The organism is Zhouia amylolytica AD3 (assembly GCF_000511935.2).
Lineage (GTDB): Bacteria > Bacteroidota > Bacteroidia > Flavobacteriales > Flavobacteriaceae > Zhouia > Zhouia amylolytica.
Genome location: NZ_AYXY01000001.1, coordinates 122,844 through 179,090, shown reverse-complemented (window position 1 = coordinate 179,090; position 56,247 = coordinate 122,844). Strand labels below are relative to the sequence as shown.

Sequence of the window (56,247 nt, the reverse complement as noted above, 5' to 3'; positions counted from 1 at the left end):
AATAAGATGGATCAGTAAAAATCTCCTGATAACCTGTCATTCCGGTATTAAAACATACCTCTCCAAATGCAGTGCTTTGTTTATCACCTACAGCTTTACCATAAAAAATGGTACCGTCTTCTAAAAGAATTAATGCTTTTCTCTTTTCTTGGTACTTCATTTAACAAATTGTGTTTAAAAGTTTAGCAAAAATAATATAAAAAAAAAGGATAAACGAAAACGTTTACCCTTTTAATATGATTGTTCACATTAATCATTATTCTTGTGAAGTTTCTTTAGTTTCAGTATTCTCCTGTGCCGGAGCTTCTTCAACCTCAGACTTAGCCTTCTTGCTTCTACCACGTCTCGTAGATTTCTTAGCAACTTTTTCAGCTGTGTAAGTATCATTGAAATCTACAAACTCGATCATGGCCATATCAGCGTTATCTCCCAAACGATTACCTAACTTAATAATTCTGGTATATCCTCCTGGACGATCACCAACCTTCACACCAACTTCTTTAAAAAGCTCATTAACCGCTTGCTTATCTCTTAGATAACTAAAAGCAATTCGCATGTTATGATTTCTCTTATCAGTTTCAGTGTTGTTACTAGGTTTTGCCTTAGTAACCAACGGCTCAACAAAAACCTTTAAGGCTTTAGCTTTAGCCAAGGTAGTGTTAATGCGCTTGTGCTCTATTAGTGAGCTAGCCATATTAGCAAGCATTGCTCTTCTGTGAGCAGTCTTTCTACCTAAGTGATTAAATTTCTTTCCGTGTCTCATGACATTTTCGTTTAACCTTCATCTTGCTTCAATCCGCTTAATACGGAGCGCAAACTATGCAGGTGTTAGTCTTTATCTAATTTATACTTTGCTAAATCCATTCCGAAACTAAGCCCCTTGTTGTTCACAAGTTCCTCTAATTCGGTTAAAGACTTTTTACCAAAGTTTCTGAATTTCATTAAGTCGTTCTTATTAAACGCAACCAAATCGCCCAACGTATCTACTTCTGCAGCTTTTAAACAGTTTAAAGCACGTACTGAAAGATCAAGATCTACTAATTTCGTCTTAAGCAACTGACGCATGTGAAGAGATTCCTCATCATATGTTTCAGTTTGTGCAATTTCATCCGCTTCTAAAGTGATACGCTCGTCAGAGAATAACATGAAGTGGTGAATTAAGATTTTAGCAGCTTCTGTTAAGGCATCTTTTGGATGTATAGAACCGTCAGAAACAATTTCGAAAACTAATTTTTCGTAGTCTGTCTTTTGTTCTACACGATAGTTCTCAATACTATACTTAACGTTTTTGATCGGAGTATAGATAGCATCAGTAAAAATAGTTCCAAGAGGCGCATTTGCCTTCTTGTTCTCTTCCGCTGGCACATACCCTCTACCCTTTTCAATAGTAATCTCCATATTGATGTTTACTTTAGCATCAAGGTTACAGATTACTAGATCTGGATTTAATACCTGGAAACCTGAAATAAACTTTTGGAAATCTCCAGCAGTAATTTGTTCTTTGCCTGTTACAGAAATTGATACTGTTTCGTTATCGATATCATCTATTTGACGCTTAAAACGAACTTGTTTTAGGTTCAAGATGATCTCTGTAACGTCTTCAACTACACCATCTATGGTTGAGAACTCGTGTTCTACATTGTCCATTCTTACTGATGTAATTGCAAAACCCTCTAGTGAGGACAATAGAACTCTTCGTAGTGCGTTGCCCACTGTCAATCCATAACCAGGTTCCAAAGGTCTGAATTCGAACTTCCCTTCGAAATCGGTTGAATCGATCATTATTACTTTGTCGGGCTTTTGAAAATTTAGTATTGCCATAGTACGACTGCTGTCTAATTATTATTTAGAGTATAACTCGACGATTAATTGTTCTTTGATGTTTTCCGGAATTTGAATACGCTCCGGTACCGCTACAAACGTCCCTTCTTTCTTCTCATTATTCCAAGTAATCCACTCATATACGCTTGAGTTAGCAGCCAATGAATTCTCTATAGCCTCTAAAGACTTAGACTTTTCTCTAACGCCAACAACATCACCTGCCTTTAATTGGTAAGATGAAATGTTTACGATTTCACCATTCACGGTAACGTGACGGTGAGAAACTAATTGACGTGCTGCTCTTCTAGAAGGGGCAATTCCCATTCTATATACAACATTGTCTAAACGAGATTCACATAACTGTAGTAATACCTCACCGGTAACACCTTTACTACTGTTTGCTTTTTTGTAAATGTTTCTAAACTGACGCTCTAAGATACCATAGGTATACTTAGCCTTCTGCTTTTCCATTAACTGAATAGCATATTCAGATTTTTTACCTCTACGTCTAGAGTTTCCGTGTTGCCCCGGAGGATAATTTCTTTTTTCAAAAGATTTATCATCACCAAATATAGCTTCTCCGAATTTACGAGCTATTTTAGTTTTTGGTCCTGTGTATCTTGCCATTTCTTATTGGTTTATGAGAATTTTGATTATGAATTAAGGCAATCCTTCGATAATCCTATATTAAAATCCTCTAATTTAAAATAAATAAATTAAACTCTTCTTCTTTTTGGTGGACGACATCCGTTATGCGGTAGTGGAGTAACATCAATAATTTCTGTTACTTCAACTCCAGCATTGTGGATAGTTCTGATCGCAGACTCTCTACCTGAACCAGGACCTTTAACGTAAACCTTAACTTTTCTAAGACCTGCTTCCTGAGCAACTTTTGCAGCATCTTCTGCAGCTACCTGAGCAGCATAAGGAGTGTTCTTTTTAGAACCTCTGAATCCCATTTTACCTGCTGAAGACCATGAAATCACATCTCCTTTTTTATTAGTTAAAGAGATAATGATATTGTTAAAAGTTGCTGAGATATGTGCTTCTCCAACAGCTTCTACTACAACATTGCGCTTTTTAGCAGCTTTTGTATTTGACTTTGCCATATTATTTTAGTTTCTAGTTGTTAGTTTTTAGTTGTTAGAATCCTAAACATTTCTATTTCAAACAGATTCATCTAACTACCAAACACTAATGACTAATGTCTAATTATTTAGTTGCTTTTTTCTTGTTAGCAACAGTTTTTCTCTTACCTTTTCTCGTTCTAGAGTTGTTCTTGGTCTTTTGACCTCTTAAAGGTAAACCATTTCTGTGACGGATACCTCTATAGCATCCGATATCCATTAAACGTTTAATGTTTAATTGAACTTCAGAACGTAATTCTCCTTCAATCTTGTAGCTACCAACAGCTTCACGTATTCTGGCGATTTCATCGTCAGCCCACTCTGATACTTTAGTGTCTTCGTTTACTTGAGCCTGAGCTAAAATCTCTTTTGCTCTGCTTTTACCAACTCCGAAGATGTAAGTTAATCCAATTACACCTCTTTTATTTTTTGGTAAATCTACCCCTGCGATTCTTGCCATAACTATCCTTGTCTTTGTTTAAATCTAGGATTCTTTTTATTAATTACGTACAATCTCCCCTTACGACGCACAATTTTGCACTCGGGACTTCTTTTCTTTAGTGATGCTCTTACTTTCATCTAACTAATCTTTAATATCTGTATGTTATTCTTGCTTTAGTAAGATCATATGGACTCATTTCGAGTTTCACCTTATCTCCTGGTAATAATTTGATATAATGCATACGCATCTTACCTGAGATATGTGCTGTTACCACATGACCATTTTCAAGTTCTACTCTGAACATTGCATTAGACAATGCCTCGATTATAGTTCCGTCTTGTTCTATTGCTGGTTGTTTTGCCATAATTAAGCTACAACTTTTCTATTTTTACCGGTTTTCATTAATCCATCATAGTGTCTGTTCAACAAGTATGAATTTACCTGTTGCATAGTATCGATAGCAACTCCTACCATAATCAACAATGATGTACCTCCGTAAAACAATGCCCAACCCTGCTGAATTCCAACAATCTTAACTACGATAGCTGGTAAAACAGCTATAATCGCTAAAAATACTGAACCCGGAAAGGTTATTAATGACATTATTTTATCTAAAAGATCGCCGGTTTCCTTACCTGGTCGCGTCCCTGGTATAAAACCACCACTTCTTTTAAGATCATCCGCCATTTTATTTGTCGGCACCGTGATAGCCGTGTAAAAGAACGTGAACACTATGATTAATAATGCAAATACCAAGTTATACCAAAATCCGAAAATATCACCGAAAGCTGCTTGTACTGATTGTGCAGTTTCAGAATCGGACAAACTTGCTAAAGCACTTGGAACGAACATTATGGCCTGAGCAAAAATAATTGGCATTACCCCAGAAGCATTTAACTTCAATGGAATAAATTGTCTTGCTCCCATTACATTCTTCTCATATCCTCCGGTTGCAGTTCTTCTTGCGTATTGTACTGGTATCTGGCGCGTAGCCATAACAAGCATAATACAAGCAAGTATTACCACAAACCAAATAATCACTTCAATAAGAATCAGCATCAAACCACCATTATTTTCTGATACTCTAGATGCAAATTCCTGGGCAAATGACTGAGGCAAACGAGCGATAATACCGATCATGATCAGTAAGGAAATACCATTACCAATACCTTTGTCAGTAATCTTTTCTCCAAGCCACATAGCAAATATGGTACCTGTAACCAATATAATTACAGATGGAATTATGAAATCTAAACCTTTACCTAATATAAAAGCACTATCAGGAACACCTAAAGCACCTAAACCATAAAGGTAGGCTGGAGCCTGAACAATACAAATACCGATGGTTAACCAACGTGTAATCTGATTGATCGTTCTTCTTCCGCTTTCTCCTTCCTTTTGTAATTTCTGCAGGTAAGGAATAGCTATTCCCATTAGCTGAACCACAATTGAAGCTGAGATATAAGGCATAATTCCCAATGCAAAAACAGAAGCCTTGGCAAAAGCCCCTCCTGTAAATGCATCTAATATACCTAATAAACCACTACTGGTTTTACTATCTAAAGCTGCCAATTGATCGCCATCAACACCTGGTAAAATTACGTGTGCTCCGAAACGATATACCAACAATAATCCTAATGTTAATATAATTCTGTTTCTAAGTTCGTCTATCTTCCAAATGTTGCTTAAAGTATCAAAAAAATTCTTCATGGTAAATGGTTGGTTATAGGTTTACTGCTTCTCCTCCTGCTGCTTCGATAGCCGCTTTGGCGCTAGCAGTAAATTTGTGAACTGTAACTGATAATTTAGCATTAAGTTCTCCGCCACCTAATATTTTTACTAGATCTCTTTTATTAGCTAATCCGTTGCTTACTAAAACGTTCATATCAACTGTATCAGTAACAACTCCTTTATCAACTAACTCCTGTAATCTTTTTAAATTGATTCCAACATATTCCTTTCTGTTGATATTTGTAAATCCAAATTTAGGAACACGTCTTTGAAGCGGCATTTGACCACCTTCAAAACCAATTTTCTTAGAATAACCAGAACGAGATTTAGCTCCTTTATGACCTCTAGTAGCAGTGCCTCCTTTACCGGAACCTTGTCCTCTACCAACTCTTTTTCCGTCTTTATGTACTGAACCTTTAGCAGGTTTTAAGTTACCTAAACTCATAACTACTATTGTTATTTTAAGCTTCTTCTACAGAAACCAAGTGTTTAACTTTGTTGATCATACCAAGGATGTTTGGCGTAGTATCATGCTCTACTACCTGGCCTATTTTTCTAAGCCCAAGAGCTTCCAACGTTCTCTTCTGATCCTGAGGACGTTTGATTTGGCTTTTTACTTGTGTAACTTTAATCTTTCCCATGGTAATCCTTGATTTATCCTTTAAATACTTTTTCCAGAGATATGCCTCTTTGAGCTGCTACAGTTTTCGCATCTCTAAGTTGTAATAAAGCATCAAAAGTTGCTTTTACAACATTATGAGGATTTGAAGAACCTTGAGACTTAGACAATACATCGTGAACCCCAACAGCTTCCAGTACTGCACGCACAGCACCACCAGCAATAACTCCGGTACCGTGTGAAGCAGGCTGAAGATATACTCTTGCACCACTGTATTTTCCTTTTTGCTCGTGAGGTAATGTACCGCTATTCAATGGAATTCGAACTAAGTTTTTCTTTGCGTCTTCAACGGCTTTAGAAATAGCATCGGCAACCTCTTTAGATTTACCTAAACCATGTCCTACAACGCCGTTTTCGTCACCTACTACAACTATAGCAGAAAAACCAAAAGCTCTACCACCTTTAGTAACTTTTGTAACTCTTTGCACACCTACCAAACGGTCTTTTAATTCAAGTCCGCCCGGCTTCACTGTTTCTACGTTTTTATAATTCTGATACATGTTTTCTTAGAATTTGAGTCCTGCTTCTCTAGCTCCTTCAGCTAATGATTTTACTCTTCCGTGATATAAATACCCTCCTCTATCAAAAGAAATGGTATCAACTCCAGCTTTTAGAGCTTTCTCAGCTATTGCCTTACCTACTAGTTTAGCAATTTCGCTTTTAGTCCCTTCAGCAGAACTAATTTCTTTATCTCTTGAAGATGCAGCAGCTAAAGTAACACCATTAGTGTCATCGATCAACTGCACATAGATCTCCTTATTACTTCTAAAAACAGATAATCTTGGTCTAGCCTCTGATCCGCTAACCACTTTTCTAATTCTGTTTTTAATTCTCTGTCTTCTTTCAGTCTTTGTTAATGCCATAACGCTAATTATTAAGCTGATTTACCTGCTTTTCTTCTAATTTGTTCACCTACAAACTTAATACCTTTACCTTTGTAAGGCTCTGGCTTACGGAACGAGCGAATTTTAGCAGCTACCTGGCCAACTAATTGTTTATCGTGTGAAGTAAGCTTTACGATAGGGTTTTTACCTTTTTCAGATATTGTTTCAACCTTAACTTCCGGTGCTAACTCCAAAACAATGTTATGAGAAAAACCGACAGCCAGATCTAACTTCTGACCCTGGTTGCTGGCTCTGTAACCAACACCTACTAACTCCAACTCTTTAGTAAATCCTTGAGAAACACCTTCTATCATATTGTTTAGCAACGCTCTGTAAAGACCGTGCTTAGCACGGATATCTTTAGAATCGTTAGGTCTCTCAAGTATTAATTGTCCTTCTTCTTGCTTAACTGTAATGTCTTTAACCTCTTGAGTTAATTCGCCCATCTTACCTTTAACAGTGATTACACCGTTATCGATAGCTACAGTCACTCCGTCAGGGATGTTAATTGGACTTTTACCTATTCTTGACATTTCTTCTTGTCTTTATAAATTAGTAAACGTAACATAAAACTTCTCCACCTACGTTCTCTTGCTGAGCTTGCTTACTAGTCATCACTCCATGAGAAGTTGAAACTATTGCAATCCCTAAACCATTTAAAACTCGTGGAAGTTCTGCATTACCAACATATTTACGTAAACCTGGTTTACTCACACGTCGGATCTTCTTAATTACAGGCTCTTTTGATACCTTGTCGTACTTTAAAGCTATCTTAATAGTACCCTGGGTATTGTTATCTTCAAACTTATAACTTAGGATATAACCCTGATCGAAAAGGATCTTTGTTATCTCTTTCTTTAAATTTGAAGCTGGTATTTCTACCACTCTGTGTCCTGCGCTGTTAGCGTTTCTGATTCTTGTTAAATAATCTGCTATAGGATCTGTATACATCTGTATCTATTTGCGGTAACAGTTTTCGGCTTAACACCGAACTTGCTACCAATTAAAATTTTTTACCAACTTGCTTTTTTAACTCCTGGAATCAATCCTTTGTTAGCCATTTCTCTGAACATAACTCTGGAAACTCCAAAAGTACGCATATACCCCTTAGGTCTTCCTGTTAATTTACAACGATTGTGTAAACGTACAGGAGAAGCATTTTTTGGTAATTTTTGTAGCGCTTCATAATCGCCAGCCTCTTTTAAAGCTTTACGTTTAGCAGCGTACTTATCTACCAACTTTTGTCTCTTAACCTCACGGGCTTTCATTGATTCTTTAGCCATGTCTTAGTTCTTTTTAAAAGGTAATCCTAATTCGCTTAATAATGACTTCGCTTCCTTATCTGTTTCAGCGGTGGTTACAAAGGTAATATCCATACCTGAAATTTTATGCACTTTGTCAATATCAATTTCAGGAAAAATAATTTGTTCCTTTACACCTAGGTTATAATTACCTCTACCATCAAAACCGGTAGCGCTAATCCCGTTAAAATCTCTTACACGTGGTAACGCGGTAGTGATTAAACGATCTAAGAATTCCCACATTCTTTCAGCACGCAAAGTCACTTTTGCCCCAATCGGCATACCTTTACGAAGTTTAAAAGAAGCAACGTCCTTTTTAGACATAGTAGCAACGGCTTTTTGACCGGTAATCTTACCTAGCTCGTCAACTGCATAGTCTATTTGTTTCTTGTCGGCAACAGCTGCACCAACACCTCGGCTTACTACAATCTTTTCAAGTTTTGGAACTTGCATTACATTTTCGTAACCGTACTCTTCTCTAAGAGCTGCAACAATGCGCTCTTTATATTCTGTTTTTAATCTTGGAATGTAAGCCATAACTAGATAACCTCATTAGATTTTTTAGAAAATCTCACTTTCTTACCGTCTCTCTCTTCATACCCTACTCTTGTTGTTTCTCCAGATTTAGGATCAATCAACGAAAGGTTAGAAATATGAACAGGAGCTTCTTTCTTAACGATTCCTCCTTGAGGATTTTGTGCACTAGGCTTAGTGTGTTTAGACACTAAATTAACACCCTCAACAATCGCTCTGTTCTTCTCACGATCTACAGTAACAACCTTGCCCTCTTCACCTTTGTGGTCTCCGGCAACAACTCTTACAGTATCTCCTGATTTTATTTTTAGCTTTGTCATCTCTACGTTAATGTATTAAAGCACTTCAGGTGCTAATGATACAATTTTCATAAATTGCTTGTCTCGTAATTCTCTTGCTACAGGACCAAATACACGTGTTCCGCGCATTTCACCAGCAGGGTTAAGTAATACACAAGCATTATCATCGAAACGGATGTAAGAACCATCAGGTCTTCTCACCTCTTTTTTGGTACGAACTACTACCGCAGTAGATACCTGTCCTTTTTTAACGCTTCCGTTCGGAGTCGCTTCTTTAACGCTAACAACAATCTTGTCGCCAACAGAAGCATATCTTCTTTTAGTACCCCCTAAAACTCTGATAGTAAGTACTTCTTTAGCTCCGGTATTATCAGCTACTCTTAGTCTAGATTCTTGTTGTACCATAATTTATTTAGCTCTTTCAATGATTTCAACTAATCTCCAACACTTGGTTTTACTCAATGGACGTGTCTCCATTATTTTAACTGTATCACCAATGTTGCAATCGTTCTTTTCGTCGTGCGCAACATATTTCTTAGTTTTCAACACGAACTTACCGTACATAGGGTGTTTAACTCGTTTTACCTCAGAAACAACGATAGATTTCTCCATCTTGTTACTTGTAACAACCCCTACTCTTTCTTTTCTTAAACTTCTTTTTTCCATCTTAAAGCAGAATCGAATTATTGTAATTCTCTTTTAGTAAGCTCTGTCGCTAACCTCGCTACTGTTCTTCTCGCACCTCTTAACTGAAGTGGATTCTCAAGCGGAGTAACAGCGTGAGCCAATTTTAAATCTGCATACTGTTTTTTAAACTCACCAAGCTTTTCTTGTAGCTCAGCAACAGACAATTCTTTAATTTCCGACTGTTTCATAATCATCTTTCAATTAATTAAGCTGAGTAATCTCTTGCTACAACGAATTTAGTTCTTACAGGAAGCTTTTGAGCTGCTAAACGTAATGCTTCTTTAGCAACATCCATAGGAACACCTCCAACTTCGAACATAATTCGACCTGGTTTCACAACTGCTGCCCAATATTCTGGAGCACCTTTACCTTTACCCATACGCACCTCGAGAGGCTTTTTAGTAATTGGCTTGTCCGGGAAGATTTTAATCCACAACTGACCTTCTCTTTTCATGTAACGAGTAGCTGCAATACGCGCTGCTTCGATCTGACGAGAAGTAATGAATTTTGAATCTAAAGACTTTATACCAAACATACCATTTGAAAGCTGATGTCCTCTTTGAGAATTACCTTTCATGCGGCCTTTCTGCTGCTTACGGTATTTTGTTCTTTTTGGTTGTAACATTTTTCTTTACTTTAAAAAATTACTTTCTACGACGAGACTTCTTGTTCCCAGAACCTTTACCTCCTTGTTTCTTAGATAAACCTGTTAACGGTGAAAGTTCTCTCTTACCGTAAACCTCGCCTTTCATAATCCACACCTTAACACCCAATCTACCATAAGTAGTGTGAGCTTCCTCTAGAGCATAATCAATATCTGCTCTAAATGTAGACAAAGGAATTCTACCTTCTTTATAAGCCTCAGATCTTGCCATTTCAGCACCATTCAATCGTCCTGAGATTTGAATTTTAATACCTTCAGCATTCATTCTCATAGCCGCTGCAATAGCCATTTTGATTGCACGTCTGTAAGAAATCCTGTTTTCGATCTGACGAGCGATACTCGCAGCAACCAGGTTGGCATCAAGCTCTGGTCTCTTGATCTCAAAGATATTGATCTGAACTTCTTTGTTAGTAATTTTCTTAAGCTCCTCTTTTAGCTTGTCTACCTCCTGTCCGCCTTTACCAATAATGATACCAGGACGAGCGGTGGTGATAGTAACGGTTACAAGTTTAAGAGTACGCTCTATGATTACACGTGATACGCTAGCTTTAGATAAACGAGCATGGATATACTTTCTAATCTTATCGTCTTCGGCTAATTTATCGCCGTAGTCGTTACCTCCGTACCAGTTAGATTCCCATCCTCTAATGACACCAAGGCGATTTCCTATTGGATTTGTTTTTTGTCCCATTGTCTACCTTAACTTTGCGTGTTATTATTAGCTCCAAGCACGATAGTTACGTGATTAGAACGTTTTCTAATTCTGTGTGCTCTACCCTGAGGTGCAGTACGAAGTCTTTTCAACATACTACCACCATCAACTTTGATCTCCTGAACGATTAGATCTGCGTCTTCAAGACTAGCATCTTCGTTCTTAGCCTGCCAGTTTGCAATAGCCGATAGCAATAACTTCTCTAAACGACCTGCAGCTTCCTTCTGGCTAAACTTCAAAATAGCAAGTGCTTTTTCAACTTTCTGACCTCTTACTAAATCCGCAACTAAACGCATTTTTCGAGGTGAAGTCGGGCAGTTATTCAACTTAGCAAAAGCTAAATTCTTCTTAGCATCTTTAATTTGCTCTGCTCTTTCTCTTTTACGAACTCCCATAGCCTCCTATTATTTTTTTCCTTTATTTTTTGCACCAGCATGACCTCTATAAGATCTTGTTGGTGAAAATTCTCCTAACTTATGTCCTACCATGTTCTCTGTTACATATACAGGAACAAACTGACGACCATTGTGAACCGCTATGGTTTGACCAACAAAGTCCGGCGTAATCATAGACGCTCTAGACCATGTTTTAATGACCGTTTTCTTTCCAGACTCTATATTAGCTTGAACCTTCTTCTCTAAACTATAGTGAACAAAAGGTCCTTTTTTTAATGAACGTGCCATCTCTTAATACTTTTATTTCTTTCTACGTTCTACGATATACTTGTTACTAGCCTTTGTCTTAGAACGAGTTCTATAACCTTTAGCTGGTAAACCTTTTCTAGATCTTGGGTGACCTCCTGAAGCTCTACCTTCACCACCACCCATTGGGTGATCTACAGGGTTCATTACAACCGGTCTAGTTCTCGGTCTTCTACCTAACCATCTGCTTCTACCTGCTTTACCAGATACTAACAATTGATGATCAGAGTTAGATACAGCACCAATAGTAGCCATACAGTCTGCTAACACCAATCTGGTTTCACCAGATGGCAACTTAACCACTGCATACTTACCTTCACGTGCCATCAACTGAGCAAACGCACCAGCTGAACGCGCCATTACAGCACCTTGACCAGGACGTAACTCGATACAAGAAATAATCGTACCAAGCGGCATATTTCTCAACGGCATAGCATTACCGATCTCCGGAGCTGACCCAGCACCGGAAACTACAGTTTGACCAACTTGCAAACCGTTTGGAGCAATGATGTATGATTTCTCACCATCTGTATATTGCACCAATGCAATAAATGCAGTTCTGTTAGGATCGTACTGAATAGACTCTACAGTAGCCTCAACACCTGTTTTAGCTCTTTTAAAGTCAATCACACGATACTTTCTTTTATGACCACCTCCTAAATAACGCATGGTCATTTTACCTCTGTTGTTTCTACCCCCTGATTTTTTTATCGGAGCGAGTAAACTCTTCTCCGGCTTATCAGTAGTAACAGCATCATAACCGTTAACTACTCTAAAACGCTGACCAGGAGTAACTGGCTTTAATTTTCTTACTGACATTTCTTAGTCTTTCTTAAATATTACTATATAAATCAATAGTATCTCCTTCCGCTACTTGAACAATCGCCTTCTTTATAGCATTGGTCTTCCCATGCTGAATTCCAGTTTTTGTGTAACGTGTTTTTCTTTCAGGACCGTAATTCATAGTACGAACTTTTTCAACAGTCACCCCATAAGTACTCTCAACAGCTTCTTTAATCTGAAGCTTGTTAGCTTTTGGGTTAACGATGAAACCATAACGATTATTCAATTCGCTATCAGCGGTCACTTTTTCCGTAATAATTGGTTTAATCAACACACTCATTTGGCTTCTTATTTACTTAAGTTCGACTCAATTCCTTCTAAAGAACCCTCTAAAAGCACTATACTGTTAGCGTTAACAATCTTGTAAGTACTTAATTCTGAGCTAGTTACAACTTCAGAGCTCTTTAAATTGCGTGACGACAAATATACATTATTATTTGTATCACCCAACACAAACAATGATTTTTTACCGGCTAACCCCAAAGCATTCAAAACGTTAGTGAAATTTTTAGTCTTAGGAGCGTCGAAATTAAAATCTTCTAAAACGATTACAGATTGCTCTTTTGCTTTCAAAGTAAGCGCAGATTTACGAGCTAATCTTTTTACGTTCTTATTTAATTTTTGTGTATAATCTTTTGGTCTTGGTCCAAAAATTCTACCTCCACCTACAAATACAGGAGACTTGATACTACCTGCTCTCGCAGTACCTGTACCTTTTTGCTTCTTTATCTTACGAGTACTTCCTGCTATCTCAGCTCTTTCTTTAGACTTGTGAGTTCCCTGACGTTGATTAGCCAAGTAACGCTTAACATCTAAGTAAATAGCATGATTGTTAGGCTCTACACCAAAAACCGAATCAGAAAGTGTTACTTTTCTTCCGGTTTCTTTTCCGTTTATATCTAATACTGCTACTTCCATTACTTCTGAATGATTACATAACTGTTTTTATGCCCAGGAACACAACCTTTAACAACGATAAGGTTCTTTTCTGGAACTACTTTCAATACCTTCAGGTTTTGAACTGTTACTTTTTCTCCACCCATTCTTCCAGCCATTCTCATTCCTTTGAATACTCTCGCAGGATAAGAAGCTGCACCAATAGAACCAGGAGCTCTAAGACGGTTATGCTGACCGTGAGTAGCTTGTCCTACACCAGCAAAACCATGTCTCTTAACAACACCTTGGAATCCTTTACCTTTTGACGTACCTGATACGTCAACAAACTCTCCTTCTACAAAGTTCTCTACCGTTACGGTATCACCTAATTTATAATCGCCTTCAAAATCTTGGAATTCAACAACTGCTTTCTTAGGAGAAACACCTGCTTTTTTAGCATGACCTAACTCGGCCTTGTTAGCACGTTTTTCTGCCTTGTCATCGAAACCAAGCTGAAGAGCTTCATACCCGTCAACCTCTTTGGTTCTGACTTGGGTAACTACGCATGGACCAGCTTCAATTACTGTACACGGTAAGTTTTTACCGTTTTCGTCGAAGATACTGGTCATACCAATTTTCTTACCAATTAACCCAGACATAATTATTATTTATTAATATTACTTATTTACAAAACTTCAGGGCTGAAAAAAATACGATCAACCCTGAAATCCATTTTTTCTCCGTTTTTCCCTTGCACAAAGCTCAGGACATGTAAACGATTCTTTAAATCGTCTTATGTATTATCACACCTTGATCTCTACCTCAACTCCACTAGGAAGCTCTAACTTCATAAGAGCATCGATAGTTTTTGAAGACGAACTGTAGATATCTAATAATCTTTTATAAGAGCTCAACTGAAACTGCTCTCTAGATTTTTTGTTTACGTGAGGAGAACGCAACACAGTAAAGATCTTTTTATGAGTTGGTAAAGGAATTGGCCCCGTAACAACCGCTCCAGTAGTTTTCACTGTCTTTACAATCTTCTCAGCAGACTTATCTACTAAATTATGATCGTATGATTTTAATTTAATTCTGATTTTTTGACTCATCTTTCTAATAATTAAGCGTTAACTCCTTTAGCATTCTTAATCACTTCTTCAGCTATATTTGAAGGAGTCTCCGCGTAGTGAGAAAATTCCATTGTTGAAGTTGCTCTACCAGAAGACAATGTTCTTAATGAAGTAACATATCCGAACATTTCCGATAACGGCACCTCTGCCTTAATAACCTTAGCTCCCGCACGGTCACCCATACTATTCACCTGACCACGACGACGGTTAAGGTCACCTACAATATCACCCATGTTTTCCTCTGGAGTTAACACCTCCAATTTCATGATTGGCTCCATAAGTACAGCACGTGCAGCTTTAGCAGCAGCTTTGTAACCCATTTTAGCAGCCAATTCGAATGAAAGTGAATCTGAATCCACCGGGTGGAAAGAACCGTCCTTAAGAGTAACCTTCATAGCATCCATCTCGAATCCAGCTAAAGGACCATTTTTCATAGCCTCTTTGAAACCTTTTTCTACAGATGGAACATATTCTTTAGGAATATTACCACCTTTGATAGTGTTCACAAACTCAAGACCAATTTTACCTTCTTCAGCAGGTTCCATTGTAAATACAATATCAGCAAATTTACCACGACCACCAGATTGCTTCTTATAAACCTCTCTATGATCTGCAGAATTAGTAATAGCTTCTTTGTACTCAACCTGAGGCTGACCTTGATTAACTTCTACCTTAAACTCACGTCTAAGACGATCAACAATAATATCTAAGTGAAGCTCACCCATACCAGAAATAATGGTCTGACCTGAAGCTTCATCAGTTTTAACCTGGAAAGTTGGATCCTCTTCAGCCAATTTAGCCAAAGCAACACCTAACTTATCAACATCTGCTTTAGTCTTTGGCTCAACAGCAATACCAATTACCGGATCAGGGAAGTCCATACTTTCTAATACGATAGGATTCTTCTCATCTGACAAAGTATCACCAGTCTTAATATCTTTAAACCCTACAGCTGCACCAATATCTCCTGCTTCGATAAAATCGATAGCATTCTGCTTGTTAGAGTGCATCTGATAAATACGGGAAATACGCTCTTTTTTACCTGAACGCGTGTTCAACACATACGAACCTGCATCCAAGTGACCTGAATACGCACGGAAGAATGCTAATCTACCCACGAAAGGATCGGTAGCAATTTTAAATGCTAACGCAGAAAACGGAGCCTTAGGATCCGGCTTTCTTGTAATTTGCTCATCCGTATCAGGGTTTGTACCTACGATATCATCCTTATCCAATGGAGAAGGCAAATATCTACAAACACAGTCTAATAAGAACTGCACCCCTTTATTCTTAAATGAAGACCCACAAACCATAGGTATTATACTAAGGTCCATTACAGCAGCTCTTAAAGCAGCGTGAATCTCATCTTCAGTTATTGAACTCTCATCTTCAAAGAACTTCTCCATCAAAGACTCATCATATTCAGCAACAGCCTCTATAAGCTCCGCTCTATACTGATGAACCTCATCTTTCATTTCAGCAGGAATCTCAACCACATCAAAGGTAGAACCGAAGTTATCTTCATGCCAAACAACCGCTCTGTTCTTAACAAGGTCAACAATACCTTTAAAATCTGCTTCATCACCGATAGGTAACACGATTGGCACCGCCTTAGAACCTAACATCTCACGAACCTGCTTACACACATTCAAGAAATCAGAACCTTGACGATCCATCTTATTAACAAACCCCATACGAGGCACCTTATAGTTGTCAGCTAATCTCCAGTTAGTTTCTGACTGAGGCTCAACACCATCAACCGCACTAAATAAGAAAACCAACCCGTCAAGTACACGCAATGAACGGTTTACCTCTACAGTAAAGTCAACGTGTCCTGGAGTATCTATAATATTGAAACGGTATGCATTTGCATCCGCAGTCGGCTTACCATTCTCCATTGGAAACTGCCACTCACAAGTTGTAGCCGCAGAAGTAATCGTAATACCTCTTTCAGCCTCTTGCTCCATCCAGTCCATAGTAGAAGCACCATCGTGCACCTCTCCAATTTTATGAGAAACCCCTGTATAGAATAAGATACGCTCCGTCGTTGTTGTTTTACCAGCATCAATGTGAGCAGCGATACCTATATTTCTTGTATATTTTAAATCTCTTGCCATTTTATTCTAGTTGTGATGTTAAAATCTAAAGTGAGAGAATGCTTTATTCGCTTCTGCCATTTTATGAGTATCAACTCTTTTCTTAACTGCAGCACCTTCCTCCTTAGCAGCAGCAAGGATTTCTGAAGCTAATCTCTGAGCCATTGACTTCTCGTTACGCTTACGCGCATAACCAATCAACCATTTCATAGCCATAGAAACTTTTCTATCTGGTCTGATCTGCATAGGAATCTGAAAAGTAGCACCCCCAACACGACGACTACGTACTTCTACGTGAGGCATCACATTAGATAAAGCATCCTTCCATAACTCTAAAGCAGTTTTTTCATCATCTTGTTTTTTCTGATCAACGATATCAATCGCATCATAAAAAACCTTGAACGCTACAGACTTCTTTCCATCCCACATTAGGTTATTCACAAAACGAGTCACTAATTGATCGTTAAACCTTGGATCTGGTAAAAGAGGTCTTTTTTTCGCCTGTCTTTTTCTCATGTCTTGTTCTTAAAAGGTTATTACTTTTTGTCTTTTGGGCGTTTTGCACCGTATTTTGATCTACGTTGCGTTCTACCTTCTACACCAGCTGTATCTAAAGCACCACGAACAATGTGATACCTAACACCTGGTAAGTCTTTAACCCTTCCGCCTCTTACTAATACTATCGAGTGCTCTTGGAGGTTGTGACCTTCTCCAGGGATGTATGCATTCACCTCATTACCATTTGTAAGACGAACCCTTGCTACTTTACGCATAGCTGAGTTAGGCTTCTTAGGTGTAGTGGTGTAAACACGCGTACAAACCCCTCTTCTTTGAGGACACGAATCCAAAGCAACCGATTTACTCTTCTTAGTAATCTTGGCCCTTCCTTTTCGTACTAATTGTGAAATTGTTGGCATAATTTACTTTACAAAAATTGTTTAAATTGTTAAAAGCCTCTTTTTAGAGGGTGGCAAAGGTAGAAATATTTTCCAACAATTCAAATCCTAAAACATTAATTTTCAATAAAGTTCCTTTTCACGTGAATCGCGAAACCGAAGCACCTCAATCAATTATTACCCAAAACAGCGCATCGCTGAACCAAAAACCACCTTGAAAACACAAAAAAATCTCTTCGAACACCTTCTCAACAACATTCAAAAACAACATAAACCCTGAAAGACAACTATTTACAATAAAAAAACATAATTAAAAAGCAAACACAAGCACCAAACCACTCAAAAAAAGGATATTGAAATTGAATATATTTAATTTTCTAACATTGCATTTAACATATTAACATTTATTATGTTAATTTATTAAAACATTAACAATAAAAAAGCGATAAATATAAAGAATAATCCTGATTTTTATAGTTAGAAATCAAATTATTAAATCATGGGAACAAAATTAAGCAAAGTTATATTGCTGATCATTTCATGCATGACATATATCTCCTTTGCGCAAGAAAAAACCATCACCGGTACTGTTACCGATGATTTCGGATCACCCTTACCTGGTGTTAATGTTTTGATTAAAGGAACTACCACCGGTACGCAAACCGATTTCGATGGTAATTACACAATTAATGCTAACGTAGGTCAAGTTCTGGTCTTCTCCTATGTAGGCTTAACGACCGTCGAACAAACAGTTGGAGCCTCCAACCAAATGAACGTCCAACTACTCGCCGAAGCAGAAGAACTCGAAGGAGTCGTAGTTACCGCCCTGGGTATCCGAAGAGAAAAATCCTCCGTAGGATCTGCCACCACAACCGTTAACTCGGAAGAAATCACTGAAGGTTCTCAAACCGACATTTCAAACGCTCTGAAAGGAAAAGTAGCAGGTGTGGTTATCTCAAACGCTTCTACCGATCCAGGTTCATCCTCAGGTGTTATTATAAGAGGTTTTAGTACCCTGGGAGGATCAAACCAGCCACTATATATTGTAGATGGCGCTCCTATCAATGATAACACAAACTTTTCTAACGACCTTAATGGAGGGTTCGACTTCGGACGAGGCTCAGGGGATATCAACCCCGAAGACATTGAATCCATCACCGTATTAAAAGGTGCATCCGGTACAGCTCTATATGGTTCAAGGGCAGCAAATGGGGTTATCATTATAACCACCAAACGCGGTGAAGCAGACAAGCTTAAAGTAGATTTTTCAACGAGTGTCTTCTTTTCAGATATGCTTAGAGCCCCTAAATACCAGGAAGATTTTGGTCAGGGTTGGGACGGGCAACATTTCCTTATAGAAAACGGTTCCTGGGGTCCAAGATTTGACGGCCGTGTAATTCCCTGGGGGAATATCGTTGACAATGCCCAAAAAATAAAACCATATAAATTCCAGGAAGATCAATTACGAAATTTCTTCGATATCGGAAACTCCCTCATAACGAACGTTGCAGTTTCCGGGGGTAAAGGAAGTACCACCGGTAGAATATCATTTTCCAATTCTACCAGCGACGGTATATACCCTACAGAAGCGGATGCCTTCGAAAGAAACACACTTTCCTTAGGGTTTCAGTCACAGGTAGACTACTTAACTTTTGGAGGTACGCTTAATTATGTAAGCACCGACGGTAGTGCAGTTGCTACCGGACAAACATCTTCCGTTTATAACGACCTAATGCAAATTCCTACCGATTTTGATATCACGGAATTCAAAGATTATATTAACGACCCTTTTAACAACGTTTCCAATTACTACACCCCTTACGGAATTACAAACCCTTACTTCAGTTTAAATGAAAACGGAAGTGATTATAAAAAGGAAAGAATATACGGGTCACTGGATGTTAGCGTAGATTTTAACGATTGGTCAAGATTCACATACCGATTAGGTCTCGACCAGTACAGTGATTATCTAAAAATCTGGACTCCTATTATCGATGCAGAACCAGGAAGTCCAAATGATGGATCCAGTACAGAACAACCAGGTTCATACGGTGAAACCATTAATTTCGTAAAACAAATTAATCACGATATCCTATATAATATAGATCTCGATCTGACCGAAGATCTAAACCTTCAATCAACCATAGGATTCAACTACAACGAACGATACATTAACAGCTCTAGTGCAACAGTATCTTCTCAGGACATCCCAGGATTTTACGGCTTTACAAACTCAGCGAGCTCGCCCGTAGTAAACTCCACAATAAGCAAAAGGCGATTGGCAGGACTTTACAATAGTACAAGTCTTTCTTTCATGGATATGTTATATTTAACAGTGAACGCAAGAAATGACTGGTACTCAACCCTTCCCGAGGAAAACAGATCTGTCTTTTACGGAGGTATCAATACCAGTTGGGTTTTTACAAGAACTTTCGAACCCTTGAAAAAAATATTCAGCTACGGTAAAATAAGGGCTGGTTACGGAGAAACAGGTGTTGACACAGGCCCATACCAAATACTACCGGTATTTGTTGCAGGCTCTATAGACAACCAGGGTTTTAGAACACTACAGTTCGCAACCGGCGGCCTGAATGCTTTTGAGGTAGGTAACAGAGCCGAAAATCCAAACCTTGAACCTGAACGAAGAAAAGAGTTTGAAATCGGAGCGGAATTAGAGTTCTTTAAAAACAGAATCGGAATAGACTTTACCTACTACGATGCGAAAGTGGAAAATCAGATCTTAAGCCTTCCACTGTCTCCATCTTCCGGTTATACCAATCAAACCGCAAATATCGGTACCATCTCCAATAAAGGTATTGAAGCCTTATTGCGAATAGATTTTTTCAAAAACATAGACGGGTTTAACTGGACAACTACCTTCAACTACGGTACTAACGACGCCATCCTGGAAACCTTAGATGAACGTATCGATCAGGTAGCTCTGGGAGGGCTTAGCACCACCTCACTTATAGCTAAAGAAGGAGAACCATTAGCGCTACTGGAAGGTAGCGTTCCATTAAGAGACCCTAACGGAAATATCGTTGTAGACAATAATGGTGTTCCAATTGCCTCCTCCGTTAAAGAAGTCTACGGAGACACCCAATACGACTATACGTTAGGTATATCAAATGAATTCTCATACAAAGGTTTATCATTTGGATTTACCTTCGACATTCGTGAAGGAGGACTCATGTATTCAAGAACGGCAGAAATCACAAGGTTTACAGGGAACTCTATTACCACGGTCATCAACGACAGACAACCTTTTATCGTTCCTGGATCAGTGAGACAACTTGAGGATGGCACCTATGTGGAAAATGACATCGCAGTAGATACTGAACATATGGACGATTACTACAGAGCAACAGCCCTCGATAGAGAGAATGTGATAGAAAAATCATTTATCAAGTTGCGTGAAGTTACCCTTGGCTATAGATTCCCGGCCAAGGTTATCGAAAGAACCCCACTAGACCAGCTATCCATTATCATAGTTGGAAGAAACTTATTATTATTTACTCCTAAGAGTAATCAATATATAGATCCAGAGGTCTCTACCTTCGGTACCGACCTTAATAGCCAGTTTGGAGAATTCAGTGCCAACCCAAGTACAAGGAGTATTGGAGTCACTTTAAAAGCTAGCTTCTAATAAAGAATTATAAAATTGATAAAAATGAAAACATTATTAAAAATATTATTTTTCTTCGTTCTGGTGGTATCTTGTAAAGATGAGTTAGACATTAACACCAATCCTAACACACCTGCTGAAGTTGATAAAAGATACATCCTTACGGCAGCTGAAGGTTCATTAGCCACCATAATGGGCGGAGACCTTACGAACCTGGGCGGCTTCTTTGCCCAATATCACACGCAGGCACCGAGTGCAAGTCAATATCTAAATATAGACACCTATAATATAAATACCGACTATGCGAACAGACTATGGTCAGAGTTATATGCAGGTTGCCTAAATGACTTAAACTACGTTATTAATGCTTCCAGAGAAGAAGGCGAAACAGGTTCCGTCTTAATTGCGACTGTTTTAAGAGCCTACACCTTCCAGGTCTTAACAGACCTATTTGGAGATGTACCTTATACAGAAGCCTTGCAAGGAAATGACAATATTACACCAAGTCCTGACGCAGGAGAATCCATATACCAAAGTCTAATCTCTGAGATCAACAGCGCCAAGTCCAACTACCTGAACAATCCTGTTGAATCGACCGTTGGCCAACAAGACGCAATTTATGAGGCTGATATGGATAGTTGGATTCAATTCGCCAACACCCTTCTGTTAAAATTACATTTAAGAATGGCATACACCTCAAGCGCCAACCCTTCAGCGGTTAACTCCTTATTAGCAGACGACAACTTTTTAACCTCCGACGCTATGTTTGCAGCATACGATGGAGAGATTAATAAGAGTCATCCTTTTTATGACGTACAAATAGACCGACTCGGAGACGTTAACAATGTTGCCAGTAATTCTTTGATGCAGTTTTACCTGATTCATTCAGACCCAAGGATCAGTTCCGTATACAGATTAAACAATGGTGCAGCCTTCAGAGGACTGGATCAGGGCGATCGGGAATCTTTTGTCAACGATCAGGCACAAGACTTTTCAAGACCTAACATAGAACCTCAAACTCCTGTTTACTTCATGACTGTCGCAGAAAGCAACTTTTTACAGGCTGAAGCCCTGATTAGATATTCAGGAGGAAGTGGAGCAGACGCTAAATATAATACCGGGATCGAAATGTCATTTATGACATACGGACTCAGTCCGGCCGATGCTCAACCTTTCATTGCTGCCGGCGGAGATTACGAATATGTTGCGAGTGGAGACATCGAAACTGCAGTCAGACAGGTAATGGTTCAAAAGTGGGCCTCCCTCGCCTACATCAACAACATTGAAGCCTTTTTCGAAGTTAAACGCACTAAGTACCCCGAAACTGTAGCTCCTGGAGCTCAAGACTATAGTATAGGAAATCTTATTTCGTCAATAAACTCAATACTTCCGGGAACACAAACGCCTAACTCAATGTTTTACCCAGATAGTGAGGTTACCAGGAACCCTAATTTGGTTCAGAAATCTTCATTATTGGAGAAAGCATGGTGGGATCAAAAACAAGAATAAAGCTATTTAAAAACAGAAGTCATGAAGATTTATATGAAACAAATAATAACTCTAATAACCGTTGGGATTATTGCTTTATCATGCTCAGAAAAGTCGCCTATCAAGTCTAACATTACCTATTATCCCACCTTCGAGGTTATTGACGGACCTTACATAATTACGGAATTAGGATCCGGTTTTACGGATCCCGGGGTAATTGCAAATGAAGGCGAAAATGAAATCCCTGTATCCGTAACCGGTTCGGTAGACCCAAACACCGAAGGATTTTATATTCTTGAATACTCAGCGACCAACTCGGATGGATTTTCAGCAACCACGACCAGAAACGTGATCGTAACCTCATCAATCGATGATGTGTTAAACACCGATCTAAGCGGCACCTATTGGAGAAGTAATAATCCGGACAGAGCCGCAGAAGTCACGAAAGTTGCCGATGGCTTTTACAATATAACTGACGCCTTCCCGCCTAATGGTATTGCTGTTGTCTTTGGACAAGTAAACGGCACCACATTAGTAATCCCTGAACAGTCTTCTGTTTTTGGAAGTGTAATTGCAGATGAATATACCGATCCGCAAACAAGCGCTTTCATCATAGACGATGCTACCATAGGATGGAACATGAGAGTCGGTGGATTTGGAGTTTTTGGCATAGAATTTAACAAACAATAAAGATCAATAGAGTCATGAAAAAGTTTCTTTTTATAGCAATCACAATAGTCACCTCCACGCTCTGGATTTCATGTAATGATGACGAAGGGTATGAGGATTATGATAATTTCGAAGCCGTAACCAAAGACTTTAACGGTGATTGGTTCATCATAGGATACTTCCCTGACGGGTCGATTGCCTACGGCGGAGGATATGTCTTATACACCACCTCCAATACGGCTGCTAATGATGAGAATTTCTGGATTGATGACCATGGAGCATTTTTCGAAATTAAAACTACCGTTCAAGCCGACCTGGATGACCTGGTGTTCTCTGGTCCTGAAAATGCACCAGAACTCATTACTGGTGGAACCGTCACCGTGAGTAATGGAAAAATCATTAAAAATGGCGGACGAGGATCAGCCACAGGAACTGTAGTTGACAGCATTTATTTTGAAGCCGAATTTGACTGGGACCCCGGTACTGTATATCAATTCGCAGGACACAAAAGATCCGGTTTCCTGGAAGACGAACATTAAAATCATCTGACGAACGATTTAAAAGCCATTCGCAATCCGAATGGCTTTTTCAATTTACACCAACATCCCGTTATAACTTCTGCACAAAATAACCTATCGGAATAACCCACTAAGATCGAGCCCAAATTGCTCAAAAACCGTTACCAAAAACAGACCAGTCGCCCACGATTCAGTGGTTGAATTATTGCTAAAATTTAAAGTTTTATTAAAATTAAAATAACAATTCAATCATAATTAATCAGTTAACCTCATCAACAGAACAGCAAATACAACCCCAAAAAAAAGAACGCCTTCACCAAAACCCTATTAACATCTCATTTTCAAACACTTAACTAAAAAAAGGCAACCGACGCTTGTAACCTTCCCCCTAACCTCAATAAAAAAATTAATAATCTCCAAACAGAAAGCATTTTACACAAAAGTCAGATACAGACTACAAACATGTCTGAAAAAAACACAGATTTAGCTTCATTTTAAGATGTAATTAACAGATTTAAGAAAAAAAAGTTGGATTTTTAACAACATTTTACCACTTTTGGCATCGACTAATTCAAATAATTTTACAAATGAGAACAAAGTTTAGTGGATTACTAACGCTATTCCTAGCGTTAGCGGTGCAGGTCGTTCTTGCACAAGAAAAAACGATCTCAGGTAACATTACAGATCAAGACGGTCTTCCGTTACCTGGCGTTAACATCCTAGTCAAAGGTACTTCTAATGGTACTCAGACAGACTTCGATGGAAATTATTCAATTACTGCGTCTACAGGAGAAGTATTGGTATTCTCTTATGTCGGAATGAAAACGACAGAAAGATCAGTAGGTGCTTCCAGCACTATTAATGTACAGTTAGAAGTTGCTGCAGAAGAACTGGAAGGAATTGTAGTAACAGCCTTAGGTATTAAAAGAGAAAGTCAAAGTATTGGTTTCGCTCAACAATCCGTTAAAGGTGATGACCTGGTACAAACCAGAGAAACAGACATTAGTAACGCCTTAGCAGGTAAAGTTGCCGGTGTTCAGTTTGTTGGTGCTCCAAGTACAGGTTTTGGTAACTCTCAAATTAGATTAAGAGGTAATTCAAATGTACTTTATATCGTTGATGGTATTAAAGTAAATGCATCTTCAGACATTAACACTGATGACATCGAAGAAATGTCTGTGTTAAAAGGTGCAGCTGCAACGGCACTTTACGGACCTCAAGGTATCAATGGTGTAATCATCATTACTACAAAACAGGCCAAAGAAGGCGTAAGTTCAGTTACAGTAAACCACAGTTCAACGATTGAAAACGTTTACCTATTACCTGACTACCAGAATGAGTACGGTGGTGGTTACAGCCAGGACTTTAACACATTTACCTATGACCCTTCACAACACCCTGCAAGCTGGGCTTCTTTCGACGGTCAGCAAATGGTAGAGTATTATGCTGATGAAAGCTGGGGTCCAAGAATGGATGGACAAATGGTTCGTCACTGGGATTCATGGATTGTAGGTGATCCTGAATTTGGTAAACTTAGACCTTTCTCTCCAAACGGAAGCAATGTTAAAGATTTTTACCAGACTGGTTCTGTGAACAACACTTCTTTAACATTTGCTAAAGGTGGTGAAGATTATTCAATTAGAGCATCGATCCAGAACATCGACAGAAAGAGTGTTTCTCCAAACTCAGACAGAAACACTATTCAAGGTACCGTAAATGCTACCTTTGATATTACTGAAAAGTTAACTGCTTTTACAAACGTGAACTATCAGTTAAGACAAACCAAGAACTTCCCTGATAATGGGTATGGTAACCTTGGCTCAAACTTTAACCAGTGGTGGCAACGTCAGTTGGATATCGACAGATTGAGAGATTATAAAAGAAATGGTGAATTCGTTTCTTGGAACATCAATAGTCCTACCAACACCAGACCTCTTTTTTGGGATTCTCCTTTCTTCGAAGTATATGAAAACTTAAACTTCCAGGATAAAAATGCATTCTTTAGTAAAATCGGGATGTCATATGAATTTACAGACGACTTCAATGCTTCAGTGGAAGTAAGAAGATCAATGAACACTTATGAGTCTAATAACAGAACTGGTTTTGGAGGATTAAACGTTGAAGGTTATTCTGAAAGCGAAAGCACAGATAGCTTAGATGAAATTTTCGGTATCGCTAACTACGATACTGATCTTACCGATGCCATCGACCTTTCTGCCAGTGCTGGTTTCGAGATCGGTACGTTTAACTACAAGAGCATCAATGCGAACTCAGTAGGTGGATTAACTACTGAAGGTTTTTACAGCTTAAACACATCTGTCGACAGACCAAATGTATCAAGCTACAGATCTCAGTCTCAAAGAAAATCCATTTTCACAAAAGCATCTTTAGGTTTATTTGATGGTATCCTTTACCTAGACGGTTCTGCTCGTTTAGACTGGCAGTCTACTGCTTACGAAGAAGACAACAGAGTTGAAACTTATGGAGGTTCGGCGAGTTTTATCTTCAGTAAACTATTACCTGAAAACAACGTTTTAACATTTGGTAAATTAAGAGCGAGTCTTGCTCAGGCTCCTAACTTCCCTGGTGTTTATGCAAATTCAGAAACATTTGCAGTAGGAACTCCTTATGGTAGTTATGGTGCATTATCAACAAGATCTTCTTACCCGAATCCATTCTTAGCAGGTGGTGTAAGAGAAGAGATGGAACTTGGTGGTGAAGTACAATTCTTCAGCAACAGAATCGGTTTAGACTTCACTTATTTCGAAAAAACAGATAGTGAATTACCAGTGCCGATTTCTCTTGACGGTTCTACTGGTTACACCTCTACAAGAGATAACCAGGGAGAGCAGTTCTATAAAGGTATCGAAGTTGCATTAAACGTGACTCCGGTTCGTACAGAGAACTTTTCTTGGGATATGTCATTCAACATTGCAACTTTAAATCGTTATGTAAACAAAATTGCTGACGGAGTTGATGTAAACGTTTTATCTTCAACTTGGAGAGGAATTCAGTTACAAGAAAGAGTTGGAGAAGAATGGGGAGCCATTTACGGTAGAGCATACCAAAGAGACGACCAGGGTAGAATCCTTCTATCTAGTACAGGTAGTCCTCAATACGATACCAACCAATATTTAGGTAATGTATTACCAGACTTTACCGGAGGTGCATTCGGTACATTACGTTATAAAAACTTTAGCTTTCAATTTAGCTTTGACTTCCAGAAAGGTGGTAAAGTATTCTCAGTTACGAGAATGTTTAACAACTACTCTGGTTTAGGTGCTGAAACTGTTGGAAACAACTCATTGGGTAACCCGGTTAGGGATGAGATCGTAGGTTCTGGTGGATGGTGGTACACACCAGCTGCAGATGCTGGAGCTGATTCAGGTGGTATCTTGATCGAAGGTGCTGACGTTACCACAGGGGAGCCTGCTTCATATTATGTTGAAGCTCAGACATACTGGGGACGTTTATTCGCTCTTCACGAAAGATGGTTATACGACGCATCTTATGTAAAACTTAGAACTTTACGTTTAGACTACTCTATTCCAAGTGCCTTTATCGAGAAAACTCCTTTCTCTGATGTTAATTTAGGGGTATTTGCTAACAATGTATGGTTAATAGATTCTGCTATCCCAGGTCTAGATCCTTCAGAGATAGAAACCAGAAACGGTGTAAACTGGACAGAAGGTGGGCAGTTGCCGAACACCAGAAGTTTCGGTGTGAACGTAAAATTAACTTTCTAACATAAAGCGATAGGAAAATGAAAAAAATAAATTTAAATAAAATCTGGCTTTGTATTCTGGCTTTATCTCTTTCTTTTACAGCCTGTGATACAGTAGATTTTGGAGATATGAATGTAGATCCAAACAGCCCGACAGATGCTTCTTCTGCATCATTACTTACCAATGCGGAAAGATCGTTAGACGGAATTGTATCATCTACAACAACGAACTGTTACGTTCAATATTTATCGAACGGACAATACGATGAAGAATCAAGATACCAAACCCTAAACTGGAGTTTTAATGGTTTATATGCCACTTTAGTGGATCTTCAGAAAGTTATTGAATTGAATACTGATGAAGCAACTAAAGTTAATGCTCAGGCTTATGGTTCAAATGGGAACCAAATTGCCGCTGCTACTATTTTAAGAGTGTATTTATTACACCATATGACTGACAGATGGGGCATGATCCCTTACACTGAAGCGATTCAAGGTTTAGAAAATCAATATCCAAAATACGACTCTCAAGAGTCTATCTACATGGGATTATTCGATGAGATCGACAGCGCTTTAGGGATGATCAACTCTGGTAACGGTCCAACTGGTGACTTCCTTTTAGGTGGTGATATGACCTTATGGAGAGAATTTGGTAATACCGTTAAAATGACCATGGCATTGCGTTTATCTAACGCAGATCCTACAACAGGTTCAGCTAAATTCAATGAAGCATACAACAATGCTATTTCTTCAAATGCGAATAACATCTTCTACCCTTACCTAAACGAGGATACAAATGATAACTTTTATCAAGATCATTTTGTAGATCAGGGTCGTAGAGATTATTTAATTAGTGATGTGTTCGCAGATGCCTTAATTGGTACTGGAACTCCAACTGTACCGGAAGATCCAAGACTAACGAAGATGGCTGATCCTGCAACTAATTCAGGTACTTATGTTGGTGCACCTTACGGGCAATCAAACTCAGCTACTGATGATTATTCATTCATTACCGCTGATATCATTACAAAAAGTGATGCTCCACTATACATTTACACGTATTCTGAAGTATTATTCGCTAGAGCTGAAGCTGCTGCTTTAGGATGGACTTCTGAAGATGCTTCTGCGCTTTACGATCAGGCTATTGCTGCTTCAATGGAGCAATGGGGTGTAGATGCTACAGAAGCTACAGCTTACATCGCTTTAAACCCGTATTCTTCATTAGAAGATATCGCATATGAAAAATGGGTTGCTATGTTCCTACAAGGTTACAATAGCTGGGCTGAATGGAGAAGACAAAAAGCAATGGGTTATGAAAGACCATTGACTGCTCCAGACGACCTACTAAGTAATGCAACTGGAATCCCTCAGAGACATGCATATTCTGCTACTGCAGGATCTCTTAATGAAGAGAATTACAATGCGGCTGTTTCTGCACAAGGACCAGATAACCTTAATACTATTCTTTGGATTAACCAATAAAAATAATTTGAATTCTTAAAAAAACCTGCTTGCTATAATCAAGCAGGTTTTTTTTGTATATTAACCACTATATACTCAAAACATTATGAAAAATTTATTTACAATTTGTTTAATGCTGCTGATCACATTCGCATCAGCACAAATCACTAATAACAGAGGTGCCTCATCAATTTCAGATGGTTTCACCTCAAGCCAGGTAGCTGCTAAAGGAAGTCCTTTCTTTCTTAAATCCTGGTCTAAAGGAAATGTTGTAGACCAAAACGGTAAGTTCCTGGATCAAACGCAGCTTATCTATAACACCTATAACAATCAATTGTTCTTCAGGAAAAATGATAATGAAGATCCTAAACTGGTTGATGGAAACACCTTCCCGGGCTTTGTTCTGAATCATGATAATCAGACTTACATCTTTAGTAAAATTAGTGCTTCCGAATTCGTTGACACGAAACAGAAAACTAAATACTATTGTATCGCTAGTCCACCTTACAGAAAGGTAATTGTTGAATACAGTAGTGATTTTAAAGATCCGAACGCTAGTGGTTGGCAATCGAGCAGATACAATAACAAAGGAGGTGAATTCGATCAAGACACCAATGTATTCGTCATGAATAAATACGACAAATACGAGGAGGTTAAATTAAATAAATCTTCTGTGTTGAACTTTTTCGCAGATAAGAAAGATGAAATCAAAAAGTATTTAAAAGATAACAACATTAAACTTAAGGAACCTGCCGATCTTGTTCCTGTCGTTAAATATTATTACAGCTTATAAATACAGTCCACAACAAAATAATTTAAACCGACTCTATTCGAGTCGGTTTTTTCATACCTTTACGCCTTGAAATCAAGCTGAAGAAAGATACTAAAGTGAAAAAGGAATATCAAATTTACGGGATAAGAACTGTTATTGAGGCCATAAACAGTGATAAAGACATCGACAAGATTTTTATACAAAAAGGATTGAGAGGAGATTTAATTGCTGAATTGGAAACCCTGGTTCGTAAAAATGGTATCAGTGCTTCCTATGTTCCTGTTGAAAAGCTTAACAGATTATCTAAACAAAACCATCAGGGAGTTGTTGCCAATATTTCTCCCGTAGAATTTCATAATCTTGATGATCTTGTACTCGAGGTTATAGAATCCGGCAAAACCCCACTATTTTTAATTCTTGACCAACTTTCAGATGTTCGCAACTTTGGCGCGATTATAAGAACAGCAGAATGTACAGGCGTTAATGGTATCATCATTCAGAAAAAAGGAGCTGCCCCCATCAATGCAGACACGGTAAAAACATCAGCCGGAGCCGCATTTAATATACCTATCTGTAAAGTTGACCACATAAAAGATGCGATGTTTCAACTTCAGGCATCAGGTATTCAGGTGGTCGCTGCAACTGAAAAAACCGAGCAAATGATCTACGATATAGATTTCAAATTACCATCTGCGATCATTATGGGGTCAGAAGATGTTGGTATTTCACCGTCAGTTCTAAAGCTAACCGATCATAAGGCCAAATTACCTATGTATGGTTCTATAGGTTCCCTGAACGTTTCGGTAGCTTGCGGAGCCTTCTTATACGAAGTGGTTCGACAACGTTTATCATAACTGATCATCTTCACCGATTTCTTTCTTTCTGGTATAGTGATAATGGATACGTGTCCCAGCTTCAAAGGTATGCGTATTGGAATCGACATCCTTATCTAATTCACTTGAAGGAATAAAGTTTCCGTGCTCATCAAAGTGTCTTAAAAAAGGATCGTTATCCTCTTGGTATCCGTCCTCTTCCCACTTATATTTAGTTGCTAACGGTATACTTCGTTTTATGAACAACGCCATCAGTAGCCCTACAACAAATCCCGATAAATGACCTTCCCAGGAAATCCCATCCTCTATAGGAAATAAATACCATAGAAAACCCCCATAAAGAAAAACTACAATCAGGGACAGGGCGACTAAGCGAAAATATCGCGTAATGACTCCTTTAAAAAAAACAAAACTAACCAGGGCATAAATTAATCCGCTGGCTCCTATATGATAAGAAGGTCTCCCGATTAACCAGGTTAAAACTCCACTGGCAATGATTCCGATAACGATAACTTTGATGGTAATGTCCCGATAAAAATATCGAACCGCCATCAACATCACAAAAGAAGGTATTGTATTGTTATATAAATGTTCTATTGAGCTATGAATAAAGGGACTAAACAGAACACCCCTTAACCCTTTAAAAGTTCGCGGATAAACCCCATATGAAGTAAAGTCATAGCCAAAGCGAATTTCAAACCAATACACCAACCATATAAATAACACAAAAAATAATGGCAACGCTATAACGCTTGTATCAAATTTAAAATCATAATCTCGTTTCATCCTGGATTCCTTCTTTAATAAAACCTAAATATAAATGCTAAGTTTGCATTTCTGGGTTTTCAACACCTTTTTACAATTGAAATATAGTAATTTTAAAGCATGAATGAACCATTAGCAGAACGTATTCGTCCAAAAACGCTGGATGACTATATCAGTCAGAAGCATCTTATTGGCCCAACAGGATCGTTAACACAACAAATTAAAAATGGCATCATCCCATCTTTAATACTCTGGGGCCCACCAGGTACCGGAAAGACGACCTTAGCCAACATTATCGCTAATGAAAGTGGAAGACCCTTTTATACCCTTAGCGCTATAAGCAGTGGTGTTAAAGACGTACGTGAAGTTATAGAAAAGGCCAAGCAAAGCGGAGGTCTCTTCACCACTAAAAACCCTATTCTCTTTATTGATGAAATTCATAGGTTTAGCAAAGCACAACAAGACTCGCTCCTTGCAGCTGTTGAAAAAGGATGGGTTACATTAATTGGTGCCACCACAGAAAATCCAAGTTTCGAGGTCATCCCCGCCCTACTCTCAAGATGCCAGGTATATATTCTAAATCCTTTCAACAAAGAAGACCTGGAAAACTTATTACATCGTGCTTTAATAAAAGATACACTATTAGCTAAAAAAAATGTTGAGCTTAAAGAAACGGAAGCCCTACTAAGACTTTCGGGTGGTGACGGGAGAAAACTATTAAATATCTTTGAACTAATCATCAATGCTGATGGCTCAGATCATATCGTCATCACCAATGATATCGTTCAACAGAGAGTCCAGAAAAACACCGTCCTATACGACAAAACCGGCGAACAGCATTATGACATCGTTTCTGCTTTTATAAAATCAATACGTGGAAGTGACCCAAACGGGGCTGTATACTGGCTTGCGAGAATGATTGAAGGTGGTGAAGATGTAAAATTTATTGCAAGAAGAATGCTTATTGCAGCATCAGAAGATATTGGTAACGCCAACCCTACGGCACTGATTATGGCGAACAATACCTTTCAGGCAGTAACTACCATCGGCTATCCGGAAGCTCGTATCATTTTAAGTCAATGCGCTGTATATTTAGCCACATCTCCAAAGAGTAATGCTTCGTATATGGCCATTAACGAGGCAATTCAAAAAGTAAGACAGACCGGAGACCTTTCTGTTCCTTTACATTTAAGAAATGCTCCTACCAAACTAATGAAAGACATAGGTTATGGGAAAGACTATCAATACTCCCATAACTATGAAAACAATTTTGTGGATCAGGAGTTTTTACCGGATGAAATTAAAAACACTAAGTTTTTTGAACCTGGTAATAATCAACGAGAGTTTGCATTAAGAGAGTTTCTTAAAAATCGCTGGAAAGACAAATACAACTATTAATAAGCACCCTTCTCAGAAAAGACAAACAATCGTCTATCCCGGAACTACCCGTATAAAGAACTCAAGCCCGACAACCAAAGGTTACCGGTGTATGATTGACGACTCTATTCAAAAAAGAAATACACAAAATCTAAATATAATCAATGGTAAACCATAACAACTTAATAATTTCTATCCCGGCTGAACCATGGTATCAGTTAATGTAGCTTTTGAAATCTTTACCTAAACAAATACCTCAAGTAATTTACCTACAAAAAGTAAGGCATAAGACTACTTATTGCATAGTTATCCCCATGTTATCCCCATGTTATCCCTATATTATCCCTATGTAATCTTTATTCTATTATCTACATAAGCCATAAAAAAACACCGATTAAACATCGGTGTTTTAACATATAAATGAATTGTACTAAATAGACTAAAACTTAATATCGAGCAATTCCTTTTTTAACTTTCCATCTTTATAAAACTCAAAATACCAATTGCTGCCATCCTTATATACAGTTCCACTTAATGAACCTTTTTGAGCAATGTACATATGTTGTTGGGAAGTAGCTTTTAAATACATAACTACCTTTGGAGACATATCTACCAATTGATATCCATTCTCTATTGGCTGCGCATATAACGTACCTAAAGCACTCTTACTTACCCTGGCCTCCGTATTAACCACTGCCGGAGTTACAGCTTCCTTTTCCGTTACAACAGGTTTCTCTACCTTAGCAGCAGGGGTGACAGGCGTCGCCGGGACAGCAGCTACAGTTACACTTTCTTCTTTAGGCTGATACTTATAATTAAGAGCTTTAACAGAAACAAAAGCTCTTTTTAAAGCCTCGTGATAAGCTCCTTGATACTCCTTAATCTTACTTTTTCCTTCTTCTGAAGTAAATATTACTCTGTCTCCACAATCTTTAAAAACAACATTCAATTTGGTGGTAAACAATCCTGAGTTATTAATCACATCCACCTTTAAACCCTTGCACGGGTCTAATCTAAGATCTGCAGGCATTTCGTCACTATACACCGCATTAAAGTTACCTTCCTCAAGCATAAACTTGGTAAGGGTGTTCAATCTGTATTTATTCTCTTCCTTTAAGAATTCATATTTTTTAGGAACGATCACATATTTATAATCATTTACCGAACTCTGAGCAAACCCATAAGCACTGATTAAAAATACAATCAAAAACTTTTTCATAAAACTACTTTTATTTTACACTCATTTTAATTCCTACCTGGAACTATGTAATTTAATCCCAATTGCACCGAAGCATTGTGCGCCTCAGCCAGATTTTCATATTCCAGTAGATTATCTGCTAAAATATAGAAATTAAATTTACCAATACGAGAAGAAATGCCAATTCCAAGGTTCGTATACGAAAATTTATCAATTGTATAAGTCGCCTTAACATCAAGGAAGTCTGTTAAACGTCTTTGGTAATAGGCCGTGAGTGCCGTTTGCGGATATCTTGGCCTGTGAATCATAAATAAATGCATTCCCACCTTGTTTACATAATCCCTGTAGGTAGCCCTGCAATCACATATTTTACCGCCAGGTCTTCCGAAAGAATAGGAAATACTGCTATTGAACTTAACTGGCCTTAAAGTAGTATAACGTGTTGAAGTTGTATCATAAAGATCTCTGAGATCATCCACCAGGTTTTGCCAATAATCGTATACATCATTGTTGTCATCTACCACTCCTGGAAACAACAACTCAAGCCCTTCAAAATCATACCTTCCTTTATACGTATAATTTTTAACATCTTTCGAATGATGTATAAAACCTAAATCGAGGATACTGGCAGTTAACTTCCATTGATCATCTAAACGATAGGAAAAACCCAGGTCTACCCCCAAACCTAAATTACCCCCAAAAAAAGCACGTTCTTTAAATCGTTGATAAAGGTTGTCTGCTATATTATCTCCGTCTTCAAGGGCATCAATGATCTTGTACCCGGAGGTTTGTAATTCGAGATCCGCTATAATGGAATGTTTATATTCATTTCGCTGGCTAAACTCTGTAAAAAAACGTCCTTTATTATTGGTTGACGAAACATCAGCAATACCTGAATAAACCTTAAGACGCCCTCCTAATGTAAAACGATCAGACATCTCGCGCTGTATCCCAAAATGAAATACACTTACCAACTCAGCCTTAACAGAAGCGTGACTTAAATTAAAAGATTCACCGATATAATTCCTATTCCCATCATAAGCCAAAATAGCAAGGTCATTAGGCCAATAATTAAAATGACTCAGTTCCTGATACCACCCAAAAGAATAGTAATTATCTTCATGCCATCCGTAATTCCCTTTAAACCCTCCATAAAGAAACTCTACCTGTTCATTTATGGTCATAATATCATTACTATCAGCCTTATTTATAACATTTCTGATTTTATCATTAATGTCAACACCATCATCAGCAAAAACATCATACACAGAAAAACCACTGGAGCCAGCATTAAAATACACTCCAGATAAAAAAGGTAAACCCACATGCCATTGGTAATTAGTGTCTGCGCCAGGGTTCTGCATTAACACCTGAGGTATCCTGGTAAAATCATAAAGTAATTGTTTGTTTTGGGTATGACCCAAAATAGCCGAAAGGAAAACTATGTACATAAGTCTACTCTTCATCAGCTATCTCCAAATATAAAGTTGCTGATGAGTTCATTGCTAACATTCCTTCCGAAGTCTCTGCTAATTGAGGAAGTCCGTTATTTAGCATCACCTCTACTTCCATAATTAACAAATTGGTTATTTGTTGAAGGTTGGCACCGGTAAAGACTACTGTATCATCAATTTCAACCTGAGAACCCGAGGAAGCCGGTATATCATATTGCAAAGTACGTAGCACCTGCTGTTCCCCATCCAGTAAATTTATGGTAAGCGTAAAACTTCGGCCAATTGTATTCACAAATTCAAAATGTAAATCTGCCCTGACCAGGTTATTCACAGAAAATGAACTCGATAACGCATCCAAACGGGTAAAATCTGTTATGGAACTCACCTCACTTCCTTCCTCAACAAATTTATTTGCTTCCAAATCGAAGAAAACAAGACTACCTTCAAAGACAGGTGTAAGCTGAATGTCATTAATTTGATCGAAATCCACGTCCTTGACACAAGAACCTACAGATGATAGAAACATACATAAAATTAGTATTTTAAGTACAGTCTTTATCATATTTATAATACGTAGTGATTAGGCTTATATCTTAAAGATAATGCTTAATTTCCAACAAATTGGCTATTTTAACATCTTGGTCGTTAACTGCATCATTATGCACGTTGAAATGAATCGTATGCATCCCTACACTTTTTGCCCCTAAAACATCAGCCTCGTAATTATCCCCGATCATCACAGCCTGACTGGCCAAAACATTAGCCATTTCCAAGGCATGTTCAAAAATTTTAGGATTCGGTTTTTTAACCCCTACACTTTCTGAATTGATAACATGTATAAAATAATCAGAGATCTTAGAATTATGTAATTTCCCTATTTGTACTTCAGCAAATCCATTAGTTATTATATGCAAATTATACGATGGTTTTAAGTAATCCAGGATAGGTATTGCTTCCTTAAATAAATGATTAAAACCTGGAAGATGCTGAATGTACTTATCTGATAGTATATAAATTAAATCATCATCGATTTTATAATCCAGCTCATCAAAGGTCTCTTTCAACCGACCATATCTAAGTTTTTCTTTTATAATTCTCTCTTCCCTGTACAATTTCCAATACTTCATATTGATGGGCCGGTAACTGGCTAAAAAATCATCAAGTGACACAGCTACTCCATACTCAGATAAGATTTTATTAAAGGTTAATGCTGAGTTCTTTTCAAAATCCCACAAGGTGTGATCAAGATCAAAAAATATATCCGTAACCTGATCTTTCATTCGTCTTAATTTTTATTTGAAAACATTTCTGCATAAAGTTTCCACAGTTCATTCCTTGTTTGAGGGTTCAATACTTCATTTGAAAAAACGACTGTAAAGGTTCCATTTACACTCCGAACGGAATCCTCTAAAGCTAACAACTTCCGTTTAACATGTTGAAAATTAGCTGCATTTTGCATCAATACATGTGAAGCACAAAATGGCAGTACTTTTACGGGAAGTTGCTCCTCAAAACTTATGTCATAAAAATTAAACGGGGAACAGGTCCCTGCTCTAAAACCAGGATACCCAGAATATCCCATCGTATAATCCTCATTGAATTCTGCGTTGGTCATCATCCTGTAGCTTTCCGGTATATTGAGTCGGTTAAATCTCCAGCGAACTCTTTTCACTGGTCGGTTAATAAAGTTGATCAGTCTTTTACGCTCCATTTTCAACATTTCAACATTATCAAAAGCCTCATATGAAGCCATCAAAGAAACAATACTGTAGTCTGCCACAGATTTCACCAACCTTCTGAAACTAGGATTATTAATTGAGATATTTTTATCATAGGTTGAATAGTCTCCCATCAGAAAAAAATATATTGCATGAATATTATTTTTCTTATGAAGCTGTATCAAAGCATCAAAATTATCAAATGGATCTTTCTTTACCCCTAATAAAACCTGAAAACGTTCAAAAACATCCTTAAGGTTAAAATATGCCAAATCTAACAAGGTTGATGCAATGGTTCTGATAATTCCTTTTTTCCTGTAATTATATAAAACGGGAACATCTACTATAGGGAAGGCCTGGTATATTCTTTCTTTAAATTGAAAAGATGGATAATGGGCTTCTAAAAATAATTTAAGTTTATCGACCCAAATATCAACAACCGGTAATTCCAAGAATTTATGTTTATAAGCTAAGCTTTCTTCCGCAGGATACCTTCCATGCTGATCTTTAACATGAGGAAGGTATTCTTCATACCTGCTTAAAAGGTAAAAGCTCGCAGCAAAAACATCAAACGGAACATGACTCCGCTCCGAAGTAGAAAAAAAGCATGGTACATCATCCCATTCCTGAACAACTACCTCAACATCTGATATTCCCTGCTCAAATAAAAGATCGTGAGCTCGAATAAAAAGCTCGCCATTCAACTGACCCTTACTATAATTTATTTTAGGACCTATAAAAGCAATAAATTCTTCAGGGTCATTGGTAGTCCGAACGTCTACCAACAGCATTTTAGTAAAAATGTGTTTTAAGATATAATTTAATCTCGGCGTATTTTTTTCTGTGTATACAAGTATCATCTATAACATTCCTTCGTCAGCAAAACTAAAATACATTTTTTCAGTGACAATAAGATGATCTAAAACTTTTATATCTAAACTATTTGCTGCAACTTTTAACTTCATGGTAATTTGTTTGTCAGCTTCGCTTGGCCTTAGAGTTCCTGATGGATGATTATGCACTAATATAATACATGTGGCTCCTATTTCAAGCGCATGTTTGAGGACAAGTCGCACATCTACCAGGGTTCCCGTTATCCCTCCTTTACTCAGTTGAAGTTTATAAACAACCTTATTCGAATTATTGAGATAAAGAATCCAAAACTCTTCGTGAGGCAATTCCCCTATAATTGGTTGCATGAGTTCAAAAACAGTTCGACTATTGGTTATTCTTTTCTTTTCTAAAGATTCTCCGGTACGCCGACGTCTTCCAAGTTCGAGAGCCGCAGCTATGGTTATTGCTTTGGCAGCTCCTATACCCTTGAAATCCATAAGTTTTTTAAGAGATAGTTTTCCTAGTTCATTTAGGTTATTTTCGGTAGATGCTAATATTCTCTTAGACAAACTTACCGCGCTTTCATCTCTACTCCCACTACCAATTAAAATTGCTATGAGCTCTGCATCTGATAACGAAGAACGACCCTTATATAATAATTTTTCTCGTGGCCTGTCATCTTCACTCCAGTTTTTTATTGAGAAATATGTTGAATTTTCTTTCATTTAATAAATATAGTAAACTAAAAATAAAGTTGTATTTTTCAGTGGTAAAGCAACTACAACATGAAATCTCTTTTTGATCCCGTTTCTTTAATAGAAATAAAAAACAGATTAAACTTAATAGACCAAAATTCATCCCCTAAATGGGGCAAAATGAATGCAGGTCAAATGCTTGCTCATTGCCAGGGACCTCTGAGACTTGCATTAAGTGAGTTAACTTTGAAAAGACCTAACGTCGTCGTTAGAAGTGTTGCCAGAATTTTCAGGTATAAATTATACGACGATAAAAAATGGGGGCATGGTATTCCAACAGCCAAAGAGTTCCTTGTAAAAAATGAACGGAATTTAGATAAAGAGAAAAACGCACTTGAAAATCTCATCGAAGATTTTCATAAAAAAGGAGCTGAGCACGAATGGCCAATTCACCCTATCTTTGGACAATTTACTTCCGAACAATGGGGTAAAATGCAATACAAACATCTAGACCACCATCTAAGACAATTTGGTGTTTAATCGTTATGGCACATATGAAATATCCACCGAAAGAATTTCAAGAAACGAATTTTAATAATATTATAAAAGTCATTGTCCAAAAGCCCCTGGCAACTTTAATCACGGTACAAGACCATAACGTATTTACCTCACATATCCCACTAATACATTACAAAACACCAAATCTTCCTTTTGGAAAACTAATAGGTCACATTGATATCTACAATCCCCAATTGAGCACCCTTAAAAATAATGCTAAGGTAACGGCTATATTCCATGGGCCGGATTCCTACATTTCTCCTTCGCTTTTTGAAAATGATCAATTACCTACCTGGAATTATATAAAAGTTCATGTGGAAGGGAAACTAAAACTGATTGGGGATAAACATGCTCTGAAGGCATCTTTAATAAAGATGACGGAGCAATTAGAAGCGTTCAGTTCGAACTACGTATTACCCGAAGACCATGAGAAAATGAATAGTTTACTTGACTATATCGTTGGTTTTGAAATTGAAATAACAAGCTGGGAAGGAAAATTTAAACTTTCACAAAACAAATCAACACTGGAACAAAACAAAGCCACGGAAGCCCTTATTGAAAATATTAAAAATGATAGCTCATCGTTTATAAAATCCATTTTAGAGAATTTTAAAGGTTAAGACCTTAATATTTTGTAAATTAATAGATTATTAAGACTTTCAATCAATCCTGACCTACCTAATTATGCTTTCTCTTTAATTGTTTTAATGATGAAAGTTATCGGAATGCATATCAAATCTTTCTGTCTCGTTATAAGTTCGATAATGTTACTTCAAAGCTGCAGCATTTACAGATCGCAAAGTTCAAGTATCGATGAAGCGGTAACCTCAGGAGACAAAGTATTGGTACTAAACGATAACCTTGAACGATTTCGATTTAAGAGACTCGTCATCGAAAAAGATAGTTTATTCGGTATTACGAAGAAAAATTCACGAGAAGCCAAGCGTTTATCTCAACTGGTAAACACCCCCTATTATGACCACTTCATAAAAATACACCTGCCGGAGAAAGATATCTACGAGATTCGCAGAAAAAACAAATCGCTATCTACTGTGTTAACCATAGCTATCCCGGTATCTGCATTTGCCCTGGCCATAATTTTAGCTGGGGATCCATTTGAAGACACAAGCATTTGGTCTGACTAAATTATCAGCTTTTTATCAGATCTTTGACCTCATCGAAATTAAGTCCGCCATAATTCCCACTACTCATTAAAAGCAACGTAGTATTATCTAATTCTAAGGAAAACAAATACGATTTAAAATCATCTGGGTTAGTGAATATTTTTAAATCATCTCTTTGTAAAGCGGCTGAAATTTGCGCTTCAGAAATTTCGGTTAATCCCTTTATTTTAACCGCATCCGGAGAATAAAAAACTACAGCTTCATCTGCTGAATCCAAAGCTCCTTTATATTCATTCAGGAAATCCGAATTCAAACTGCTATAAGTATGAAATTCAGCACAGGCAATTAATTTTCTATTTGGATATTGTTCTTTTACAGCCTTGGTGGTTGCGGCCACTTTACTCGGAGAGTGAGCAAAGTCTTTATAAGCTACTGAAGTAGCAGATTCTGCAATTTTTTCCAATCGCTTAGCAGCACCTTTAAAAGTAACTATCGCTTCATAAAAGTCATCTTCATCTACTCCCATATGCTGGCAAATCCACTTTGCACCCATCAAGTTATTGAGGTTATGTTCCCCAAATATTTCTAATGGCATTGGACCTTCAGGAGTTTCCAGGTAAGTTTCCTCCCCTTCTACAAAATATTCAGGGGTTCCGTAAGGTATTTTTCGGATTTGATTTTCCGAAGCTTCTACTACCCTTTTCACCTCCTCATCTTCTTCATTGTAGTTAATACTACCTCCACTTACAATGCTGTCTACAAATATTTTGAACTGTTCGACATAACCTTCATAGGTAGGAAAAACATTTATATGATCCCATGCGATACCACTTAACAATGCAATATTGGGTTTATATAGATGAAATTTAGGTCTTCTGTCTATAGGTGAAGATAAGTATTCATCTCCCTCGAGAACTATAAATTCATTATCATGCGTAAGGTGCACCATATTATCAAATCCTTCTAATTGTGCCCCCACCATGTAATCTACTTCAATATCGTGGTAATTTAATACATGAAGAATCATAGAGGTTATGGTCGTTTTCCCATGGCTACCTCCTATAACTACCCTTGTTTTCTCTTTTGATTGTTCGTATAAAAATTCCGGATAAGAGTATATTTTAACTCCTAATTCCTGAGCTTTTAACAACTCAGGATTATCTTCCTTTGCATGCATACCTAAAATTACAGCATCTAAATCGGAGGTTATTTTTTCAGGATACCAACCAAAAGTTTCCGGACACAGTCCTTTTGCTTCCAATCGAGACTTCGAAGGTTCAAAAATAACATCGTCACTACCGGTTATGGTATAACCTTTTTCAAGTAAAGCCAAAGCAAGATTATGCATGGCGCTTCCTCCAATTGCTATAAAGTGTATGTGCATTAATTTCTTTATTTTAAAGCTGTAAATTTAAATAATAAAACCAAAAATAAAGGACAGAAAATCTGTCCTTATATTCTACCTAAATTATATAATCCTATACTTCAACAGGATTTAATAAATCCCATAATCTGTCTTTGAGTTCTTGTATTCCTGTTTGAGCGACTGATGAAATAAACATATAAGGAACGTCTTTCAACTGACCATCTAATTCAGCTTTCAGTTCTGTCTTTAATTCATCGTCAAGCATATCGCTTTTAGATATAGCTACCAAGCGTTCTTTATCGAGCAATTCCGGGTTATACCTTTTCAATTCGTTTAAAAGAATATCGTATTCTTTAGCCACATCATCAGCATCTGCCGGAACTAAGAATAATAGAATCGAATTCCTTTCAATATGTCTTAAAAAATAGTGTCCCAGACCTTTTCCTTCTGCAGCTCCTTCTATAATACCTGGAATATCAGCCATTACAAACGACCTGTAATCACGATACTCCACAATCCCCAAATTGGGTTTTAAAGTTGTAAACGGATAATCCGCAATTTTAGGCTTTGCTGCGGTTAAAACAGATAATAACGTAGACTTCCCAGCATTTGGAAAACCTACAAGTCCGACATCCGCCAATAACTTTAATTCCAGAATAAACTCACCTTCCAGGCCTTCAATACCCGGTTGAGCATAACGAGGAGTTTGATTGGTAGAACTTTTAAAATGCCAGTTTCCTAATCCGCCCTTTCCTCCTTGAAGTAAAACCTGCTCTTGGTTATCTTCCGTAATTTCAAAAAGTACTTCTTTGGTTTGAGAATTCCGAACAACGGTACCTAAAGGCACCTCCATTACCACATCTTCACCATCGGCACCTGTGCTTCTGCTTTTTCCTCCATCTCCACCATGGCCAGCTCTAAAATGCTTCTTATATTTAAAATGGATCAAGGTCCAAAGGTTAGGATTTGCACGCATGATCACATGCCCTCCTCTACCTCCATCACCACCATCTGGCCCACCAAATGCCACGTATTTTTCACGTCTCAAATGGGCAGAACCTCTACCTCCTTTGCCTGAAGAGGCAAAAACTTTTACATAATCGGTAAAATTACCTTCAGTCATCCCTTATCTATTCTGAGGAAATTATAAATCTCTAAGCAGATCGCTTATTTATCTTTCATGGTGTTAACAGCAACCAATGAATCAATCACTTTGCTTAATCGCTCGGTGATATCTTCTATAGTTCCAACTCCATTTATACTATGAAACTTATTTTGCTTCTTATAGTATTCTGTAAGCGGCGCTGTTTTCTCATTGTATTCAGTAAAGCGATTTCTGATCTTTTCCTCATCCTGATCATCACTTCTTCCACTTACTTTACCTCGCTCAAGTAACCTTTGAATTAAAACTTCATCATCAGCCTCTAAAGCAATGGTAGCATCTACCTGCATCCCTTCGTATTGCATCAACTCATCTAATGCCTTGGCCTGAGCGGTAGTTCTTGGAAAACCGTCAAAAATAAAACCAGCAGCATCAAGGTTTTTTTCCACCTCAGCTTTAAGCATGTTAATGGTAACCTCATCAGGAACTAACTCTCCATTATCGATATAAGTTTTAGCCAATTTCCCTAATTCAGTTTCATTTTTGATATTAAATCTAAACACATCTCCAGTTGAAATATGTTTTAAACTATACTTCTCTTTTAAAAAATTGGCTTGTGTTCCTTTACCTGCTCCAGGTTTTCCAAACAGCACTAAGTTGATCATTTTCTTCCTTTTTAATTGATATACTTCTGGTAAATTCCTTCCCAGTTCATCGTAATCCAATCCGTACCCTACAATGAATCTATTAGGAATTTCCTTTCCAATATAATCTATTCTTAATTTTTTCGTAAACGCTACGGGTTTAAAAAACAAGGTAACAATTTTTAAATCCTTTACCTGTTCTTTCTTCAGCAAATCATAGATAACCTCCAGGGTATTACCCGAATCAATTATATCTTCAAGCACGACTACTGATCGTCCTTTCAGTGACTGGTTAACACCTACCAGTTCTTTTACGGTTCCTGTTGATTCAGTTCCACAATACGAGGCTAACTTGATAAAACTTACTTCACAATCTCCATCATACTTTTTAACGAAGTCAGAAGTAAACATAAAAGACCCATTAAGCACCGATAAGAATACCGGAACTTCGCCTTCCATATCTCTCTTAAGATTCCTTGCCAGCTCACTTACAACCTCATCTAATTCAGTGGCTGTTACATAAGGAACAAAGTATTTGTCGTGAAGTTTTATCAAACCTGCTTAAAATTATAAAGTTGCAAAGATAACATATTGATTTTTGAATTGCGATTTTTAAACCGGGGTTTTAATAATTAACCGTATTTTTGTGCCATTATAAACATTAAACACAACAAAGTAGAGTTAGCTTTATGAATTATTTTTCTTCCGATTTTAAGCTTGGTATCCTTGGAGGTGGTCAACTAGGTAAGATGTTACTTTACGAAACTCGTAAATATGATATTTACACCCTGATCCTTGACCCCAGCAATGAAGCGCCCAGTAAAGTTGCATGCAATGAATTTTACCAGGGTGATCTTATGGATTTTGATACCGTTTATGAATTCGGCAAAAAAGCAGATGTTCTTACCATAGAAATAGAAAATGTAAATGTAGATGCTCTAGAAAAATTAGAGGATGAAGGGAAAAAAGTATTCCCATCTCCTACAACCCTACGAACCATCCAGAACAAAGCTACTCAAAAACTGTTTTATAAAGACAAAGAAATACCTACAGCCGATTTTACAAGATTTGCCTACACTTCAGAAATACAAGCTGCTGTGCGAAACAAAACCCTCGATTTTCCATTTGTATGGAAAAGCGCTCGTTTTGGATACGACGGACAGGGAGTTAAGGTGGTAAAAAGCTATTCAGATCTCGATGCGCTTCCAAATGTAGAATGCATTGCAGAGGAAATGGTACCATTTAAAAATGAACTGGCTGTTATAGTTGCAAGAAATCCTGACGGCCAAATCGCCGTCTACCCGGTAGTGGAAATGGAATTTCATCCTGAAGCCAATCAAGTGGAGTATGTTATATGCCCTGCCCGTATCGAGGAGTCAGTAGCAGAGGAAGCTCAAAGAATAGCGCTTAAAGTGTCTGAATCCTTCAATCACGTTGGCTTATTAGCCGTTGAAATGTTCCAAACTGAAAATGACACCATTTTAGTGAATGAAGTAGCGCCTCGTCCACATAATAGCGGACACTACAGCATTGAAGCAAGTTATACAAATCAGTTCGAGCAGCATTTAAGAGCCATTCTAAATCTGCCGATGGGTAGCACCCAAAGTAAAGTAGCAGGTATCATGGTAAACCTGGTAGGCGCAGAAGGATATCAAGGACCCGTGGTTTACGAAAATATTGAAGAAATATTGAAACTGGATGGTGTTACTCCTCATATCTATGGTAAGAAAGAAACGCGACCATTTAGAAAAATGGGACATGTTACCATCGTAAATGAGGATATGACTGAAGCCAGAAAAGTAGCCCAAAAAGTAAAAGAAACGATACAAGTAATTAGTAAATAAAAAAATTATGTCTAAAGTAGCAGTTATCATGGGGAGCACCAGTGATCTTCCTATAATGCAAGAAGCAATAGATATTTTAAAAGGATTTGACATTGAAGTAGAAGTAGATATTGTATCTGCTCACAGAACTCCTGAAAAGATGTTTGAGTTTGGTAAAACAGCTCACGAAAAAGGAATTTCAGTAATTATAGCAGGTGCCGGTGGTGCAGCTCATTTACCTGGAATGGTAGCTTCATTATCTCCACTCCCTGTAATTGGTGTCCCTGTAAAAAGCAGAAATTCAATAAATGGGTGGGATTCTGTGCTTTCTATTCTTCAAATGCCGGGTGGTGTACCTGTAGCTACGGTTGCCCTTGATGGAGCCAAAAATGCCGGTATCCTTGCTGCGCAAATCATAGGAAGTTCAGATAAATGTGTGCTCGACAAAATACTGGTTTATAAACAAGGATTAAAAGAGAAGGTCATTAAAGGAGCAGAAGAAGTTAAAAGCTAAACATATTAAAAAATCAACGAGCATTCTTGTTGATTTTTTTGTTTGCACCTAATTTCATTAATTACCTTTTTAATAATATCAAAGAAAGAATATTATATGAGTACTATACTAAATAAGCCTTTTGACACCCCATATCAAACGGCTCCTTTTACAAAAATTAAAACCGAAGATTATCTTCCTTCAATCAAAGAGGAAATTGAAAAAACCAAAGCAGAAATAGATGCTATCACTGCAAATCCGGAAACACCCTCTTTTAAAAACACTATTGAAGCCCTGGAGTTTTCGGGTGAGCAATTGGATAGGGTTACTGCTATTTTCTTTAATCTGAACAGTGCTGAAACCAATGATGAGATTCAAAAAATTGCGCAGGAGGTCTCTCCTATCCTTTCAGAGTTCAGCAATGACATTCGATTAAACAAGGGCTTGTTCGATCGTGTAAAACATGTGTATGACCATCAAGATTCGCTTTCTCTAAATGCGGAGCAGAAAATGCTTCTGGACAAGAAGTATAAAAGCTTTTCTCGTAATGGAGCGAACTTACCAGAAGAGAAGAAGAAAGAACTTCGGGAAATCGACATGGAACTTGCTAAACTAAGTTTAACCTTCGGAGAGAATGTACTTGCGGAAACCAATAAATACGAGCTTCATATCACTGACAAAAACGATTTAAGCGGTCTTCCCGAAGGAGCCATTGAAGCCGCGAAACATGAAGCACAGATAAGGGATAAGGAAGGTTGGGTTATCACACTAAACTACCCTAGTTATATTCCGTTTATGACCTATGCTGATAACAGGGAACTCCGCAAAACCTTAAGCCTGGCATTCGGAAGTAAAAGTTTTCACGGCGATGACTTAGACAATCAGGAGATTATTAAGAGCATTGCCAACCTGCGATTTAAACGAGCTCAGCTATTAGGCTATAAAACGCATGCACATTTCGTTCTGGAAGAGCGCATGGCAGAAACTCCTGAAAAGGTAACCTCATTTTTAGAGGATCTGCTTGTAAAAGCTAAACCAGCTGCTAAAAAGGAATTCAAAGAATTACAGGAATTTGCAAAAGAGATCGATGGGATCGATGAAATACAAAAATGGGATGGGGCTTACTATACTGAAAAATTAAAGCAAAAACTATTTGACCTTGACGATGAAAAACTAAAGCCATATTTTAAACTGGACAATGTTATCAATGGTGTCTTTGCTGTAGCCAACAACTTATACGATCTTCATTTTGAGGAAACCAACGATATTGACAAATACCACGAAGAAGTTAAAACCTATAAAGTACATGACTCAAACGGGAATCTGATCTCTATCTTTTATGCAGATTTTCATCCAAGACCGGGAAAACGAAACGGGGCCTGGATGACTGTTTACAAAAATCAGTACATCAAGGACGAAAACAACTCTCGTCCGCACATCTCCATTGTGTGTAATTTCACAAAGCCGACAAAAACAAAACCATCCCTGTTAACATTCAATGAGGTTACCACCTTATTCCATGAATTCGGGCATGCTTTACACGGAATGCTGGCCAACACCACCTACCCTAGCCTTAGCGGAACTAGTGTTTATTGGGACTTTGTTGAGCTTCCGAGTCAAGTTTTAGAAAACTGGTGTTACGAGAAGGAAGCCTTAGACATTTTTGCAAAACATTATGAAACCGGCGAAGTAATTCCTATGGAATATGTGGAGAAGATAAAAGCATCGGCTAACTTCATGGAAGGCCTGCAGACCCTCAGACAATTGAGTTTCGGAATGCTTGACATGAGTTGGCACGGAATTAATCCATCCTCAATAAAAGATGTAAAAGCCCATGAGTACGAAGCCTTCGAATCTACTAAAATATACCCGGATACCCCGGAAACTTGTATGAGTACGGCGTTCGCTCATATTTTTCAGGGAGGATATTCTGCCGGATATTACAGTTATAAATGGGCAGAAGTACTTGATGCTGATGCTTTCGAACTATTTCAGGAAAAGGGCATTTTTGACAAAAAGGTAGCTCAACTATTCAAAGACAATATTCTTTCAAGAGGAGGAACAGAAAACCCAATGGAATTATACAAACGTTTCCGAGGGAAAGAACCTAGTCCGGATGCTTTGCTAAGAAGGGCAGGTTTACTTGAAAAATAAAGCCATAAAAAACTCCCGTAATCGGGAGTTTTTTTATTTAATTTTCTATCTTTTTTCCTGCTTCAGACCACGCATTAAATCCTCCATCCAGATTAATTACTTTTTTAAAGCCTAAGGAATCTAAAATTTTACTGGCCCTTAAGCTTCTTCCTCCGGATCTACAGTAGAGGTATATTCTTTTCCTTTTGTTGTATGCCTGAATCTTTTCTACAAAAGCCTCATCGAGCACATTTACATTTTCAGCATTTGGTAAATGCCCCTCTCGATATTCGTCAGGAGTCCTTACGTCAATCAAAGGAAATTTGTCTGCTTTTTTCAGTTTATACTCTTCAATTGGTTTGGTTTTCACTTGTGCATTGGCTTGATTTGAAAATAATATAAAACCGCACCCTAGCACAATTACGTATAATAAATACCTCATTATTGTTTTTAAGCAAAGTTACAAAACAATAATTTCTAGTTTTTATATAAATTTGAACAACTTAAAATTATCTAATGCCAAAAAACACGTTAAATCCTTCGGAATGGGTAGATCTGTATGCCGATTACCTCTTTAACTATACTATAGGAAGAGTTAACGATACTGAAATAGCCCAGGATTTGGTTCAGGAAACCTTCCTGGCAGCCCTGAAGTCGGCTGATAATTTTAGAGGAAATGCCTCAGAACGCACCTGGTTAGTTTCTATCCTCAAACGAAAAATCATCGACCATTATCGAAGAAGTAATTCAGCTAAAGGTCAGGCTGAAGTTAAAATAAACTTCCCCATTGGTTCTGATGAAAGTGAAGGAGACTGGCTTGAGGAACGGGTTGCGGATAAAAGACGCATGAATATTGAAGATAGTATTCAAAACGAAGAACTTGGCTTGGCTATCCAGAAGTGCATTGATAAGCTCCCTAAAAAACAAGCGGATGTTTTCACCATGAAAACTATTTTAGGAATGGATACCGAAGAAATTTGTAATGAGTTGAATATCACACCGTCTAATCTTTGGGTAATCATCCACAGAGCGAGAACGGCTTTGGCTTCTTGCCTAAAAAGCAACTGGTTTTAATTTATATAACGATGAAGAAAAAGTCTAAACTATTTATCAATTGTGATGAAGCAGTAATAATTTGCGATAAATCGCAATACAATGAGGCCACCTGGCTTGATAAACTAAAATTAAATTTGCACCTACTTCTTTGCGGGATGTGTAAAAAGTATTCCTCTAACAATACCAAGTTAACTTCATTATGTTCAAAAGCGAAACTCAATGCGCTGTCTAATGAGCAAAAAGAAGTAATGAAAAAAGTTATTGAGACAGAATCTTTAAAAAAACAATAGCAATAACCACCAAACGATTGGAATACCCTCAACCCAGAATGCACTATAATACTTTCCTTGATTCTCTTTTGCCAGGCCTACCAAAACAATTACCAATATGGTTATAAAGGCCAACACCAAATGCTCTCCAATATTATTTTCATCTTTCAAAAAATCAAACAAATAGAGCAATAGCATCAACAATATCCCGAACATTTTAGCCTTTCTAACTCCTAATAATTGCGGAATCGTTTTAAGGTTTTGAGCATCTCTACTCAAATCTCTTATCTCAAAGGGCACCATAACAGCCACCACAAACAAAAAGCGTTGAACTGTTTCCACCACTAAATCACCTGTCATCTCGAGACGCTTATCCAGCACGGGTAATACAACGGTAATTAATGCCCAGACTGAAGCAACTATAAATACTTTAATACCTGTCAAACTTCTAATATTCTTCCCTATTTTACTGATTGGAATCATATACAAGGCTGAAATAAAAGTAAGGATTCCCAGCAACACCCAGGTCCGCAATGGCAATTTCATCATAAAATAGACTGCCCCTCCTGCACAAGCGAAGCTAAAGAACTGTATGATTTTAGTATACTTCCTTTTTACAATCAGGTATTTCTCTGCACCTTCTGCATATTTCAGAAAATTATAGGATACGATTACTCCTAAAAGTATTGCAATACTCAGGTTTTCTTCGAAAGGGATATTATAGTTTATACAAGTTACCTGTATTAAGGCATATACTGCCAATGCTACATGAATACTAGCATCTATATAAAAATTAAAAATCGTTTTAATCCATTGCATCCCACAAAAGTAACGAAACTGTTAATATCCTTAAGCAGTGGTTTATAACTTTATGTTACAAGATTCCTAAAAAGGTTTTTTTTACCATTTTAATATGTACTTTTGCCGCACTAAAACAACACAATTAAAAAGGAAATGAAACCTATAGGATTTTAGTCATCTATAGTTAAACATTTTTAACTCTTGATTTGTACAATTCCGAAGGTTCCATGTGACTAAAACATATTAAACAACGAGCACATGAAAACAGATTCTTTTGCATTACGTCATATTGGCCCAAGAGCAACAGACATCGAACACATGCTAAAAACCATTGGTGTTGATAGCATTGAGCAGTTAATATATGAAACCGTACCGGATGGCATACGGTTAAAGAAAGATTTAGAGCTACCCGTTGGATTAAGTGAAAGCGAGTACTCTTACCACATGCTTCAACTGGCATCTAAAAACAAATTATTCAAATCATATATAGGACTTGGTTATCACGAGGCTTTCACCCCTTCAGTAATTAAGAGAAATATATTTGAGAACCCGGGATGGTATACGGCCTATACTCCTTATCAAGCAGAGATTGCTCAAGGACGTTTAGAGGCTTTATTAAATTTCCAGACCATGATCTGTGATCTTACCGGTATGCCACTTGCCAATGCTTCATTATTGGATGAAGCTACTGCTGCTGCAGAAGCAATGACCATGCTATTTGCCCTAAGAAGCAGAACACAGAAAAAAGAAAACACCCATAAGTTTTTCGTTTCTGAAGAAGTATTACCTCAAACACTTGCTGTTTTAACGACCAAGGCAAAACCATTGGGAATTGAGCTAGTTGTAGGAAATCACAGTGAATTCGATTTCTCAGGTGAATTCTTCGGATCTCTACTACAGTACCCAGCAAAGCACGGAGAAGTTTTAAGTTATGAAGACTTTGTAAAAAAGGCTCATGCTTCAGACATAAAAGTTGCTGTTGCAGCTGATATCTTAAGTTTGGTATTATTAACTCCTCCGGGAGAATTTGATGCGGATGTCGTGGTTGGAACCACCCAACGTTTTGGTATTCCATTAGGATATGGAGGACCACACGCCGGATATTTTGCAACAAGAGAAGAATATAAGCGTAACATTCCTGGTAGAATCATCGGTGTTTCTAAAGACAAAGATGGTAACCGTGCACTTCGAATGGCACTTCAAACCAGAGAACAACACATAAAAAGAGATAAAGCGACTTCTAATATCTGTACAGCGCAGGTGTTATTAGCGGTTATGGCAGGTATGTATGCAGTATATCACGGTCCGGAAGGATTAAAATATATTGCTAACAAAGTACATGGTTCTGCAGTTACTTTGGCTGGTTCATTAGAGAAATTAGGATTTGAACAACTTAACAAGTCTTACTTTGACACACTTTTAATTAAAGCTGATGCTGCTAAAGTTAAAGCTACTGCTGAAAGTCATGAAGTAAACTTCCTTTATATAGACGACAATCACGTAGCACTTTCTATTAATGAGGCTACTAATATTGACGATATAAATGTTATTGTAAAGATCTTTGCTAAAGTAGCTGGTAAAAAAGCCGAGGCAATCACTGAGCTAAGTGATGTTTCTACTATTAACGGTACTAAAAGAAGCTCTTCTTTCCTACAGGAAAAAGTATTCAACTCGTATCATTCAGAAACTGAAATGATGCGTTATATCAGAAAATTAGAGCGTAGAGATTTATCTCTGAACCACTCTATGATTTCATTGGGTTCATGTACTATGAAGCTGAATGCAGCTACTGAGATGCTTCCTTTAAGTATGGCTCAATGGGCTAATATTCACCCATTCGTTCCAGTAGAGCAGGCTGAAGGGTATCAAACTGTACTGAAAGAATTAGAACACCAGCTTAACGTAATTACCGGTTTTGCCGGCACTTCATTACAGCCAAATTCTGGTGCCCAGGGAGAATATGCCGGTTTAATGGCTATTCACTCGTATCACGAATCGCGTGGTGAAGGACACAGAAACATCTGTTTAATTCCAGCTTCTGCCCACGGTACCAATCCGGCGTCGGCGGTATTAGCCGGAATGAAGGTTGTAGTTACCAAAACTGATGACCGTGGAAATATTGACGTTGAAGACTTACGTGAAAAAGCTGAAAAATACAAAGACAATCTATCTGCTTTAATGGTTACATACCCATCTACACACGGGGTATTTGAATCATCTATCAAGGAGATCACACAGATCATTCACGATAACGGCGGACAAGTATATATGGATGGAGCGAATATGAATGCCCAGGTTGGATTAACCAATCCTGCTACTATTGGCGCTGATGTTTGTCACCTAAACCTACACAAGACATTTGCCATTCCTCATGGTGGTGGTGGTCCTGGTGTTGGTCCGATATGTGTAGCGGAGCATTTAGTAGAGTTTTTACCATCTAACCCTGTTATTCCTACAGGTGGAAGCAATGCCATTGAAGCTATTTCTGCAGCTCCATGGGGTAGTTCACTAGTATGCTTAATATCTTATGGTTATATCAAGATGCTAGGAGCTGATGGATTAAAGCAATCGACTATTAATGCAATCCTTAATGCTAACTACATCAAAAGTCGTTTAGAGACCAAATTCGATATCCTCTACACAGGAGAACGTGGTCGTGCGGCTCACGAAATGATCGTTGACTGTCGTCCTTATAAAAAGAACGGAATTGAAGTAGTAGATATCGCAAAGCGTTTAATCGATTACGGATTCCATGCTCCAACGGTTTCATTCCCGGTTGCAGGAACCCTTATGGTTGAACCAACAGAAAGTGAAAGCCGTCAGGAGCTAGATCGTTTTTGTGATGCCTTACTTTCAATCCGAGAAGAGATCGATACATTAGCGGATGATGAGGATAACGTATTAAAGAATGCACCTCACACCCTTCAAATGTTAACAGACGACGAATGGAAGCATCCATATAGCAGACAAAAAGCTGCTTATCCGTTAGAATACATTGCTGAAAATAAATTTTGGCCTTCGGTAAGAAGAGTGGATGATGCGTTTGGAGACCGTAATTTAATGTGTACTTGTGCTCCTATCGAAACTTACATAGAGGCATAACAATACTTTCAAAACACCAATAAACAAGAGCCCTTCAAAGAAAATTGAAGGGCTCTTTTGTTTTTCGAAAAGGAATCCTCATCTTGAGAAAATTAATTTGAACGTCGTATAATTTATTATGCCTGCATAATAAAACAAGTACGAATTACCGAAATTTACATAAAATTAAACATAGCAAAATGGGAATTAAGATAAGTGGTACAGGGAGTTACATCCCTTCAGAAGTTTCATGCAACAGTAATTTTGCAGAACACGAATTTCTGGATAAGAATGGTGCTAAGTTTGAGTTTTCAAATGATATCATAATTGATAAGTTCAAAGATATTACGGGAATAGCGGAACGACGATATGCCAAGAATCATTTAAATACTTCCGATCTGGCATATTTTGCTGCTGAAAGAGCTATTGAAAGTGCAAAGGTAGATCCGGAAACTTTAGATTATATTATTATAGCCCACAATTTTGGTGATGTCAGACACGGCACAGTACAAGGAGACACCTTACCGAGTCTGGCTGTTAGGGTAAAACATTCCTTAGGGATTAAGAATCCTAAATGTGTGGCTTACGACCTTATTTTTGGTTGTCCGGGTTGGATAGAGGGAGTGATCCAGGCGCAGGCTTTTATCAAAGCAGGAATTGCCAAGAAGTGCCTGGTTGTTGGTGCAGAAACACTTTCGAGAGTTGTAGACAAGCACGATCGCGATTCTATGATCTATTCTGATGGTGCAGGTGCTGCGATTATCGAACATACCGATGAACCAGGAGGAATTCTTGCCCATGAATCTGCTACTTTTGCCGCTGAAGAGGCTTATTTCCTATTCTTTGGGAAGTCTTATAATGCGTCTATTGAAGAAGACACCCGATATATCAAAATGCACGGAAGAAAGATTTACGAATTTGCTGTTACGGAGGTACCGAAGGCAATGAAAAGCTGTCTGGAGAAAAGCGGTGTTGCAATTGAAGATCTGAAAAAAGTATTCATTCATCAGGCCAATGAAAAGATGGACGAGGCTATCATTAAAAGGTTTTACAGAGCCTATAAAACACCCGTTCCTGAGGGAGTTATGCCTATGAACATACATAAATTAGGGAACAGTTCTGTAGCTACAATCCCTACCCTCTTTGATATGGTAATCAACCAACAGCTGGAAAACCAAAAAATCCAAAAAGGAGATATTATTATGTTTGCCAGTGTAGGTGCCGGAATGAACCTGAATGCCATTGTTTATCAATGCTAATTCATTTCGTTTAGTTATTTATTAGCCTAATAAATTTTCAAAATCTTATTATTCATAAGGTTAAAATGTTCGTTTTATTTTGAATATTCGTAAAACAAGTTTACTTTTACGAAAACACATATCGAACCTTATTATGAAAAATAGATTCTTTGCCTTTTCCATTATCTCTTTATTGCTCTTTAATTCGTGCACAGAGAAGGAAAACAAATTAGGTGATTTTAAACTACTGCCTACACCTCAGGAGTTTACTGTTAATGGAGCGAGTGAGCTGGCACCTTCTGATGTAACATCATATTACTCAGAGGCTGGCCTGGCCTTACCCAAGACAGAACTATCTGAAGAGTTGAGTGCTTCGGAAAGTCAAGCAGATGCCACACTTGAAATAAGTATTTCCACTGATCTCGACATGAATGCCGGAGGATATGAACTTGAGATCAGCAAAGACAAGATTCGTATTACTGCGAAGGACGAAGCCGGATTATTATATGGATTCGAAAGTTTAGAACAACTCATGATGGATGCCAGTGAGCAGCAGGTGAATTTGCCTGTTTGCAGTATTACAGACTATCCGCTGTTAGCCTACCGGGCGATCCATCTCGACATCAAACATCATAGAGAAACCAAGGACTACTATTACAATCTCATCGATAAATTAGCTCATTACAAGATTAATGGGATTATTGTTGAGATGGAAGACAAGTTGAAGTTTGAGCAACAACCTGTAGTTGCTTCTGCGGATGCCTTTACTATTGAAGAGTGGAGCAAATTAAGTGACTATGCAAAGGAGAGACATATAGAGATCAGCCCCCTAATCCAGGGATTAGGCCATGCGTCATTTATATTAAAACATGATGAATACAAAGACCTAAGAGACGATTCTGAAAGTGACTGGGCTTTTAATCCGCTTGATGAAAAGACCTATGAAGTACAATTTGATCTTTATGAGGACGCTATTAAAGCGACTCCCCATGGTAAGTATTTACATATTGGAGGTGATGAAGTACACACCAACGGAAGAAACAGCGGTAAATCGGCTTTAGAGCTACAGCTGATCTGGTTGAATAAAGTAACTGACTTTGCTGAAAAGCATAATCGTATTCCGATTTTCTGGGATGATATGCCATTAAAAAATGCAGGAGTTTATGGCCCTACGCATAACACAAATTTTACGGTTGAAAAAACAGATTCATTATGGGCTGCTAATGGTCAGAAACTAGAGGACTTCCTGGAGCAATTCCCTAAAAACTGCATCTATATGAGATGGAGTTATACGAATCCGGAAATATACGGAAATAAGAAAGCCATGAAATGGTTTACTGATAATGGCCTACAGGTTATGGGCGCTACTGCCGGACAAACACGTTGGGTACTTATGCCACAAAACGAAAGCAATATTGATCCTATTAAATCCTTTGCGGTTTCTTCTATCAAGAACAATCTGAATGGGTTATTACTGACGCTTTGGGATGATGATTCTCCTCACTTCGAATTATTCAACCGTGGAATTTTAGCCTTTGCGGAATATACGTGGAGTGGTGATAAGCTGAATAAGGAAGCCATTAAATCGCTTTACAGACAAAGAGCATTTTCTAATAAAATGGCTGATAGTTCATATGCATTCATTGACGATCTTGAAGGACCGGTGGCTTATTGGAAAAATGCTTTATTAAAAGGAAACTCTCGAAACTATATTAGTCGTAACGAAGAAGCGAAGACCAAGGTGGTGATCGACTTGCCTGATGCAGAGGCACCTGGTAAGTGGTCGGAAGCGCACCAGGAACGTTTAGTAAAAGCAAAGGACGCATTTGCTGCCACTGAAAAAATAGCCCAACAAATTGAAAAGGCAAAAGCTACAGCCATTAGAAATCAGTATACACTGGAGATCTATGAACAAGTAAATAAGTTGGTTCAATTCACTACCGGCGCTCTTCTAACTCTTGAGGAGTATGACATGGCAACTGATTTAACAACCAAAGAAGCCTTA

General features: G+C 37.9%; 65 protein-coding genes (2 of these 65 running past the window's edge). 20 read left to right on the top strand and 45 right to left on the bottom strand.

Going from position 1 to position 56,247, the window contains the following annotated elements:
- From carA to rpsL, 33 genes are all read right to left on the bottom strand, one after another.
- Positions 1-160, bottom strand: the start of a protein-coding gene (gene carA, locus P278_RS00950) for a glutamine-hydrolyzing carbamoyl-phosphate synthase small subunit (protein ID WP_038260856.1). The gene continues 962 nt to the left of window position 1, outside the view; only the first 160 of its 1,122 coding nucleotides appear in the window; its start codon is at positions 158-160; its stop codon lies beyond the left edge, outside the window.
- Positions 161-256: 96 nt separating this feature from the next.
- Positions 257-763, bottom strand: a complete 507-nt coding sequence (gene rplQ, locus P278_RS00945; protein WP_038260853.1) for a 50S ribosomal protein L17 — start codon at positions 761-763, stop codon at positions 257-259.
- Positions 764-828: 65 nt separating this feature from the next.
- The gene (locus P278_RS00940) at positions 829-1,821 is read right to left on the bottom strand and encodes a DNA-directed RNA polymerase subunit alpha (RefSeq protein ID WP_038260850.1); all 993 of its coding nucleotides are present in this window, start codon (positions 1,819-1,821) and stop codon (positions 829-831) included.
- A gap of 21 nt (positions 1,822-1,842) precedes the next feature.
- The gene (gene rpsD, locus P278_RS00935; protein WP_038260847.1) at positions 1,843-2,448 is read right to left on the bottom strand and encodes a 30S ribosomal protein S4; all 606 of its coding nucleotides are present in this window, start codon (positions 2,446-2,448) and stop codon (positions 1,843-1,845) included.
- 89 nt (positions 2,449-2,537) lie between these two features.
- Positions 2,538-2,930, bottom strand: a complete 393-nt coding sequence (rpsK, locus tag P278_RS00930; RefSeq protein ID WP_038260844.1) for a 30S ribosomal protein S11 — start codon at positions 2,928-2,930, stop codon at positions 2,538-2,540.
- Positions 2,931-3,033: 103 nt separating this feature from the next.
- On the bottom strand, positions 3,034-3,408 hold the full coding sequence (rpsM, locus tag P278_RS00925) for a 30S ribosomal protein S13 (protein ID WP_038260842.1): 375 nt from the start codon (positions 3,406-3,408) through the stop codon (positions 3,034-3,036).
- A 2-nt stretch (positions 3,409-3,410) separates the two neighbouring features.
- On the bottom strand, positions 3,411-3,527 hold the full coding sequence (gene ykgO / locus P278_RS16360) for a type B 50S ribosomal protein L36 (protein WP_074978891.1): 117 nt from the start codon (positions 3,525-3,527) through the stop codon (positions 3,411-3,413).
- Positions 3,528-3,538: 11 nt separating this feature from the next.
- Complete coding sequence (infA, locus tag P278_RS00920; RefSeq protein ID WP_014031991.1) at positions 3,539-3,754, bottom strand: translation initiation factor IF-1; 216 nt, start codon at positions 3,752-3,754, stop codon at positions 3,539-3,541.
- A gap of 2 nt (positions 3,755-3,756) precedes the next feature.
- On the bottom strand, positions 3,757-5,100 hold the full coding sequence (gene secY, locus P278_RS00915) for a preprotein translocase subunit SecY (RefSeq protein WP_038260835.1): 1,344 nt from the start codon (positions 5,098-5,100) through the stop codon (positions 3,757-3,759).
- 13 nt (positions 5,101-5,113) lie between these two features.
- A complete protein-coding gene (gene rplO, locus P278_RS00910; protein WP_038260832.1) occupies positions 5,114-5,566 on the bottom strand; it encodes a 50S ribosomal protein L15 in 453 nt (150 codons plus the stop codon).
- Between the two features lie 16 nt (positions 5,567-5,582).
- The gene (gene rpmD / locus P278_RS00905; protein ID WP_038260829.1) at positions 5,583-5,762 is read right to left on the bottom strand and encodes a 50S ribosomal protein L30; all 180 of its coding nucleotides are present in this window, start codon (positions 5,760-5,762) and stop codon (positions 5,583-5,585) included.
- Between the two features lie 13 nt (positions 5,763-5,775).
- Positions 5,776-6,300 carry a 30S ribosomal protein S5 gene (gene rpsE / locus P278_RS00900; protein WP_038260826.1) on the bottom strand — a complete coding sequence of 175 codons (525 nt, stop codon included), beginning with the start codon at positions 6,298-6,300 and terminating at the stop codon, positions 5,776-5,778.
- 6 nt (positions 6,301-6,306) lie between these two features.
- Positions 6,307-6,663 carry a 50S ribosomal protein L18 gene (gene rplR, locus P278_RS00895; RefSeq protein ID WP_038260823.1) on the bottom strand — a complete coding sequence of 119 codons (357 nt, stop codon included), beginning with the start codon at positions 6,661-6,663 and terminating at the stop codon, positions 6,307-6,309.
- An 11-nt stretch (positions 6,664-6,674) separates the two neighbouring features.
- Complete coding sequence (gene rplF, locus P278_RS00890; RefSeq protein ID WP_038260820.1) at positions 6,675-7,217, bottom strand: 50S ribosomal protein L6; 543 nt, start codon at positions 7,215-7,217, stop codon at positions 6,675-6,677.
- A 19-nt stretch (positions 7,218-7,236) separates the two neighbouring features.
- Positions 7,237-7,635 carry a 30S ribosomal protein S8 gene (gene rpsH, locus P278_RS00885; protein WP_038260817.1) on the bottom strand — a complete coding sequence of 133 codons (399 nt, stop codon included), beginning with the start codon at positions 7,633-7,635 and terminating at the stop codon, positions 7,237-7,239.
- A gap of 62 nt (positions 7,636-7,697) precedes the next feature.
- Positions 7,698-7,967, bottom strand: coding sequence for a 30S ribosomal protein S14 (gene rpsN / locus P278_RS00880; protein ID WP_038260814.1), 270 nt, complete (start codon positions 7,965-7,967; stop codon positions 7,698-7,700).
- A 3-nt stretch (positions 7,968-7,970) separates the two neighbouring features.
- On the bottom strand, positions 7,971-8,522 hold the full coding sequence (gene rplE, locus P278_RS00875) for a 50S ribosomal protein L5 (protein WP_038260812.1): 552 nt from the start codon (positions 8,520-8,522) through the stop codon (positions 7,971-7,973).
- 2 nt (positions 8,523-8,524) lie between these two features.
- Positions 8,525-8,839 carry a 50S ribosomal protein L24 gene (gene rplX / locus P278_RS00870; protein ID WP_038260808.1) on the bottom strand — a complete coding sequence of 105 codons (315 nt, stop codon included), beginning with the start codon at positions 8,837-8,839 and terminating at the stop codon, positions 8,525-8,527.
- A 15-nt stretch (positions 8,840-8,854) separates the two neighbouring features.
- The gene (gene rplN, locus P278_RS00865) at positions 8,855-9,223 is read right to left on the bottom strand and encodes a 50S ribosomal protein L14 (RefSeq protein ID WP_038260806.1); all 369 of its coding nucleotides are present in this window, start codon (positions 9,221-9,223) and stop codon (positions 8,855-8,857) included.
- A 3-nt stretch (positions 9,224-9,226) separates the two neighbouring features.
- A complete protein-coding gene (gene rpsQ / locus P278_RS00860; protein ID WP_038260803.1) occupies positions 9,227-9,484 on the bottom strand; it encodes a 30S ribosomal protein S17 in 258 nt (85 codons plus the stop codon).
- A gap of 17 nt (positions 9,485-9,501) precedes the next feature.
- Positions 9,502-9,693, bottom strand: a complete 192-nt coding sequence (gene rpmC / locus P278_RS00855) for a 50S ribosomal protein L29 (protein ID WP_038261763.1) — start codon at positions 9,691-9,693, stop codon at positions 9,502-9,504.
- Positions 9,694-9,710: 17 nt separating this feature from the next.
- Positions 9,711-10,130, bottom strand: coding sequence for a 50S ribosomal protein L16 (rplP, locus tag P278_RS00850; RefSeq protein WP_038260800.1), 420 nt, complete (start codon positions 10,128-10,130; stop codon positions 9,711-9,713).
- Between the two features lie 19 nt (positions 10,131-10,149).
- Positions 10,150-10,860, bottom strand: coding sequence for a 30S ribosomal protein S3 (gene rpsC, locus P278_RS00845; RefSeq protein ID WP_038260797.1), 711 nt, complete (start codon positions 10,858-10,860; stop codon positions 10,150-10,152).
- An 8-nt stretch (positions 10,861-10,868) separates the two neighbouring features.
- The gene (gene rplV / locus P278_RS00840) at positions 10,869-11,276 is read right to left on the bottom strand and encodes a 50S ribosomal protein L22 (RefSeq protein WP_038260794.1); all 408 of its coding nucleotides are present in this window, start codon (positions 11,274-11,276) and stop codon (positions 10,869-10,871) included.
- A 9-nt stretch (positions 11,277-11,285) separates the two neighbouring features.
- Positions 11,286-11,564 (bottom strand): 30S ribosomal protein S19, encoded by a 279-nt coding sequence (rpsS, locus tag P278_RS00835; RefSeq protein ID WP_038260791.1) that lies wholly within the window; start codon positions 11,562-11,564, stop codon positions 11,286-11,288.
- Positions 11,565-11,576: 12 nt separating this feature from the next.
- Entirely contained in the window at positions 11,577-12,401 is an 825-nt protein-coding gene (gene rplB / locus P278_RS00830) for a 50S ribosomal protein L2 (RefSeq protein ID WP_038260788.1), read from the bottom strand.
- A gap of 13 nt (positions 12,402-12,414) precedes the next feature.
- Entirely contained in the window at positions 12,415-12,705 is a 291-nt protein-coding gene (gene rplW, locus P278_RS00825; protein WP_038260785.1) for a 50S ribosomal protein L23, read from the bottom strand.
- Positions 12,706-12,713: 8 nt separating this feature from the next.
- The gene (rplD, locus tag P278_RS00820) at positions 12,714-13,343 is read right to left on the bottom strand and encodes a 50S ribosomal protein L4 (protein ID WP_038260782.1); all 630 of its coding nucleotides are present in this window, start codon (positions 13,341-13,343) and stop codon (positions 12,714-12,716) included.
- Entirely contained in the window at positions 13,343-13,960 is a 618-nt protein-coding gene (gene rplC, locus P278_RS00815) for a 50S ribosomal protein L3 (RefSeq protein WP_038260780.1), read from the bottom strand. The genes rplD and rplC overlap by 1 nt, the downstream gene beginning before the upstream one ends.
- A 144-nt stretch (positions 13,961-14,104) precedes the next feature.
- A complete protein-coding gene (gene rpsJ, locus P278_RS00810) occupies positions 14,105-14,410 on the bottom strand; it encodes a 30S ribosomal protein S10 (protein WP_007094989.1) in 306 nt (101 codons plus the stop codon).
- An 11-nt stretch (positions 14,411-14,421) separates the two neighbouring features.
- Positions 14,422-16,548, bottom strand: coding sequence for an elongation factor G (gene fusA / locus P278_RS00805; RefSeq protein WP_038260777.1), 2,127 nt, complete (start codon positions 16,546-16,548; stop codon positions 14,422-14,424).
- Positions 16,549-16,566: 18 nt separating this feature from the next.
- Positions 16,567-17,043 (bottom strand): 30S ribosomal protein S7, encoded by a 477-nt coding sequence (rpsG, locus tag P278_RS00800; protein ID WP_038260775.1) that lies wholly within the window; start codon positions 17,041-17,043, stop codon positions 16,567-16,569.
- Between the two features lie 20 nt (positions 17,044-17,063).
- Positions 17,064-17,444: a 30S ribosomal protein S12 gene (rpsL, locus tag P278_RS00795; protein ID WP_038260773.1), complete on the bottom strand. Its 381-nt coding sequence runs from the start codon at positions 17,442-17,444 to the stop codon at positions 17,064-17,066.
- A 478-nt stretch (positions 17,445-17,922) separates the two neighbouring features.
- Between rpsL and P278_RS00790 the strand changes: the two genes are divergently transcribed.
- The 8 genes from P278_RS00790 to rlmB all read left to right on the top strand — a co-directional run bounded on the left by P278_RS00790 (position 17,923) and on the right by rlmB (position 30,534).
- Entirely contained in the window at positions 17,923-21,069 is a 3,147-nt protein-coding gene (locus P278_RS00790; RefSeq protein WP_038260771.1) for a SusC/RagA family TonB-linked outer membrane protein, read from the top strand.
- A gap of 24 nt (positions 21,070-21,093) precedes the next feature.
- A complete protein-coding gene (locus tag P278_RS00785) occupies positions 21,094-22,557 on the top strand; it encodes a SusD/RagB family nutrient-binding outer membrane lipoprotein (RefSeq protein ID WP_038260768.1) in 1,464 nt (487 codons plus the stop codon).
- 21 nt (positions 22,558-22,578) lie between these two features.
- The gene (locus P278_RS00780; protein ID WP_055725795.1) at positions 22,579-23,226 is read left to right on the top strand and encodes an immunoglobulin-like domain-containing protein; all 648 of its coding nucleotides are present in this window, start codon (positions 22,579-22,581) and stop codon (positions 23,224-23,226) included.
- 14 nt (positions 23,227-23,240) lie between these two features.
- Positions 23,241-23,744 (top strand): lipid-binding protein, encoded by a 504-nt coding sequence (locus tag P278_RS00775; RefSeq protein ID WP_038260765.1) that lies wholly within the window; start codon positions 23,241-23,243, stop codon positions 23,742-23,744.
- 566 nt (positions 23,745-24,310) lie between these two features.
- Positions 24,311-27,469, top strand: coding sequence for a SusC/RagA family TonB-linked outer membrane protein (locus P278_RS00770; protein ID WP_038260762.1), 3,159 nt, complete (start codon positions 24,311-24,313; stop codon positions 27,467-27,469).
- Positions 27,470-27,486: 17 nt separating this feature from the next.
- Positions 27,487-28,929, top strand: a complete 1,443-nt coding sequence (locus P278_RS00765) for a SusD/RagB family nutrient-binding outer membrane lipoprotein (RefSeq protein WP_038260759.1) — start codon at positions 27,487-27,489, stop codon at positions 28,927-28,929.
- Between the two features lie 85 nt (positions 28,930-29,014).
- Complete coding sequence (locus tag P278_RS00760; RefSeq protein WP_038260756.1) at positions 29,015-29,701, top strand: hypothetical protein; 687 nt, start codon at positions 29,015-29,017, stop codon at positions 29,699-29,701.
- Positions 29,702-29,796: 95 nt separating this feature from the next.
- Positions 29,797-30,534: a 23S rRNA (guanosine(2251)-2'-O)-methyltransferase RlmB gene (gene rlmB, locus P278_RS00755; RefSeq protein ID WP_038260753.1), complete on the top strand. Its 738-nt coding sequence runs from the start codon at positions 29,797-29,799 to the stop codon at positions 30,532-30,534.
- Here the strand turns inward: rlmB and P278_RS00750 are convergent.
- On the bottom strand, positions 30,529-31,299 hold the full coding sequence (locus P278_RS00750; RefSeq protein ID WP_038260750.1) for a rhomboid family intramembrane serine protease: 771 nt from the start codon (positions 31,297-31,299) through the stop codon (positions 30,529-30,531). The genes rlmB and P278_RS00750 overlap by 6 nt on opposite strands.
- Before the next feature lie 99 nt (positions 31,300-31,398).
- Between P278_RS00750 and P278_RS00745 the strand changes: the two genes are divergently transcribed.
- Positions 31,399-32,676 (top strand): replication-associated recombination protein A, encoded by a 1,278-nt coding sequence (locus P278_RS00745; protein WP_038260748.1) that lies wholly within the window; start codon positions 31,399-31,401, stop codon positions 32,674-32,676.
- Positions 32,677-33,094: 418 nt separating this feature from the next.
- Here P278_RS00745 and P278_RS00740 read toward each other — a convergent pair whose 3' ends face one another.
- The 6 genes from P278_RS00740 to radC form a co-directional block, all read right to left on the bottom strand.
- A complete protein-coding gene (locus P278_RS00740; protein WP_038260745.1) occupies positions 33,095-33,874 on the bottom strand; it encodes a hypothetical protein in 780 nt (259 codons plus the stop codon).
- A gap of 26 nt (positions 33,875-33,900) precedes the next feature.
- On the bottom strand, positions 33,901-35,304 hold the full coding sequence (locus P278_RS00735; RefSeq protein WP_235444223.1) for a DUF5723 family protein: 1,404 nt from the start codon (positions 35,302-35,304) through the stop codon (positions 33,901-33,903).
- 4 nt (positions 35,305-35,308) lie between these two features.
- A complete protein-coding gene (locus tag P278_RS00730; protein WP_051413337.1) occupies positions 35,309-35,833 on the bottom strand; it encodes a hypothetical protein in 525 nt (174 codons plus the stop codon).
- Between the two features lie 67 nt (positions 35,834-35,900).
- Positions 35,901-36,587: a YjjG family noncanonical pyrimidine nucleotidase gene (locus tag P278_RS00725; RefSeq protein WP_038260738.1), complete on the bottom strand. Its 687-nt coding sequence runs from the start codon at positions 36,585-36,587 to the stop codon at positions 35,901-35,903.
- A 5-nt stretch (positions 36,588-36,592) separates the two neighbouring features.
- Positions 36,593-37,816, bottom strand: a complete 1,224-nt coding sequence (locus P278_RS00720) for a polysaccharide deacetylase family protein (protein ID WP_235444222.1) — start codon at positions 37,814-37,816, stop codon at positions 36,593-36,595.
- A gap of 69 nt (positions 37,817-37,885) precedes the next feature.
- On the bottom strand, positions 37,886-38,584 hold the full coding sequence (gene radC, locus P278_RS00715; protein ID WP_038260734.1) for a RadC family protein: 699 nt from the start codon (positions 38,582-38,584) through the stop codon (positions 37,886-37,888).
- 60 nt (positions 38,585-38,644) lie between these two features.
- Here radC and P278_RS00710 point away from each other — a divergent pair, with 60 nt between their 5' ends.
- From P278_RS00710 to P278_RS00700, 3 genes are all read left to right on the top strand, one after another.
- Positions 38,645-39,094: a DUF1569 domain-containing protein gene (locus tag P278_RS00710; RefSeq protein WP_038260732.1), complete on the top strand. Its 450-nt coding sequence runs from the start codon at positions 38,645-38,647 to the stop codon at positions 39,092-39,094.
- Between the two features lie 14 nt (positions 39,095-39,108).
- Entirely contained in the window at positions 39,109-39,732 is a 624-nt protein-coding gene (locus P278_RS00705) for an FMN-binding negative transcriptional regulator (protein WP_038260730.1), read from the top strand.
- A 144-nt stretch (positions 39,733-39,876) separates the two neighbouring features.
- Positions 39,877-40,257: a hypothetical protein gene (locus P278_RS00700; protein ID WP_139226707.1), complete on the top strand. Its 381-nt coding sequence runs from the start codon at positions 39,877-39,879 to the stop codon at positions 40,255-40,257.
- Between the two features lie 4 nt (positions 40,258-40,261).
- Here the strand turns inward: P278_RS00700 and P278_RS00695 are convergent, their stop codons facing one another.
- From P278_RS00695 to P278_RS16355, 3 genes are all read right to left on the bottom strand, one after another.
- On the bottom strand, positions 40,262-41,620 hold the full coding sequence (locus P278_RS00695; protein ID WP_038260725.1) for a UDP-N-acetylmuramate--L-alanine ligase: 1,359 nt from the start codon (positions 41,618-41,620) through the stop codon (positions 40,262-40,264).
- 94 nt (positions 41,621-41,714) lie between these two features.
- Positions 41,715-42,725 (bottom strand): GTPase ObgE, encoded by a 1,011-nt coding sequence (gene obgE, locus P278_RS00690; RefSeq protein WP_038260722.1) that lies wholly within the window; start codon positions 42,723-42,725, stop codon positions 41,715-41,717.
- A gap of 44 nt (positions 42,726-42,769) precedes the next feature.
- Positions 42,770-43,903, bottom strand: coding sequence for an adenylate kinase (locus tag P278_RS16355; RefSeq protein ID WP_082436054.1), 1,134 nt, complete (start codon positions 43,901-43,903; stop codon positions 42,770-42,772).
- A 134-nt stretch (positions 43,904-44,037) separates the two neighbouring features.
- On the opposite strand from P278_RS16355, the gene P278_RS00680 reads away from it, so the two are divergent.
- The 3 genes from P278_RS00680 (at position 44,038) to P278_RS00670 (ending at position 47,818) form a co-directional block, all read left to right on the top strand.
- On the top strand, positions 44,038-45,192 hold the full coding sequence (locus tag P278_RS00680) for a 5-(carboxyamino)imidazole ribonucleotide synthase (protein ID WP_038260719.1): 1,155 nt from the start codon (positions 44,038-44,040) through the stop codon (positions 45,190-45,192).
- Positions 45,193-45,199: 7 nt separating this feature from the next.
- Positions 45,200-45,685, top strand: coding sequence for a 5-(carboxyamino)imidazole ribonucleotide mutase (purE, locus tag P278_RS00675; protein WP_038260715.1), 486 nt, complete (start codon positions 45,200-45,202; stop codon positions 45,683-45,685).
- A gap of 96 nt (positions 45,686-45,781) precedes the next feature.
- Positions 45,782-47,818 (top strand): M3 family metallopeptidase, encoded by a 2,037-nt coding sequence (locus P278_RS00670; RefSeq protein ID WP_038260711.1) that lies wholly within the window; start codon positions 45,782-45,784, stop codon positions 47,816-47,818.
- A 37-nt stretch (positions 47,819-47,855) separates the two neighbouring features.
- On the opposite strand, the gene P278_RS00665 is transcribed toward P278_RS00670, so the two are convergent.
- The gene (locus P278_RS00665) at positions 47,856-48,239 is read right to left on the bottom strand and encodes a rhodanese-like domain-containing protein (protein ID WP_038260708.1); all 384 of its coding nucleotides are present in this window, start codon (positions 48,237-48,239) and stop codon (positions 47,856-47,858) included.
- 74 nt (positions 48,240-48,313) lie between these two features.
- Here P278_RS00665 and P278_RS00660 point away from each other — a divergent pair, with 74 nt between their 5' ends.
- Together P278_RS00660 and P278_RS00655 are read left to right on the top strand one after the other, a co-directional pair.
- Complete coding sequence (locus tag P278_RS00660; RefSeq protein WP_038260705.1) at positions 48,314-48,871, top strand: sigma-70 family RNA polymerase sigma factor; 558 nt, start codon at positions 48,314-48,316, stop codon at positions 48,869-48,871.
- Between the two features lie 11 nt (positions 48,872-48,882).
- On the top strand, positions 48,883-49,143 hold the full coding sequence (locus P278_RS00655) for a hypothetical protein (protein ID WP_038260702.1): 261 nt from the start codon (positions 48,883-48,885) through the stop codon (positions 49,141-49,143).
- Here P278_RS00655 and P278_RS00650 read toward each other — a convergent pair.
- Positions 49,129-49,941 (bottom strand): UbiA prenyltransferase family protein, encoded by an 813-nt coding sequence (locus P278_RS00650; RefSeq protein ID WP_038260699.1) that lies wholly within the window; start codon positions 49,939-49,941, stop codon positions 49,129-49,131. The genes P278_RS00655 and P278_RS00650 overlap by 15 nt on opposite strands.
- Before the next feature lie 240 nt (positions 49,942-50,181).
- Between P278_RS00650 and gcvP the strand changes: the two genes are divergently transcribed.
- The 3 genes from gcvP to P278_RS00635 all read left to right on the top strand — a co-directional run.
- Complete coding sequence (gene gcvP / locus P278_RS00645) at positions 50,182-53,025, top strand: aminomethyl-transferring glycine dehydrogenase (protein WP_038260695.1); 2,844 nt, start codon at positions 50,182-50,184, stop codon at positions 53,023-53,025.
- Between the two features lie 179 nt (positions 53,026-53,204).
- Positions 53,205-54,263, top strand: a complete 1,059-nt coding sequence (locus P278_RS00640; protein WP_038260692.1) for a 3-oxoacyl-ACP synthase III family protein — start codon at positions 53,205-53,207, stop codon at positions 54,261-54,263.
- Between the two features lie 133 nt (positions 54,264-54,396).
- Positions 54,397-56,247, top strand: partial view of a glycoside hydrolase family 20 zincin-like fold domain-containing protein gene (locus tag P278_RS00635; RefSeq protein ID WP_038260689.1) — the 5' portion only. The gene runs 216 nt beyond the window's last position; 1,851 of the gene's 2,067 nt are visible here — the first part of the coding sequence; it begins with the start codon at positions 54,397-54,399; its stop codon lies beyond the right edge, outside the window.

What these genes read in the sequence shown, in the direction of transcription:
- rplQ (WP_038260853.1), bottom strand. Translation starts at nt 763, where the DNA reads ATGAGACACGGAAAGAAATTTAATCACTTAGGTAGAAAGACTGCTCAC.
- P278_RS00940 (WP_038260850.1), bottom strand. Translation starts at nt 1,821, where the DNA reads ATGGCAATACTAAATTTTCAAAAGCCCGACAAAGTAATAATGATCGAT.
- rpsD (WP_038260847.1), bottom strand. Translation starts at nt 2,448, where the DNA reads ATGGCAAGATACACAGGACCAAAAACTAAAATAGCTCGTAAATTCGGA.
- rpsK (WP_038260844.1), bottom strand. Translation starts at nt 2,930, where the DNA reads ATGGCAAAGTCAAATACAAAAGCTGCTAAAAAGCGCAATGTTGTAGTA.
- rpsM (WP_038260842.1), bottom strand. Translation starts at nt 3,408, where the DNA reads ATGGCAAGAATCGCAGGGGTAGATTTACCAAAAAATAAAAGAGGTGTA.
- ykgO (WP_074978891.1), bottom strand. Translation starts at nt 3,527, where the DNA reads ATGAAAGTAAGAGCATCACTAAAGAAAAGAAGTCCCGAGTGCAAAATT.
- infA (WP_014031991.1), bottom strand. Translation starts at nt 3,754, where the DNA reads ATGGCAAAACAACCAGCAATAGAACAAGACGGAACTATAATCGAGGCA.
- secY (WP_038260835.1), bottom strand. Translation starts at nt 5,100, where the DNA reads ATGAAGAATTTTTTTGATACTTTAAGCAACATTTGGAAGATAGACGAA.
- rplO (WP_038260832.1), bottom strand. Translation starts at nt 5,566, where the DNA reads ATGAGTTTAGGTAACTTAAAACCTGCTAAAGGTTCAGTACATAAAGAC.
- rpmD (WP_038260829.1), bottom strand. Translation starts at nt 5,762, where the DNA reads ATGGGAAAGATTAAAGTTACACAAGTAAAAAGCCAAATCAAACGTCCT.
- rpsE (WP_038260826.1), bottom strand. Translation starts at nt 6,300, where the DNA reads ATGTATCAGAATTATAAAAACGTAGAAACAGTGAAGCCGGGCGGACTT.
- rplR (WP_038260823.1), bottom strand. Translation starts at nt 6,663, where the DNA reads ATGGCATTAACAAAGACTGAAAGAAGACAGAGAATTAAAAACAGAATT.
- rplF (WP_038260820.1), bottom strand. Translation starts at nt 7,217, where the DNA reads ATGTCAAGAATAGGTAAAAGTCCAATTAACATCCCTGACGGAGTGACT.
- rpsH (WP_038260817.1), bottom strand. Translation starts at nt 7,635, where the DNA reads ATGTATACAGATCCTATAGCAGATTATTTAACAAGAATCAGAAACGCT.
- rpsN (WP_038260814.1), bottom strand. Translation starts at nt 7,967, where the DNA reads ATGGCTAAAGAATCAATGAAAGCCCGTGAGGTTAAGAGACAAAAGTTG.
- rplE (WP_038260812.1), bottom strand. Translation starts at nt 8,522, where the DNA reads ATGGCTTACATTCCAAGATTAAAAACAGAATATAAAGAGCGCATTGTT.
- rplX (WP_038260808.1), bottom strand. Translation starts at nt 8,839, where the DNA reads ATGACAAAGCTAAAAATAAAATCAGGAGATACTGTAAGAGTTGTTGCC.
- rplN (WP_038260806.1), bottom strand. Translation starts at nt 9,223, where the DNA reads ATGGTACAACAAGAATCTAGACTAAGAGTAGCTGATAATACCGGAGCT.
- rpsQ (WP_038260803.1), bottom strand. Translation starts at nt 9,484, where the DNA reads ATGGAAAAAAGAAGTTTAAGAAAAGAAAGAGTAGGGGTTGTTACAAGT.
- rpmC (WP_038261763.1), bottom strand. Translation starts at nt 9,693, where the DNA reads ATGAAACAGTCGGAAATTAAAGAATTGTCTGTTGCTGAGCTACAAGAA.
- rplP (WP_038260800.1), bottom strand. Translation starts at nt 10,130, where the DNA reads ATGTTACAACCAAAAAGAACAAAATACCGTAAGCAGCAGAAAGGCCGC.
- rpsC (WP_038260797.1), bottom strand. Translation starts at nt 10,860, where the DNA reads ATGGGACAAAAAACAAATCCAATAGGAAATCGCCTTGGTGTCATTAGA.
- rplV (WP_038260794.1), bottom strand. Translation starts at nt 11,276, where the DNA reads ATGGGAGTTCGTAAAAGAGAAAGAGCAGAGCAAATTAAAGATGCTAAG.
- rpsS (WP_038260791.1), bottom strand. Translation starts at nt 11,564, where the DNA reads ATGGCACGTTCATTAAAAAAAGGACCTTTTGTTCACTATAGTTTAGAG.
- rplB (WP_038260788.1), bottom strand. Translation starts at nt 12,401, where the DNA reads ATGTCAGTAAGAAAATTAAAGCCAGTTACTCCTGGTCAGCGTTTTAGA.
- rplW (WP_038260785.1), bottom strand. Translation starts at nt 12,705, where the DNA reads ATGAGTGTGTTGATTAAACCAATTATTACGGAAAAAGTGACCGCTGAT.
- rplD (WP_038260782.1), bottom strand. Translation starts at nt 13,343, where the DNA reads ATGGAAGTAGCAGTATTAGATATAAACGGAAAAGAAACCGGAAGAAAA.
- rplC (WP_038260780.1), bottom strand. Translation starts at nt 13,960, where the DNA reads ATGTCTGGGTTAATTGGTAAGAAAATTGGTATGACCAGTATCTTCGAC.
- rpsJ (WP_007094989.1), bottom strand. Translation starts at nt 14,410, where the DNA reads ATGAGTCAAAAAATCAGAATTAAATTAAAATCATACGATCATAATTTA.
- fusA (WP_038260777.1), bottom strand. Translation starts at nt 16,548, where the DNA reads ATGGCAAGAGATTTAAAATATACAAGAAATATAGGTATCGCTGCTCAC.
- rpsG (WP_038260775.1), bottom strand. Translation starts at nt 17,043, where the DNA reads ATGAGAAAAAGACAGGCGAAAAAAAGACCTCTTTTACCAGATCCAAGG.
- rpsL (WP_038260773.1), bottom strand. Translation starts at nt 17,444, where the DNA reads ATGCCAACAATTTCACAATTAGTACGAAAAGGAAGGGCCAAGATTACT.
- P278_RS00790 (WP_038260771.1), top strand. Translation starts at nt 17,923, where the DNA reads ATGGGAACAAAATTAAGCAAAGTTATATTGCTGATCATTTCATGCATG.
- P278_RS00785 (WP_038260768.1), top strand. Translation starts at nt 21,094, where the DNA reads ATGAAAACATTATTAAAAATATTATTTTTCTTCGTTCTGGTGGTATCT.
- P278_RS00780 (WP_055725795.1), top strand. Translation starts at nt 22,579, where the DNA reads ATGAAGATTTATATGAAACAAATAATAACTCTAATAACCGTTGGGATT.
- P278_RS00775 (WP_038260765.1), top strand. Translation starts at nt 23,241, where the DNA reads ATGAAAAAGTTTCTTTTTATAGCAATCACAATAGTCACCTCCACGCTC.
- P278_RS00770 (WP_038260762.1), top strand. Translation starts at nt 24,311, where the DNA reads ATGAGAACAAAGTTTAGTGGATTACTAACGCTATTCCTAGCGTTAGCG.
- P278_RS00765 (WP_038260759.1), top strand. Translation starts at nt 27,487, where the DNA reads ATGAAAAAAATAAATTTAAATAAAATCTGGCTTTGTATTCTGGCTTTA.
- P278_RS00760 (WP_038260756.1), top strand. Translation starts at nt 29,015, where the DNA reads ATGAAAAATTTATTTACAATTTGTTTAATGCTGCTGATCACATTCGCA.
- P278_RS00750 (WP_038260750.1), bottom strand. Translation starts at nt 31,299, where the DNA reads ATGAAACGAGATTATGATTTTAAATTTGATACAAGCGTTATAGCGTTG.
- P278_RS00745 (WP_038260748.1), top strand. Translation starts at nt 31,399, where the DNA reads ATGAATGAACCATTAGCAGAACGTATTCGTCCAAAAACGCTGGATGAC.
- P278_RS00740 (WP_038260745.1), bottom strand. Translation starts at nt 33,874, where the DNA reads ATGAAAAAGTTTTTGATTGTATTTTTAATCAGTGCTTATGGGTTTGCT.
- P278_RS00735 (WP_235444223.1), bottom strand. Translation starts at nt 35,304, where the DNA reads ATGTACATAGTTTTCCTTTCGGCTATTTTGGGTCATACCCAAAACAAA.
- P278_RS00730 (WP_051413337.1), bottom strand. Translation starts at nt 35,833, where the DNA reads ATGTTTCTATCATCTGTAGGTTCTTGTGTCAAGGACGTGGATTTCGAT.
- P278_RS00725 (WP_038260738.1), bottom strand. Translation starts at nt 36,587, where the DNA reads ATGAAAGATCAGGTTACGGATATATTTTTTGATCTTGATCACACCTTG.
- P278_RS00720 (WP_235444222.1), bottom strand. Translation starts at nt 37,816, where the DNA reads ATGCTGTTGGTAGACGTTCGGACTACCAATGACCCTGAAGAATTTATT.
- radC (WP_038260734.1), bottom strand. Translation starts at nt 38,584, where the DNA reads ATGAAAGAAAATTCAACATATTTCTCAATAAAAAACTGGAGTGAAGAT.
- P278_RS00710 (WP_038260732.1), top strand. Translation starts at nt 38,645, where the DNA reads ATGAAATCTCTTTTTGATCCCGTTTCTTTAATAGAAATAAAAAACAGA.
- P278_RS00705 (WP_038260730.1), top strand. Translation starts at nt 39,109, where the DNA reads ATGAAATATCCACCGAAAGAATTTCAAGAAACGAATTTTAATAATATT.
- P278_RS00700 (WP_139226707.1), top strand. Translation starts at nt 39,877, where the DNA reads ATGTTACTTCAAAGCTGCAGCATTTACAGATCGCAAAGTTCAAGTATC.
- P278_RS00695 (WP_038260725.1), bottom strand. Translation starts at nt 41,620, where the DNA reads ATGCACATACACTTTATAGCAATTGGAGGAAGCGCCATGCATAATCTT.
- obgE (WP_038260722.1), bottom strand. Translation starts at nt 42,725, where the DNA reads ATGACTGAAGGTAATTTTACCGATTATGTAAAAGTTTTTGCCTCTTCA.
- P278_RS00680 (WP_038260719.1), top strand. Translation starts at nt 44,038, where the DNA reads ATGAATTATTTTTCTTCCGATTTTAAGCTTGGTATCCTTGGAGGTGGT.
- purE (WP_038260715.1), top strand. Translation starts at nt 45,200, where the DNA reads ATGTCTAAAGTAGCAGTTATCATGGGGAGCACCAGTGATCTTCCTATA.
- P278_RS00670 (WP_038260711.1), top strand. Translation starts at nt 45,782, where the DNA reads ATGAGTACTATACTAAATAAGCCTTTTGACACCCCATATCAAACGGCT.
- P278_RS00665 (WP_038260708.1), bottom strand. Translation starts at nt 48,239, where the DNA reads ATGAGGTATTTATTATACGTAATTGTGCTAGGGTGCGGTTTTATATTA.
- P278_RS00660 (WP_038260705.1), top strand. Translation starts at nt 48,314, where the DNA reads ATGCCAAAAAACACGTTAAATCCTTCGGAATGGGTAGATCTGTATGCC.
- P278_RS00655 (WP_038260702.1), top strand. Translation starts at nt 48,883, where the DNA reads ATGAAGAAAAAGTCTAAACTATTTATCAATTGTGATGAAGCAGTAATA.
- P278_RS00650 (WP_038260699.1), bottom strand. Translation starts at nt 49,941, where the DNA reads ATGCAATGGATTAAAACGATTTTTAATTTTTATATAGATGCTAGTATT.
- gcvP (WP_038260695.1), top strand. Translation starts at nt 50,182, where the DNA reads ATGAAAACAGATTCTTTTGCATTACGTCATATTGGCCCAAGAGCAACA.
- P278_RS00640 (WP_038260692.1), top strand. Translation starts at nt 53,205, where the DNA reads ATGGGAATTAAGATAAGTGGTACAGGGAGTTACATCCCTTCAGAAGTT.